This is a genomic window from Virgibacillus sp. NKC19-16 (assembly GCF_021560035.1).
Classification (GTDB): domain Bacteria; phylum Bacillota; class Bacilli; order Bacillales; family Amphibacillaceae; genus Virgibacillus_L; species Virgibacillus_L salidurans.
Genome location: NZ_CP074373.1, coordinates 1,614,059 through 1,671,729, shown reverse-complemented (window position 1 = coordinate 1,671,729; position 57,671 = coordinate 1,614,059). Strand labels below are relative to the sequence as shown.

The 57,671-nt window shown below is 38.4% G+C and carries 52 protein-coding genes and 1 other annotated feature (2 of these 53 running past the window's edge); of the genes, 2 read left to right on the top strand and 50 right to left on the bottom strand.

The window, feature by feature from the left end; all coding sequences use genetic code 11:
• From rsmB to KFZ58_RS08560, 9 genes are all read right to left on the bottom strand, one after another.
• Positions 1-1,002, bottom strand: partial view of a 16S rRNA (cytosine(967)-C(5))-methyltransferase RsmB gene (gene rsmB, locus KFZ58_RS08600; protein WP_235794393.1) — the 5' portion only. 348 nt of this gene lie to the left of the window's left edge; 1,002 of the gene's 1,350 nt are visible here — the first part of the coding sequence; its start codon is at positions 1,000-1,002; its stop codon lies off the left edge, out of view.
• Between the two features lies 1 nt (position 1,003).
• The gene (fmt, locus tag KFZ58_RS08595) at positions 1,004-1,942 is read right to left on the bottom strand and encodes a methionyl-tRNA formyltransferase (RefSeq protein ID WP_235794392.1); all 939 of its coding nucleotides are present in this window, start codon (positions 1,940-1,942) and stop codon (positions 1,004-1,006) included.
• A 19-nt stretch (positions 1,943-1,961) separates the two neighbouring features.
• Complete coding sequence (gene priA, locus KFZ58_RS08590) at positions 1,962-4,370, bottom strand: primosomal protein N' (RefSeq protein ID WP_235794391.1); 2,409 nt, start codon at positions 4,368-4,370, stop codon at positions 1,962-1,964.
• Positions 4,367-5,575 carry a bifunctional phosphopantothenoylcysteine decarboxylase/phosphopantothenate--cysteine ligase CoaBC gene (gene coaBC, locus KFZ58_RS08585; protein ID WP_235794390.1) on the bottom strand — a complete coding sequence of 403 codons (1,209 nt, stop codon included), beginning with the start codon at positions 5,573-5,575 and terminating at the stop codon, positions 4,367-4,369. Before coaBC ends, priA begins: the two co-directional genes overlap by 4 nt.
• A gap of 113 nt (positions 5,576-5,688) precedes the next feature.
• On the bottom strand, positions 5,689-5,889 hold the full coding sequence (gene rpoZ, locus KFZ58_RS08580; protein ID WP_235794388.1) for a DNA-directed RNA polymerase subunit omega: 201 nt from the start codon (positions 5,887-5,889) through the stop codon (positions 5,689-5,691).
• On the bottom strand, positions 5,886-6,506 hold the full coding sequence (gmk, locus tag KFZ58_RS08575; protein WP_235794385.1) for a guanylate kinase: 621 nt from the start codon (positions 6,504-6,506) through the stop codon (positions 5,886-5,888). The genes rpoZ and gmk overlap by 4 nt, the downstream gene beginning before the upstream one ends.
• Positions 6,507-6,533: 27 nt before the next feature.
• Positions 6,534-6,794: an extracellular matrix/biofilm regulator RemA gene (gene remA / locus KFZ58_RS08570; RefSeq protein ID WP_235794384.1), complete on the bottom strand. Its 261-nt coding sequence runs from the start codon at positions 6,792-6,794 to the stop codon at positions 6,534-6,536.
• 61 nt (positions 6,795-6,855) lie between these two features.
• On the bottom strand, positions 6,856-7,734 hold the full coding sequence (locus KFZ58_RS08565; protein WP_235794383.1) for a YicC/YloC family endoribonuclease: 879 nt from the start codon (positions 7,732-7,734) through the stop codon (positions 6,856-6,858).
• A 92-nt stretch (positions 7,735-7,826) separates the two neighbouring features.
• Positions 7,827-10,481 (bottom strand): cation-translocating P-type ATPase, encoded by a 2,655-nt coding sequence (locus KFZ58_RS08560; protein WP_235794382.1) that lies wholly within the window; start codon positions 10,479-10,481, stop codon positions 7,827-7,829.
• Positions 10,482-10,602: 121 nt separating this feature from the next.
• Between KFZ58_RS08560 and KFZ58_RS08555 the strand changes: the two genes are divergently transcribed.
• Positions 10,603-12,312: an Rqc2 family fibronectin-binding protein gene (locus KFZ58_RS08555; protein ID WP_235794381.1), complete on the top strand. Its 1,710-nt coding sequence runs from the start codon at positions 10,603-10,605 to the stop codon at positions 12,310-12,312.
• 54 nt (positions 12,313-12,366) lie between these two features.
• Here the strand turns inward: KFZ58_RS08555 and KFZ58_RS08550 are convergent, their stop codons facing one another.
• Together KFZ58_RS08550 and KFZ58_RS08545 are read right to left on the bottom strand one after the other, a co-directional pair.
• Positions 12,367-12,786, bottom strand: a complete 420-nt coding sequence (locus tag KFZ58_RS08550) for an organic hydroperoxide resistance protein (RefSeq protein WP_235794378.1) — start codon at positions 12,784-12,786, stop codon at positions 12,367-12,369.
• A gap of 62 nt (positions 12,787-12,848) precedes the next feature.
• Positions 12,849-13,709 (bottom strand): LysR family transcriptional regulator, encoded by an 861-nt coding sequence (locus KFZ58_RS08545; RefSeq protein ID WP_235794377.1) that lies wholly within the window; start codon positions 13,707-13,709, stop codon positions 12,849-12,851.
• 113 nt (positions 13,710-13,822) lie between these two features.
• On the opposite strand from KFZ58_RS08545, the gene KFZ58_RS08540 reads away from it, so the two are divergent.
• Positions 13,823-14,587, top strand: coding sequence for a class I SAM-dependent methyltransferase (locus KFZ58_RS08540; RefSeq protein WP_235794376.1), 765 nt, complete (start codon positions 13,823-13,825; stop codon positions 14,585-14,587).
• Between the two features lie 79 nt (positions 14,588-14,666).
• Here KFZ58_RS08540 and KFZ58_RS08535 read toward each other — a convergent pair whose 3' ends face one another.
• From KFZ58_RS08535 to bshC, 39 genes are all read right to left on the bottom strand, one after another.
• On the bottom strand, positions 14,667-15,518 hold the full coding sequence (locus KFZ58_RS08535) for a DegV family protein (RefSeq protein ID WP_235794375.1): 852 nt from the start codon (positions 15,516-15,518) through the stop codon (positions 14,667-14,669).
• A 160-nt stretch (positions 15,519-15,678) separates the two neighbouring features.
• Positions 15,679-16,299: an orotate phosphoribosyltransferase gene (pyrE, locus tag KFZ58_RS08530; RefSeq protein WP_235794374.1), complete on the bottom strand. Its 621-nt coding sequence runs from the start codon at positions 16,297-16,299 to the stop codon at positions 15,679-15,681.
• Entirely contained in the window at positions 16,283-16,999 is a 717-nt protein-coding gene (pyrF, locus tag KFZ58_RS08525) for an orotidine-5'-phosphate decarboxylase (RefSeq protein ID WP_235794373.1), read from the bottom strand. Before pyrF ends, pyrE begins: the two co-directional genes overlap by 17 nt.
• Positions 16,992-17,912: a dihydroorotate dehydrogenase gene (locus KFZ58_RS08520; protein WP_255695089.1), complete on the bottom strand. Its 921-nt coding sequence runs from the start codon at positions 17,910-17,912 to the stop codon at positions 16,992-16,994. The genes pyrF and KFZ58_RS08520 overlap by 8 nt, the downstream gene beginning before the upstream one ends.
• Positions 17,909-18,661 carry a dihydroorotate dehydrogenase electron transfer subunit gene (locus KFZ58_RS08515; protein ID WP_235794372.1) on the bottom strand — a complete coding sequence of 251 codons (753 nt, stop codon included), beginning with the start codon at positions 18,659-18,661 and terminating at the stop codon, positions 17,909-17,911. The genes KFZ58_RS08520 and KFZ58_RS08515 overlap by 4 nt, the downstream gene beginning before the upstream one ends.
• Positions 18,658-21,858, bottom strand: a complete 3,201-nt coding sequence (gene carB, locus KFZ58_RS08510) for a carbamoyl-phosphate synthase large subunit (protein WP_235794370.1) — start codon at positions 21,856-21,858, stop codon at positions 18,658-18,660. The genes KFZ58_RS08515 and carB overlap by 4 nt, the downstream gene beginning before the upstream one ends.
• Positions 21,851-22,948 (bottom strand): carbamoyl phosphate synthase small subunit, encoded by a 1,098-nt coding sequence (locus KFZ58_RS08505; RefSeq protein WP_235794369.1) that lies wholly within the window; start codon positions 22,946-22,948, stop codon positions 21,851-21,853. The genes carB and KFZ58_RS08505 overlap by 8 nt, the downstream gene beginning before the upstream one ends.
• On the bottom strand, positions 22,941-24,224 hold the full coding sequence (gene pyrC, locus KFZ58_RS08500; RefSeq protein WP_235794368.1) for a dihydroorotase: 1,284 nt from the start codon (positions 24,222-24,224) through the stop codon (positions 22,941-22,943). Before pyrC ends, KFZ58_RS08505 begins: the two co-directional genes overlap by 8 nt.
• Positions 24,181-25,107, bottom strand: coding sequence for an aspartate carbamoyltransferase catalytic subunit (locus tag KFZ58_RS08495; RefSeq protein WP_235794367.1), 927 nt, complete (start codon positions 25,105-25,107; stop codon positions 24,181-24,183). The genes pyrC and KFZ58_RS08495 overlap by 44 nt, the downstream gene beginning before the upstream one ends.
• Positions 25,108-25,124: 17 nt before the next feature.
• On the bottom strand, positions 25,125-26,492 hold the full coding sequence (locus tag KFZ58_RS08490; RefSeq protein WP_235794366.1) for a solute carrier family 23 protein: 1,368 nt from the start codon (positions 26,490-26,492) through the stop codon (positions 25,125-25,127).
• A 153-nt stretch (positions 26,493-26,645) separates the two neighbouring features.
• Positions 26,646-27,188, bottom strand: coding sequence for a bifunctional pyr operon transcriptional regulator/uracil phosphoribosyltransferase PyrR (pyrR, locus tag KFZ58_RS08485; RefSeq protein ID WP_235794365.1), 543 nt, complete (start codon positions 27,186-27,188; stop codon positions 26,646-26,648).
• Positions 27,189-27,354: 166 nt separating this feature from the next.
• Positions 27,355-28,266, bottom strand: a complete 912-nt coding sequence (locus KFZ58_RS08480; protein ID WP_235794364.1) for an RluA family pseudouridine synthase — start codon at positions 28,264-28,266, stop codon at positions 27,355-27,357.
• On the bottom strand, positions 28,263-28,739 hold the full coding sequence (gene lspA / locus KFZ58_RS08475; protein WP_235794363.1) for a signal peptidase II: 477 nt from the start codon (positions 28,737-28,739) through the stop codon (positions 28,263-28,265). Before lspA ends, KFZ58_RS08480 begins: the two co-directional genes overlap by 4 nt.
• A gap of 126 nt (positions 28,740-28,865) precedes the next feature.
• Positions 28,866-29,798: a DMT family transporter gene (locus KFZ58_RS08470; RefSeq protein WP_235794362.1), complete on the bottom strand. Its 933-nt coding sequence runs from the start codon at positions 29,796-29,798 to the stop codon at positions 28,866-28,868.
• A 189-nt stretch (positions 29,799-29,987) separates the two neighbouring features.
• Complete coding sequence (gene ileS / locus KFZ58_RS08465; RefSeq protein WP_235794706.1) at positions 29,988-32,744, bottom strand: isoleucine--tRNA ligase; 2,757 nt, start codon at positions 32,742-32,744, stop codon at positions 29,988-29,990.
• A gap of 52 nt (positions 32,745-32,796) precedes the next feature.
• Positions 32,797-33,030, bottom strand: a binding site (T-box leader).
• Between the two features lie 60 nt (positions 33,031-33,090).
• Entirely contained in the window at positions 33,091-33,594 is a 504-nt protein-coding gene (locus KFZ58_RS08460) for a DivIVA domain-containing protein (protein ID WP_235794361.1), read from the bottom strand.
• Between the two features lie 104 nt (positions 33,595-33,698).
• Positions 33,699-34,472, bottom strand: coding sequence for a YlmH family RNA-binding protein (locus KFZ58_RS08455; RefSeq protein ID WP_235794360.1), 774 nt, complete (start codon positions 34,470-34,472; stop codon positions 33,699-33,701).
• Between the two features lie 11 nt (positions 34,473-34,483).
• Positions 34,484-34,750 carry a YggT family protein gene (locus KFZ58_RS08450; protein WP_235794359.1) on the bottom strand — a complete coding sequence of 89 codons (267 nt, stop codon included), beginning with the start codon at positions 34,748-34,750 and terminating at the stop codon, positions 34,484-34,486.
• A gap of 6 nt (positions 34,751-34,756) precedes the next feature.
• Positions 34,757-35,191, bottom strand: coding sequence for a cell division protein SepF (locus KFZ58_RS08445; RefSeq protein ID WP_235794358.1), 435 nt, complete (start codon positions 35,189-35,191; stop codon positions 34,757-34,759).
• A 21-nt stretch (positions 35,192-35,212) separates the two neighbouring features.
• The gene (locus tag KFZ58_RS08440; protein ID WP_235794357.1) at positions 35,213-35,881 is read right to left on the bottom strand and encodes a YggS family pyridoxal phosphate-dependent enzyme; all 669 of its coding nucleotides are present in this window, start codon (positions 35,879-35,881) and stop codon (positions 35,213-35,215) included.
• Positions 35,882-35,908: 27 nt separating this feature from the next.
• Complete coding sequence (gene pgeF / locus KFZ58_RS08435) at positions 35,909-36,718, bottom strand: peptidoglycan editing factor PgeF (RefSeq protein ID WP_235794356.1); 810 nt, start codon at positions 36,716-36,718, stop codon at positions 35,909-35,911.
• A 59-nt stretch (positions 36,719-36,777) separates the two neighbouring features.
• On the bottom strand, positions 36,778-37,050 hold the full coding sequence (locus tag KFZ58_RS08430; protein WP_235794355.1) for a YlmC/YmxH family sporulation protein: 273 nt from the start codon (positions 37,048-37,050) through the stop codon (positions 36,778-36,780).
• Positions 37,051-37,167: 117 nt separating this feature from the next.
• Positions 37,168-37,950, bottom strand: a complete 783-nt coding sequence (gene sigG, locus KFZ58_RS08425; protein WP_235794354.1) for an RNA polymerase sporulation sigma factor SigG — start codon at positions 37,948-37,950, stop codon at positions 37,168-37,170.
• A gap of 124 nt (positions 37,951-38,074) precedes the next feature.
• Entirely contained in the window at positions 38,075-38,794 is a 720-nt protein-coding gene (gene sigE / locus KFZ58_RS08420; RefSeq protein WP_370642475.1) for an RNA polymerase sporulation sigma factor SigE, read from the bottom strand.
• 14 nt (positions 38,795-38,808) lie between these two features.
• Positions 38,809-39,771, bottom strand: a complete 963-nt coding sequence (spoIIGA, locus tag KFZ58_RS08415; protein ID WP_235794352.1) for a sigma-E processing peptidase SpoIIGA — start codon at positions 39,769-39,771, stop codon at positions 38,809-38,811.
• Between the two features lie 777 nt (positions 39,772-40,548).
• Positions 40,549-41,691 carry a cell division protein FtsZ gene (gene ftsZ / locus KFZ58_RS08410; protein WP_235794351.1) on the bottom strand — a complete coding sequence of 381 codons (1,143 nt, stop codon included), beginning with the start codon at positions 41,689-41,691 and terminating at the stop codon, positions 40,549-40,551.
• Between the two features lie 111 nt (positions 41,692-41,802).
• Positions 41,803-43,083: a cell division protein FtsA gene (gene ftsA / locus KFZ58_RS08405; protein ID WP_235794350.1), complete on the bottom strand. Its 1,281-nt coding sequence runs from the start codon at positions 43,081-43,083 to the stop codon at positions 41,803-41,805.
• 253 nt (positions 43,084-43,336) lie between these two features.
• Positions 43,337-44,116: a cell division protein FtsQ/DivIB gene (locus KFZ58_RS08400; RefSeq protein ID WP_235794349.1), complete on the bottom strand. Its 780-nt coding sequence runs from the start codon at positions 44,114-44,116 to the stop codon at positions 43,337-43,339.
• A 190-nt stretch (positions 44,117-44,306) separates the two neighbouring features.
• Positions 44,307-45,419: a stage V sporulation protein E gene (spoVE, locus tag KFZ58_RS08395; protein ID WP_370642474.1), complete on the bottom strand. Its 1,113-nt coding sequence runs from the start codon at positions 45,417-45,419 to the stop codon at positions 44,307-44,309.
• 78 nt (positions 45,420-45,497) lie between these two features.
• Positions 45,498-46,847, bottom strand: a complete 1,350-nt coding sequence (murD, locus tag KFZ58_RS08390) for a UDP-N-acetylmuramoyl-L-alanine--D-glutamate ligase (protein WP_235794348.1) — start codon at positions 46,845-46,847, stop codon at positions 45,498-45,500.
• Positions 46,844-47,809, bottom strand: a complete 966-nt coding sequence (gene mraY / locus KFZ58_RS08385) for a phospho-N-acetylmuramoyl-pentapeptide-transferase (protein ID WP_370642499.1) — start codon at positions 47,807-47,809, stop codon at positions 46,844-46,846. Before mraY ends, murD begins: the two co-directional genes overlap by 4 nt.
• A gap of 57 nt (positions 47,810-47,866) precedes the next feature.
• Positions 47,867-49,228 (bottom strand): UDP-N-acetylmuramoyl-tripeptide--D-alanyl-D-alanine ligase, encoded by a 1,362-nt coding sequence (locus KFZ58_RS08380; protein WP_235794346.1) that lies wholly within the window; start codon positions 49,226-49,228, stop codon positions 47,867-47,869.
• A gap of 2 nt (positions 49,229-49,230) precedes the next feature.
• Positions 49,231-50,706, bottom strand: a complete 1,476-nt coding sequence (locus KFZ58_RS08375) for a UDP-N-acetylmuramoyl-L-alanyl-D-glutamate--2,6-diaminopimelate ligase (protein WP_235794345.1) — start codon at positions 50,704-50,706, stop codon at positions 49,231-49,233.
• A 117-nt stretch (positions 50,707-50,823) separates the two neighbouring features.
• Positions 50,824-52,761: a stage V sporulation protein D gene (locus tag KFZ58_RS08370; protein WP_235794344.1), complete on the bottom strand. Its 1,938-nt coding sequence runs from the start codon at positions 52,759-52,761 to the stop codon at positions 50,824-50,826.
• A 96-nt stretch (positions 52,762-52,857) separates the two neighbouring features.
• On the bottom strand, positions 52,858-55,050 hold the full coding sequence (locus KFZ58_RS08365) for a PASTA domain-containing penicillin-binding protein (protein ID WP_235794343.1): 2,193 nt from the start codon (positions 55,048-55,050) through the stop codon (positions 52,858-52,860).
• 17 nt (positions 55,051-55,067) lie between these two features.
• Positions 55,068-55,442 carry a cell division protein FtsL gene (gene ftsL / locus KFZ58_RS08360; RefSeq protein ID WP_235794342.1) on the bottom strand — a complete coding sequence of 125 codons (375 nt, stop codon included), beginning with the start codon at positions 55,440-55,442 and terminating at the stop codon, positions 55,068-55,070.
• Positions 55,442-56,419, bottom strand: a complete 978-nt coding sequence (gene rsmH / locus KFZ58_RS08355) for a 16S rRNA (cytosine(1402)-N(4))-methyltransferase RsmH (RefSeq protein WP_235794341.1) — start codon at positions 56,417-56,419, stop codon at positions 55,442-55,444. Before rsmH ends, ftsL begins: the two co-directional genes overlap by 1 nt.
• A gap of 56 nt (positions 56,420-56,475) precedes the next feature.
• On the bottom strand, positions 56,476-56,907 hold the full coding sequence (gene mraZ / locus KFZ58_RS08350; protein WP_235794704.1) for a division/cell wall cluster transcriptional repressor MraZ: 432 nt from the start codon (positions 56,905-56,907) through the stop codon (positions 56,476-56,478).
• A 203-nt stretch (positions 56,908-57,110) separates the two neighbouring features.
• Positions 57,111-57,671, bottom strand: the 3' portion of a protein-coding gene (bshC, locus tag KFZ58_RS08345; protein WP_235794340.1) for a bacillithiol biosynthesis cysteine-adding enzyme BshC. It continues 1,059 nt past the right edge of the window; only the last 561 of its 1,620 coding nucleotides appear in the window; its start codon lies beyond the right edge, outside the window; its stop codon occupies positions 57,111-57,113.

The following is a 57,671-nucleotide window of genomic DNA, read 5'->3' as shown; positions in this document are numbered from 1 at the left end:
TCCGGAGCAGGGAGCGTCAATTAAAATTCTGTCAAAAGTCTCCTTTTCATGTTCTGCCTGCAGTTTTCTTGCATCACCCGTTTTTGCATCAATAATGGATAGCTTTAGTTCGGAAGCTCTTTTATCAATTTGTTTCACTTTCTTTTGATGAAGGTCATAAGCATGAATCATTCCTTGATCTTGCATTATTTCAGCAATGTGGGTAGCTTTCCCGCCAGGGGCACTGCACCCGTCCAGGACATGCATACCTGATGAAGCATTAAGCATTTCGGCCACAAGCATGGAGCTTTGATCCTGCACGGTAATATAACCTTCTTTAAATAAATCCGTTTTTAAAATATTTCCCTCATCAATGATGATGCCTTGACCAGAAAACATAGAAGGCCTTGTTTGAAATCCTTGATCATTCAATATTTTCATTGCTTCATCACGCGTTATTCTTAAGGGCTGGATACGAACAGAGCTGTATTTTCGAGTTAAATTCGCCTCACACATTTCACGAGTCGTTTGATAACCATAAAAAGAGGTCCAGCGCTCAACCATCCACTCCGGATGACTTGTTTCAACCGCAAGCTTTTTCGTATCATTTGCGATAGAAGCAGTATCAGGAACTCCTTTTCGTTGAATATTCCGAAGCACTCCGTTTACAAAGGAAGCAATACCTTTATGGCCTCGTTGTTTTGCAATTTCCACAGCTTCATGGATGATTGCATGATCCGGTATTCTATCCAAAAAGCTCATTTGATAAACAGACATTCTTAGTAGTACTCTTACCCATGGCTCAAGCTTTTTCTTTGAATCCACGAAGCTTTCCAAATAATAGTCTAAGGTGAATTTTCGTTGTATCGTACCGTAAAAAATTTCTGTTAATAACCTTTCATCCTGTGGCTCTATTTTCCCGGATTTTAATTCATGATCGATAAGTAAATGACTGAATCCATTATCTTTTTCTACACGTAGCAATAAATCCAGGATTGTCATTCTTAATTGATAGCTACTCATATTAATCTCCCATTAGCGTGCCTATTTTTATCCGATCAGCAGAGCCTTGCAGGTAATCAGCAACAGTCATCCGCTTTTTTCCGGCGGGTTGGATTTCTGTAATTCGCACTCCTCTTTGATCCCCGCAAATAACAGTAAATGCGTTATTATCTTTTCGGACAATTTCACCTGGCATGCCCTCATATTTTTCATTATCCATTTCGCCCCACCAAAGCTTCATAATTTTTCCAAAATATGTCGTAAATGCGACAGGCCAGGGATGCAGGCCTCTTATATGATTATAGATTTCCAGATTGCTCTTTGTCCAATCGACTTTTTCCTGTTCGCGTTTAATATTCATTGCAAAGGTTGCTTTTGATTCATCCTGCTTGATTGGCTTCATACTGTCCGTGAAAATTTCAGGTAAGCTTTCGATTAGTAAGTTTGCACCCGCATTTGAAAGTTTCTCGTGGAGACTTCCAACATGATCTTCATCGTCAATCTGAACCTTTTTTTGCACTAAAATATCACCGGCATCCAGCTTCTCTGCCATATACATAAGGCTTATGCCTGTTTCCTTTTTTCCTTGTAGAATGGCATAATGAACTGGTGCTCCCCCACGTAATTCAGGGAGAAGAGAAGCATGAACATTTATGCATCCATAAACAGGCGTCTCAAGCAATGCATTCGGCAGTATTTGTCCATAGGCTGCTGTAATAATTACATCAGGCTTATACGTTAAAATTTCTTCATAATTATGTTTTAATTTTTCTGGTTGAAATACGGGAATGTTGTGTTTTTCCGCTTCTACTTTTACCGGGGGAGGGCTAATAACCTTCTTCCTTCCTTTTGGTCTATCTGGCTGAGAAACAACGAGCACCACCTCATATTCCGACTTCACCAATGAATCTAAAATAGGTACCGAAAAATCCGGTGTTCCCATAAAAACAATTCTCTTCAAGACAAAAACCTTCTTTCCATTACATTAAATGATATGGCTGCATGTCTACTGTAATAAGCAAATCCTCTTTACGCATTTCTTCAGTAAATTGCTCAAGGATTTTATTTATATAATGACGTAACTGAGGCTCATTTCTATATTTTACCATGCATTGATATCGATATCTATCTTTTATACGGGGTATCGCTGACGGCGTGGGGCCGAGAATCACCGTATCATTCTTAACTCTTTTCAGGAGCATTTGGACAATTTTTTGTGTTGTCTGTGCTGCCTTTACTTTATTTTGATGTGAGATGGTAAGTAGTGCTAAAAAAACATATGGCGGGTATTGAAAAGTTTTTCTTACACCCATTTCTTTTTTATAAAATTCCTTAAAATCATAGATGCTAGCAAGTTCAATACTATAATGATCCGGTGTGTACGTTTGGACAATGACTTCACCGGTTAATTCATGCCTGCCTGCCCGGCCGCTTACTTGTGTCAATAATTGGAATGTCTTCTCAGAAGAACGAAAATCCGGCAAATGTAACATGGAGTCAGCTGTTAATACCCCAACTAAGGAAACATTTTCAAAATCCAACCCTTTTGCGATCATTTGGGTTCCAAGTAATATATCTGCTTCTTTGTTTATAAATTGACGCAAGATTTTTTCATGGGAGCCTTTTCTGCGTGTTGTATCGACGTCCATTCGAATAACACTGGCTTCAGGAATGACTTGTGTTAACGCTTCTTCCACTTTCTGTGTTCCTGTACCAAAATATCGAATTAAATCACTACTGCACTCCGGACAATTCATGGGCATTGGCTCCTCGTAGGAACAATAATGACATTTAAGCTGATTGGTATTTTTATGATAAGTAAGTGCGATATCGCAATGTGGGCATTCTTTAACATGTCCACATTCCCGGCACATCACAAATGTCGAATATCCCCTTCTATTTAGTAGTAAAACAATTTGTTCTCCTTTTTGGATACGCTGTTCGATTCTTTCTTTTAAACGCCGGGAAAACATCGTTCGATTACCCGCATGAAGTTCTGAACGCATATCAACAATTTCAACTTCGGGCATGGCCTTTTCATTTGTTCGTTTACTTAAGGTTACTAACTTATAGACCCCTTTTTGCGCGCGAGCAAATGACTCCAATGTAGGGGTAGCACTCCCTAATATGACAGGACATTGATGGGTCCCGGCCCGGCGGATGGCAACATCTCTTGCATGATAACGCGGCTGATCTTCCTGCTTATAGCTCGTTTCATGTTCCTCATCAATAATAATAATACCAATATTTTCAAATGGTGCATAAATGGCCGATCTTGCCCCGACAACAACCTGTACTTCTTTCCGCTGAATACGTCGCCATTCATCGTATTTTTCCCCGGCGGATAATGCACTATGCATCACAGCAACATTGGAACCAAATCTTCCCTTAAATCGGCTAACCATTTGGGGTGTTAGTGAAATCTCCGGTACTAGGACAATGGCTTCCTTTCCTTTATTAATCACATCCTGGATTGCCTGTAAATATATTTCCGTCTTTCCACTACCTGTTACCCCATGCAGGAGAAACACATTATGCTCGCCTCTTGCTATATTTTCCTGAATTGGTTCAATAGCTTGTCGCTGTTCTTCAGTCAGCTCCAAGGCTTGGGTTCTTGTAATGTTCGCATCGTCATATGGATTACGATATATTTCAGCTTGATATGACTCTAAGAGTGATCTATCCAGCAAAGCCTTTACAGTACTGTTTGTAGTATTCATCTTTTTGAGCAAAAGGCTTTTTTCGATAGCTTCCGGATTATCAATAAAAAATGTTAATATTTGCTGTTGCTTTTTGGCTTTGTTGGATAAATCCTGTATAGCTTCTTCTAATAAGTAAGCCTCACGTGCAGGCTTAATCATAGTTACCTGTTTTTTTGTTATTTTTGATTTGACAAGATACTCAATAGAAATGTCGCCATCTTGCATTGCTTTTTGTACTTGATTATAACGAATGGTAGATGCTTCCAGTTCTTCGTAGGCAATTACATCCCGCCCTGCAAAAAGACTCTCCAAATCTTTTGGTAATGCCCACCGAGTCAGCCTTGTGATTTCTTTTTTATATTGTGCCTTTAATACCTGGGGCAACATCGCTTGTAGTGACGTGATATAAAGACTTAGCGTTTGATTTGCTATCCAGCGCCCCAGATCCAATAGTTCTGGCGTCAATGCAGGTATTAAATCCAGTACGTCTGTGATTTCCTTTAATTTATCAAACGACGACTCGGAAACTTTTCCAACAACAAAGCCCATTACTTTTCTGGGGCCGAATGGAACAACGACACGCATTCCTATGTTAAGTATATCCTGAAATTTTTCCGGGATGAGATAGTCGAATGCCTGGTTAATGGAACTAGCAGGAACATCGACAATAACTTTGGCTATATTCACTGTGCTTCATCCTTCATATCTTGATCGATAAAGGTTAAGATTTCTTCAGCAATTTCCTGCTTACTAGCCAACGCTATTTCTTCCTTCCTTTGATGCTTATTCACGTAAGTTACAATATTTGTATCCCCGCCAAAGCCAGCTCCCTCTGTGGAAACATTGTTAATGACAATTCCATCCAGATTCTTTTTCTTTAATTTTTGCAAGCCATATTCCAAGGGTGTTGATGTTTCAGCTGCAAAACCTACTAAATACTGATCGGTCTTTATTCCTCCAAGTGACTGAAGGATATCTTTGGTTCGTTCCATTTCGATATGCAAATCATCCTCCTGCTTTTTCATTTTTTCATGAGCAATGAGCTTTGGACGATAATCTGCAACCGCTGCAGCTTTAATGACGATGTCGCTTTCAGGAAAGTGCTCATGCATTGCATCATACATTTCTTCAGCAGTTGTAACATCCACCCGTTTTATCGTATTCTGTGAAGCTTCTATCTCGGTTGGTCCGGCTACAAGCGTTACATCCGCTCCACGTTTAGCAGCCGCTTCAGCCAAAGCAAATCCCATTTTTCCTGAAGATCTATTTGTAAAAAATCGGACAGGATCTATTTGTTCACGTGTAGGACCTGCTGAGATTAATACTCTTTTATCTTTAAGGGTCAAATCGATGGACTGGTGATTTTTAATAACACTTATAATCTCCTCCGGTTCTTCCAATCGCCCTTTACCTACATAGCCACATGCTAGATAACCGTCTCCTGGTTCGATAAAATGATATCCCCACTCCTCTAGTTGTTTCATATTACTGATCACAGCGGGATGGGCATACATATGTACATTCATTGCTGGTGCAACATATACATCAGCACTTGTAGCTAATAATGTCGTTGAAAGCATATCATCAGCAATTCCATTTGCTATTTTCCCGATAATATTTGCTGTTGCCGGAGCAATTATCGCAATATCTGCCCAATCTGCAACATCAATATGAGCAATTTTAGATGGATCTTTTTCATCGAATGTATCTACATAAACGGCATTTCTGGATATAGCCTGAAACGTCAATGGGGAAACAAATTCAGTGGAGCTAGGTGTCATCATCACGCGTACATTTGCCCCTTGTTGGGTTAATTTACTCGTTAATGCAACAGCCTTATATACTGCAATTCCACCAGATACTCCTAAAAGGACATTTTTACCTGCTACCATTTATAATACCCCTTTCAAATCAATCGTCTCCCTTATTTATAACATAAATTTTGCAGAGCGTCCTTCATTAGAAATTAAAAAACCCTCGCAATTAGAAGAGCGAGGGGATTTGTTTATTCATCTTCCTTAACGGTTAGTTTTTCAGCGATGATTTCTTCAAGTGCTATGCCAACATACTTACTTGACTTCGGGTTCTCGATTAATGATGAATCCGTGTGACTTATTTGTCTTGCACGTCTCGCTGCTAACGTTACGAGGGTGTATTTCGAATTAATCTTTTCCTGCAATGCATCAATTGAGGGTTCTAACATCATGATATCTCATCCTCCAAAATTTTTTTGTACTGCCTTGCGATACGTTCCCTTTTTAAGTGTTCACTCTGAATAATCGATTGAATCTTTCCTACAGCATGATCCACTTGATCATTCACAACTACATAATCATAGGCGTCCATTAATTTAATTTCATTTCTTGCTTCTTTCAGGCGATTACGTACTAATTCTGTTGATTCCGTGCCACGATAAACGATTCGATTCTTTAACTCCTCCAGGCTAGGAGGAAACAGAAAAATAAATACGCCTTCCGGAAAGTTTTCTTTAACCTGCAGGGCTCCCTGAACTTCTATTTCCAGAAACACGTCATGCCCGCTTGCCAGCGTTTCTTCTACATATGCTCGTGGAGTACCATAATAATTATTAACATATTGTGCATATTCTAAAAGCTGGTTCTGTTCGACCAAACTTTCAAATTCCTGTTTGGTTTTATAGAAATAATCAACACCATCCGTTTCGCCAGCCCTAATATCCCTTGTCGTCATAGATATGGAATATTTCAAATCAGTCTTATATTTAAACAGCTCTTTCCTTACTGTTCCTTTCCCGACACCGGATGGTCCGGAAAGAACAAATAAAATTCCTTTTTCATCAATCAAAACGTTTCCTCCTAAGAGACGAGTGATTTATTCGTCTGAATCCTCTTCATGGCTTAATACGCGCTGTCCAACAGTCTCAGGCTGTACAGCAGATAAGACGACGTGATCACTGTCTGTTACGATGACTGCACGTGTACGTCTCCCATATGTTGCATCAACTAATTTATTATTATCTCTAGCTATTGTAACAATTCGTTTAATTGGCGCTGATTCCGGCGAAACAATCGATATCACTCGATTCGCAGACACAACATTGCCAAATCCAATATTAATTAATCGTAAACTCAAATTTGCTCCCCCTTAACAACCTAAACCTAAATTTCATTCTATCATACATATCTAACACAGGCTATTCAATATTTTGTAGTTGTTCTTTCATTTTCTCGATTTCTCTCTTTAATGATACCGTATATGCACTAATTTCAGTATCTGTAGATTTGGAACCAATTGTATTAGCTTCCCGATGCATTTCTTGTGTAATAAAGTCCAATGTTCTCCCAATTGGTTCTGCAGTATTTAGTGTTCCCCTGAAATGCTCAATATGAGCTAAGAGGCGTACAACCTCTTCTGTTATGTCACCTTTCTCTGCAAGAAGTACAATTTCCTGATATACTCTTGCCTGATCAACTGTATTATCGTCTAAATGATCTCTGATGCGTTTTTGAATTCGCTCTCTGTATTCCTCCATTACCCGAATGCGGTTTGTTTGTAATAACGAGACGATATTATAAATTGTATTTAATCTTTCTTCCAAATCGTTACTTAAAAACACACCTTCTTCTTGTCTCATGACCCGAACTTGTTCACATGCCTCTTTTGTACATGTCAAGATAGCGTCTTTTAATCCATCCGGATACTCCTCTGCTTCCCGGATTGTAATTAACTCCGGAATTGCAGCCAAGATCTCAGCAGGAATATCCCCTATTAAATGATAACGGCTTTTCGCCTTACCTAACTGATCCATGTATTGATCCATTAGATCCCAGTCTGTTTTCACTGTTTTTTTAACGAAGCTTTCCCCTTCAATACTGATATACACTTCTATTCTTCCACGCCCGAAATAAGATTGTATTATTTTTTTTATTTTATCCTCTAAAAATAAAAAGAAACGAGGGATTTTTGCAGTAAAATCCAGATAGCGATGATTCACACTGCGGATTTCAACCGTTAACATAGTATTTTCTAAATGGGAAGTACTAGTTCCATATCCGGTCATACTCATTGCCATAATTACCACATCCATTACAATTATTATAACGTTGATTCATAAAAAATGAAAACCCGAATTGTGATTTTTTATCACAATCCGGGTATACATTATTATTTTTTTGTATAACCAAATAGAACAGTAGGTATCGCACTTAATACGAGAATAAACAACCAATCTCTTAAGCTTAAAAATGTTGTATGGAAAATTGGTTGCAGCGGCTCCCAGTAAATGACAACAAGTAATAACAATAGGGAAGATAACACTGCTAGCACCAAGTAAATATTTCCAAAAGGATTTCTGGAGAATACCGAATTCTCGCTACGACAATCAAACACATGAATCAACTGGGCCATTACCAATGTTGTAAAAGCTACCGTTTGCCCGTAAATCAGGTTATCCGGATTGTTCTGATATGTCAGCATGAAAGCAATTAATGTTACGAGACCGATCATAATACCCCGGCTAATGATTTTATAGCCCAGGCCTCGGGAAAAAATTCCTTCCCGAGGATTTCTTGGCCCTCGTTTCATCACATCCCCTTCCGATTTATCCATTCCTAACGCCATTGCCGGAAGTCCATCTGTTACTAAATTAACCCAGAGTATTTGTACAGGTACAAGTGGAAGAGGGAGTGCCAACAGCATTGCAAATAACATAACCAATATTTCACCAACATTTGATGCTAATAAATACCTGATAAATTTCCGTATATTTTCATAAATATTTCGCCCTTCTTGAATCGCCGATTTAATTGTTGCAAAATTATCATCCATCAGGACTAAGGAGGAAGCTTCTTTTGTTACATCTGTACCGCTCATTCCCATGCTAATACCAATATCACTAGCTTTGATCGCCGGCGCATCATTTACCCCATCCCCTGTCATTGCAACAATATGTCCTTTTTCTTGGAATGCTTTAACAATTTTCAATTTATGTTCCGGTGTAACTCTGGCAAATACAAAAGTATCATCAATGACATCTTCAAGTTCAGAGACGGATAGCTGATTTAATTGATGTCCTTCCAATACCCGACCATGTTCTGGGAGCAAATTAAGTTTTTGGGCAATGGCACTGGCTGTTTTTACGTGGTCCCCTGTAATCATTACTGTTTTTATTCCAGCTTGTCTACATTCTTCAATTGCTGATTTCACTTCTTTTCTTGGTGGGTCAATCATTCCATACAAGCCGATAAATGTTAGATCATCTTCAATGAACGCTGTATTTAGTGACTCATCCTTAGAAATAGGCTTCATCCCAATTGCTATTGTTCGTAGAGCTTTTTCAGCCATCTGATCTACAGCCTGGTCGATATTGCTTTTGGCTGTCTTGTTTAAAACCTTTCTCCCGCTTTCATCCAAATAGAATGCGGATCTTGGAAGCAAGACATCAGGTGCCCCTTTTGTTATTAAAAAACGCATATTATTTTCATCTTCTACAATGACACTCATTCGCTTTCTGTCTGAATCGAAGGGTATCTCTTTAACGATACGGTACTTCTCACTAAGCGACAAGTTCAAGTCCATTTTTCTGGCAGCTATTAAAAGTGCGCCATCTGTTGGGTCCCCGTCTATTTTGTATTTTCCTTTTTTTACTTGTAATGTGGCGTTATTACAAAGCGTTCCATATTGGAGCATTGCCTCCAAATTAGGAAAATTATTATCAATTTTATTCTTTTCTAAAAAATAATCTCCTTGTATATCATAGCCATCACCAGTTACATATATATGCCTGCCATTTAAATAGACTTCCTTTACCGTCATTTGATTTTCTGTCATGGTTCCTGTTTTATCTGAGGCAATAACTGAAGCCGAACCTAGTGTTTCCACCGCAGATAATTTTCGTACAATCGCATGCTTCTTAATCATGCGCTGCACGCCTAGTGACAAGGCTACTGTAACGATTGCCGGCAAGCCCTCCGGAATAGCAGCAACTGCTAAGGAAACACCAGCTAAAAACATGTTATAAACTGGATGTCCTTGGACTACCCCAACTCCAACAACTAATGCTGTTAACACAAGAGCGACAACAATTAAAATTTTCCCAAGTTCAGCTAGCTTATTTTCTAGTGGTGTGCTCATTTTCTTCGTGCTAACCATTAAGGAAGCAATCTGGCCCATTACTGTATTCATACCGGTTCCGACAACGATGCCGACGCCAAATCCCCTCGTGACCAGTGTACCCATAAATCCCATGTTAACTTGATCCTGTGCTTCAAGGCTGTTGCTATCAATAGCAGTAGCATGCTTCACAACAGGAAGTGATTCGCCGGTCAGTGCTGATTCCTCTGTTTCCATACTATTTGACTTTACAATTCGAATGTCTGCTGGGACGCGATCACCACTGTTAATTTTTACGACATCCCCTACAACAACATCCCTAGAGTTCACTTTTTCCCAATTTTCATTTCGCAAGACATTTGCCATGGGTGCCGATAATTCTTTTAATTTATCAAGGGATTTCTCAGCCTTTTGCTCCTGAAAATAGCCTATACACCCGTTTACCAGCACGATTACCATAATAGCAATTGCATCAATATATTCGCCAAGTAAACCAGCTATTAATGTCGCTGCAAGTAATACCAATACCATAAAATCTTGAAATTGTTTTAAAAAGAGTAACCACCTGGGTGTGTTTTTCTGCCCCTCTAAGATATTCGCCCCATATTGCTTACGTCGTTGTTCAACTTGCTTAGAGGTGAGTCCTCTATTCGACGTTACATGTAACTTCTGTTCAACACGATCTACATCTAATTGATACCATCTCATACTGCATTCCTCCAAATTCGTTACAACATGCAATGCTTAACCTGAATTAATTACAACCTACTAATGGATATTTATGCAGACCTGTCCCAAAAAATGCTATAATTACCTAAGAGGTGATCGTATGCCATTTGACGGTATTGTTACACGAGCAGTAACAGAAGAATTAAAAGAAGAAATCATTCCAGGAAAAATCACGAAAATTTATCAGCCTACAAATACAGAACTTGTTTTCACCATTCGGAGCAACGGGAAAAATCAGACATTGTTATTTTCCATCCATCCGACATATGCGCGTCTTCATATAACAGACGACACGTATACCAATCCAAAAGAACCACCAATGTTTTGTATGATTCTTAGGAAACATCTATCTGGTGCAGTCATAGAAGAAATCCAGCAATATGGAATGGAGCGCATTATAACTTTTTCCATTAAAACCAGAAATGAAATTGGAGATATTAACCACAAAACCCTTATTATGGAATTAATGGGAAAACATAGTAATGTTATGTTAGTTGATAAGGAAAAAGGCCATATTATAGATAGCTTGAAGCATGTTTCCATGGCACAAAACCGCCATCGAATCATTCAACCAGGACAAAAATATAAGCTTCCTCCCATGCAAGATAAGGTGAATCCATTAAATATCAATGGGGAACAATTTATGAAACGACTTGATTTCAATGCGGGTAAACTGGATACACAAATCGTTCATGAGTTAGTAGGTTTCTCACCGGTTATTGCCAGAGAAATTATCAGTCGTGCAAACTTAGGAGCCAGAAATAAATACATGGAGAAATTCGTGGAGATTCAAGAAAAAATACAAAACAATAGTTACACTCCTGCTATCTACCGGAATAAAAAAGAAGACTTTCACGTACTTCCCCTAACGTCCTTTGAAGGTGAGAAGGAAAGCTTTACATCAACGAATAAGATGCTCGATGCATTTTATTCAGGAAAAGCGGAACGAGATCGCGTCAAGCAACAGGCAAAAGATTTATATCGATTTATAAAAAATGAAAAAGATAAAAATAATCGAAAAATGAAAAAGCATAGACAAACGATTAAAAAGGCAAAAAGCGCAGAGCGTTATCAAAAACTGGGAGAACTGTTAACTGCACACATGCATTTGGTAGCACAAGGTGATGAAAGCATCTCAGTGACGGACTATTACGACCCAGAGCAAAACGAAATAGCAATAGAGTTAAATCCAACGAAAACACCGAGTGAAAATGCACAATCCTATTTTAAAACATACCAAAAACTAAAAAAATCGAAACAAGTAATTGAAAAAGAAATGATTAAAACAAATAAGGAAATTGATTATCTGGAGCAACTCCTGCAGCAAATTGATGTTGCCAGTGTTGCAGATATAGAAGAAATTCGTGATGAACTACGTGAAGAAGGTTATTTAAAGAAACAAACAAAGCATAAGAAGCATAAGAATAAACCGAAAAAACCGGTACCGGAAGAATACTTGGCAACAGACGGAACCGTAATTCTTGTCGGCAAAAATAATAAACAAAATGAGTATGTAACGAGTAAGCTGGCAAACAGAGATGATATTTGGCTTCATACGAAGAATATACCAGGCTCACATGTCATTATCCGTTCCAGCAATCCCAGTGAGGATACGCTTACTGAGGCAGCACAAATAGCAGCCTATTTCAGTAAATCTCAAAACTCTTCCTCCGTACCTGTAGATTATACGAAAATACGCAATGTGAAAAAACCAAATGGGACAAAACCTGGATATGTAACATATGAAAATCAGAAAACGCTGTTTGTCACACCACATCAAAAGACGATTGAAGCGTTAAAGAAAAAGTAATCGTGACTTAAGAATAACGAAGGCGCCCCGCTATTTCGGGACGCCTTTATTAGCTTAAACAGCTTTTGGATTTAATTTCACTTCGACATTGCCTCTTGTTGCTTTAGAATATGGGCAAACCTGATGTGCAGATTCCGCTAACTCTTCTGCTTCTTCAGGGCTTGCGCCTTCTATATTAATATTGAGTGTAACGCCTATTTTATTTCCGCCATCTGCCTCATCTTTCATAAAACTTACTTCTGCGTTTGTTTCAGACTTAATTTCTTTCTTTTTCTGTTTTGCTACTAAATTCAATGCACCGTCATAGCAAGCTGCATATCCAGCCGCAAAAAGCTGTTCCGGGTTAGATCCTTTATCATCTTTATTACTAGCGGGATTCACAAGATTTAGATCGATTAACCCATCATCTGACTTCACGTGGCCATCTCTACCATTTTTTGCTGTTGCACTTGATGTAAATATTACTTCACTCATTAGTAACACTCCTTTTAACTACGTATATTTATATATTCCTCAATAGGGGATGTATTAAACATCTAAAGGAATGTTTTTTTAGTTAATGCATGTATAAACCGATCAACCTGAGGCAATTTCCGAGCGCCCTCCTGGTAACAAACCCATGTATCTCTTGTCATTTGTTTCCCGTTAAGCTTCAGTGAAATATGCGGATATTCTTCTTTCATAGAGTCTGAAACACTTTCAGGTAATACCGCCATCCCCAGCCCTTGTTTCATAAATTGCTTACATGTTTCAATCTGATCAACTGTAATGGTTTTCACCGGCTTAATTTCATCCTGATGATGGTATAGCCAATTATCCACAAGCTCGTGCAGGCTATCGTCACTGCTAAACGAAATTAAGGGGCGCTCTTTCATTTTATTTGTCGGGAAAGGTTCTGTATCAAAAATATATAACGGATCATCAAATAAACGTTTACACGTACTTTCTTTCAATTTTTCACCTCGAATAATACACGCATGATAGTTTTTATGATTACGTTTAATGTCTTCACTAATTCCTGTTACAAGGTCAATAGCTACTTTCGGAAAGGCATTATTGAACTCACCGAGAATTGCCGGTAAAAAACGTTGGCTAATAAGAGATGAACAAGCAATTGATAAGGTCCCCTGAACTTCATCACTTGACGCTGCAAGCTTATTTTTAATTGTCTTTTCCTGTTCAATAACGGAGACGGCGTGGTTAATGATCATTTCTCCACCGGGTGTTAACACTAATCGTTTTGGTGTACGAATAAAAATGATTTGTCCAAAGTATTCTTCAATATATTTGAGTCGTTGAGTTACCGCAGGCTGTGAAATCAATATGTCTTTGGCCGTGCCACGAATGGTTCCTATCTCATTTAATTTTATTAATAATGCATAATCATCGATCTTCATTTAATTCTTCTCCTCGGTTGATAATTTATGTTTATCACTTTTGATTATAAACTAATATTATACTTATTTCACTGGCGAGCATATGATAAAGATAAATGGAAAGAGGTGGCTTAATGAAGGAAAAAGAATATGTTCAACATGTATTTTCAAAAAATAAAGATGCCTATGTTACAAGTAGTACCCATTCTACCGGCAGTGACCTACCTTTAATAACGAAGTGGTTGAAGCCACAACCCAACATGACTATTATTGATATAGCGACAGGTGGAGGTCATGTGGCAAAACAACTTTCACCCTATGTAGACAGCGTAATTGCCACTGATATAACCAGGGAAATGTTAGAGAATACAGCTTTGCATTTAACTTCTTTTACAAATATAGACTATGTAGTTGCAGATGCAGAAGACTTACCATTTCTGGATAATGCCTTTGATATTGCCACATGTCGAATTGCAGCACATCATTTTCCTAATCCTGAAAAATTTATCAGTGAAGTGCACCGGGTTCTAAAGCCTAATGGTGATTTTTTGTTAATAGATAATGTTGCTTCTGAGAAACCGGAATATGATGTCTTCTATAATAGCTTAGAAAAAATGCGTGATTACAGCCATGTCCGCTCTTTGAAAATTTCTGAGTGGAAACAGCTTATCAGTCAAAATAATTTATCCATTGTGGATCAACAGCTAAGGAAAAAAACATTACCATATGAAGCGTGGATAAACAGGACAATGGATACAAAAGAATCCATGGATCAAGTAAGCAGTTTTATAATAAATGCACCTGAGGAATTACAACATTATTATCAAATAGAGATCGCTGATGAAATGATTCAATCTTTTACAATTGATGAATGGATAGTTCTATGTAAAAAGAAATGATCCCTATTATTGGATCATTTCTTTTTTAAAGCCTATCACAATCCAGCCGGGGACAGAGAACCTGTCACCATACGTTCCATTAAACTTCTAATCCCGCTATTCCAAAGCCCCCAGGTCCAGCGTGCGTGGAAATCATCGCACCAGCTTGAATCCATGTTACATTTTCGAATCCATTTTCTTTAGCGATTTCATCCATCCGCTGCTTGATACTTGCATCTAGTCCTATTGAATATTGAAAGTAAAGTTGCTCTCTATCAATGTTATATTGATTTAAATAATCTTGCATAAGGTTTTCTGTGACAATACTCATTTTGCCACGATATTTTTTAGTTGAAACAAGTTTTCCCTCAACTAACTCAATGCGTGGTTTTAATTTTAATAAAGCCCCTCCGAGATAAGCGACATTGCTTACTCGTCCACCTGCTTTTAAAAATTCTAAACTGCCGGGGACAAAAGCCAGCCTTGATTTAGGAATGATTGCTTCAATTTTTTCTATTAAACGAACAGGTTCAATCGCAGGTTCTTTCTCTAACAAGTTAACAGCATACATAACAATAGCAGCTAATCCACCTGTTACGTTCAAAGCATCAATGAGAAAGAGATCCTCAAAATTCTCTGAGGCGATCACCGCATTTTGGAAAGAAGAAGATGCCTTTGACGTATAGCCAATGTGAACAATGATACAATCAGGGAAATCCTCTCTTATCTTCGTAAAAAAATCATGGTATTCATTGGAATTAGTGGATGTAGTGGAAGGTATTTTCTTTGTTCGCTCATAATAGTCAAAAATATCCTCTACGGGTAACGCGCCATCTAAATAATCCCGTCCATCCATGATGACATGCATCGCAACCACTTGAACACCATGTTTAGTCGCCAAATCCTCAGGTAAATCTGCTCCACTTTCTGTCGATAAAATAATTCTTCTCATAAAAGATCCCCCTTTATAATAACAAAGCCTTTGCTGTTCGTGCTGTATTATATGTTCAACTTTAACTATACAGTATTAAAAGGGAAAGTTATACATGCAAAAAAAATAAATAATTAGAGGGGCGCAAGTTTTCGTATATTGGGACAAAGAACCTTTCTCTTCATGTCCCTAACGCATTTCGCCAGGCTACTAATTCACTTTTTTCCGTTTCTTCTATTTTGTTATCTTCGACTAAAGCATCTACTAATTGGTCAAACCCTGTAATCGTTTGGACTGGTAGATTTTTAGTGGAAAATTGCTGAATGGACTTCTGTAATCCGTATGTAAAAATTGCTAAAACGCCAATTACTTCTGCACCTTCATTTCTTAACGCTATTGCGGCTTCAATAGATGAACTCCCGGTGGAAATAAGGTCTTCGATCACAAGTACCTTTTGTCCCTTCTCCATCTTTCCTTCTATTTGATTTTCTTTCCCATGCCCCTTTGGCTTGGAACGAACGTAAACCATAGGTAAGTTTAACTTCTCAGATAGCCACGCTGCGTGGGGGATGCCGGCCGTAGCACAACCCGCAATCACGTCGGGCGTAACTTCCATATTTTCAATGATTTGGGTGAATGCTTCTGAAATCTTCCTGCGTACTCGCGGGTGTGACATGCTTAACCTGTTATCACAATAGATAGGTGATTTGATTCCTGAAGTCCATGTAAAATATGCTTGTGTATTAATTTGTACTGCTTTAATAGCTAACAAATCTCTTGCCAATTCATGTTTTAATTCCATGTTGCCACTCCTTCACTACTTGTTTATATGCTTGATATGGATCGGCTGCTTTGGTTACACTTCTCCCTATCACAAGTACATCAGAGCCATTCTCCCGCGCAAAATTAGGTGTTGCAATTCGCTTCTGATCATCCGAACTTGCTTGCTTCAACCGAATACCTGGCGTTACCGTTAAGAAAGAAGATCCACATGCTGCTTTCATTTGCCTTGCTTCATATACCGAACAAACAACACCATCTGCTCCATTTTGTTTCGCAAATTCTGCAAAATGTACGGCATTTTTATCAAGTTCACCTGGCAGTAAAAGTTCACTATTCATTGTTTCATTGTCCATGGAAGTAAGTAGGGTTACCGCGATTAATTTTGTTTGATGACCATTGCTGCCACCTATATCCAGTCCTTCTTTCGCGCTTCTGATCATTTCACTTCCACCCAGTGCATGAACATTCACCATATCTACTTCAAGTTTAGCAATATTTCTCATCGCCTTCATGACAGTCGTGGGAATATCGTGTAATTTTAAATCAAGAAAAATCGGGTGATTATTTTCTTTTAATTTTTCGATCACATATGGCCCTTCGCGGTAAAATAACTCCATACCTACTTTTACTGGACTACCTTGGAGATTATTCGATTCCAAGAATTGCTTGGAATCTGCCCAGGTTGGAAAGTCCAATGCCAGATAAATAGATTTATTCATACAAAATAGCCCCCTTTCCAATTGCATCCTGCACGGAAAGAAATCCGTATTTCGTTAGTATCTTTGGCAATTCATCGATTAATTCCGGACAAATAAACGGATTTTGAAAATTAGCTGTACCTACTGCAACCGCACTTGCACCTGCTAAAAGAAATTCCAGTACATCCTCCGCATTGGTAACCCCACCCATACCTATAATCGGAATGGAAACCTGTTGTTTCACTTCGTAAACCATGCGTATAGCAATCGGTTTAATTGCCGGACCAGATAAACCCCCTGTTTTATTAGCTAATAATGGTCGCTTACTCGATGGGTCGATTTTCATCCCCGACAATGTATTAATCATGGACAATCCATCCGCTCCAGCCGCTTCTACCGCTTTCGCCATTGCAACAATATCAGACACATTGGGTGATAGTTTCACATATACAGGTAAATTACTGGCCTGTTTCACCATTTTAGTTACGTTGGCCGCCATATTAGGATCTGTACCAAACTGGATACCCCCTTCTTTTACATTGGGACAGGAAATATTTAATTCCAGTGCATGGACATGCTTAGTTTGGTTAAAAGCTGCTGCCACCTTCTCATATTCTCCTATTGTACTACCGGCTACATTTGCAATAATCGGCATATCATAGTTTGATAGAAAATCAACCTCGGATTCGATGATTTTATCAACTCCAGGATTTTGCAGCCCAATTGCATTCAGCATACCGGAAGCTGTTTCAGCAACACGAGGTGTGTTATTGCCAAATCGTTCGCTTCCGGTTGCTGCCTTCATAATAACCGCACCTAATTTGCCTAAATCATAAAAGTCGGAGTACTCGCGCCCGAATCCGAAACATCCGGACGCAGGCATAATTGGATTTTTCAACCTCAAACCAGGTAAATCAACTGCTAAATTGGTCACAATGTCACCTCCTTAGCATGAAAAACAGGACCATCTTTACAAATTTTTTTATAACCACGGTTATTCGCTTTAGGTATGACACAGGCCAAACATGCACCAACACCGCAGCCCATCCGCTCCTCTAATGAAATATACCCCTGTTTATGTTCTAATTTTTTCGTAATGGCCTGTAGCATTGGTATGGGACCACAGGAATAGTAACGATCAAAAGCCTCAATCTTATCAAAAACATCTGTAACAAATCCTTTTTCACCATAGGAGCCATCATTTGTAACCATCCATGTTTCTCCGAGTGATTGGAATTTTTCTACGTAAAAAACACTTTCAGCTGATTGAAATCCTAATATAGAAATAACTTTCATATTCTGACCAACTAATGTCTTTCCAAGATAATAAAGTGGTGGGACTCCGATTCCCCCACCTATTAGCAGAATACTGGAGCCTTCTTTATTATCCATGTTAAATCCATTTCCGTTAGGGCCTAACACATCAAGTGTCATTCCTTCCTGACACGTTGCCAGTTGTTTTGTTCCGGAACCTGTCTTTTTGAATAGGATGGTGACCGTTTCTTTCTCTCTGTCTACATCTGCAATTGATAGTGGTCTGCGTAATGTGTGACCTTCAACAAATACATGTAAAAATTGACCAGGTACAGCAGTTTGGCTAATATAATTATTTTTCAATACCATTTCTACCGTGTCTAGTGCAATAGACTTCGATGATTGAATATACATTATTTCTTTCCTCATAACCGTACTGCCTCTTTGTTTATCATTGGCTTCGCACTAAACGTCGTTGAATCGATCACACGCAAGATTGCATTCGCTGTATCTAAATTAGTTAAACAGGCAATTCCATGTTCTACTGCTTCCCTGCGAATCATGAATCCGTCTGAACGTGGTTGTTTCCCTGAAGTTAGCGTGTTCACGACAAATTGCACATGGCCATTTTCGATAATGGATAGAACATTCGGCTCCGCGTTACCAATTTTTGCTACATCGATTACCGGTATTCCAGAATTCCTTATGGAAACAGCTGTCCCTTTTGTTGCATATAATTGAAATCCTAATTTATGAAAACGATCTGCTATTTCAAGCACTTCTTGTTTGTCTTTGTCAGCCACTGTTAGTAAAACAGCACCAACACGTGGTACGGAAAGACCGGACGCAATTAGCCCTTTATATAGAGCCTTTTCCAACGTTTTATCATAACCGATTACTTCACCAGTAGATTTCATCTCCGGTCCAAGAATGGTATCCACACTGCGTAATTTATCAAATGAGAATACAGGAACTTTCACAGATACATCATCGTTTTCCGGCAAAATACCTGTCTTGTAACCTAAATCAGCTAACTTTATTCCTAAAATGCATTTCGTAGCCAATTTAGCCATCGGGGCCCCGGTTATTTTGCTTAAAAATGGAATCGTTCTACTTGCCCGCGGGTTTACTTCAAGAACAAATACATCATTATGCTGAATGATAAACTGAATATTAATTAGTCCCTTAACCTGTAACTTGCGAGCAATTTTTGTTGTGGCATCCATACACTTTTGCTTTACGGATTTACTCATTCGCTGTGGCGGATAAACGGCAATGGAATCTCCGGAATGAACTCCGGAACGTTCAATATGTTCCATAATCCCTGGTACAATCACTGTATCCCCATCACTTATGGCATCAACTTCTACTTCAATACCTGTAATATATTTATCGATTAAAATTGGGTGCTCTTGATTGATGGTTTTAGATTTTGCTAAATAGGCTCGTAGTTCTTCATCATCATAGACAATTTCCATTCTGCTTCCGCCAATAACATATGATGGACGAACCAACACAGGATATCCGATTGATTTTGCTACTTCCAGTGCTTGATCAAGCTTACGAACGGTTTTTCCATTTGGCCGCAATAATTCCAGTTCATCCAAAAGCAGCTCAAACTTATCCCGGTCCTCTGCACGATCGATTGCATTTAAATTTGTTCCTAAAATACGTACTCCTCGGCGTTTTAGCCCTGCAGCTAAATTTATCGCTGTTTGCCCGCCAAATTGTACAATTACTCCTTCCGGCTGTTCGATTTCGATGACATGCATGATATCCTCCAACGTAAGTGGCTCAAAGTAAAGCTTGTCAGAGATACTGAAGTCTGTAGAAACGGTTTCCGGATTATTATTCATAATGATGGCTTCATAGTCCATTTCTTGTATGGCTAATACAGAATGAACGGTGGCGTAATCAAATTCAATTCCCTGACCAATGCGTATAGGACCCGATCCCAGCACAAGAACCTTCTTCCGATCAGATCTAATAGACTCATTTTCTTCTTCATATGTACTGTAAAAGTATGGGGTCCGGGATTCAAATTCAGCTGCACAAGTGTCTACCATTTTATATACTGGTGTGATTTTTTCTGATCGTCGTTGTTCATAAATTTCATCTGCGGACGTATTCCACAACCGTGCAATCTGTGTATCGGAAACACCCAACATTTTTGCTTTCCATAATAGTTCATTTGAAAATTTAGTTGTAGCTAATTCCTTTTCCAATTTAATAATGTTTTCTATTTTCATGATGAAAAAACGGTCTATTTTCGTTAACTGAAAAATCTCTTCGATTGTCATCCCTCTTCGTAGGGCCTCTGCTAAGACAAATATCCGCTCATCGTCGGCTTTTTTTAAACGAAATTTGATGTCTTCATCTGTTACACCCAATAAACTAGCTAACCAAAGTTCTTCTGCATTACTATCAAGTGACCGAATTCCTTTTAAAAGCGATTCTTCAACATTTCTTCCAATCGCCATGATTTCTCCGGTTGCTTTCATTTGCGTTCCTAGATTGCGATCACCAGTGACAAACTTATCAAATGGAAATCGCGGAATTTTGGTAACAACATAGTCAAGTGCGGGTTCGAACATTGCATATGTTGTTCCGGTTATCGGATTTATAATTTCATCCAATGTTAAACCAACCGCTATTTTCGCTGCGATTTTGGCAATCGGATAACCTGTCGCTTTTGATGCCAATGCAGATGATCTGCTTACCCGTGGGTTAACTTCAATGATATAGTAATCAAAACTGTTTGGATCAAGCGCTAATTGCACGTTACAGCCACCCTCAATTCCAAGTGCACGAATAATTTTTAACGAAGCATTTCTGAGTAGCTGATGTTCTCGATCACTTAATGTTTGGGAGGGTGCGACCACGATCGAATCTCCTGTATGAATACCTACTGGATCAACATTTTCCATATTACAAACAACAATTGCCTGATCATTTTTATCTCGCATTACTTCATACTCAATTTCCTTTAATCCTGCGATGTTCTTCTCAATAAGGCATTGGTTTACTGGTGATAATGCTATACCGTTACGCGCTATTTCCATTAATTCTGCTTTGTTAAAACACATGCCGCCACCTGTACCACCGAGCGTATAGGCAGGACGCACAATTAATGGAAACTCTAGTTTAGCTGCAAAGTCACATGCCTGTTCAACCGAATTTATAATGGAACTCTCAGGTACAGGTTCGTTCAATTCCCGCATTAAATCTCTGAATTGTTCCCGGTCTTCTGCCTTTTGAATGGCCTCCAGAGAAGTACCCAACAGCTTTACATCATAAGTTGATAAAATCCCCGATTCCTCAAGTGCTACAGCCAAGTTGAGTCCAGTTTGTCCACCCAATGTTGGCAGGATTGCATCCGGCTTTTCTTTTCGGATTATTTTACTTAAGAATTCCATCGTTAATGGTTCCATATAGACCTTGTCCGCTACAGTATGGTCGGTCATAATCGTTGCAGGATTCGAATTGGCAAGAATGACGGTATACCCCTCTTCTCTTAGTGCCTGACAGCCCTGTGTACCCGAATAATCAAATTCTGCTGCCTGGCCGATCACTATCGGACCTGAACCGATCACTAGAATTGTTTGAATCGAGTAGTTTTTAGGCATATGCATCCTCCTTTTTAACCTGATCATGTTTAATCATTTGGATAAAATCATCAAATAAATGACTCGTATCTTCCGGACCTGGTGAACTCTCTGGATGATACTGCACGGAGAAGGCCGAGTGAATGGCGTGTCTTATCCCTTCAATCGTGTGATCATTCAATGCAAATTGTGTTACTTCTAAATCAGTATTCTCCAGAGAATGTTCTCTAATCGCATAACTGTGATTTTGCGATGTCATATATGTTTTAAGCGTTTTAACATCTTTAACCGGGTGGTTAGAACCTCTATGTCCAAATTTCATTTTTTCCGTGTCTCCCCCACATGCCAGGGCGAGCAATTGATGACCCAAGCAAATTCCAAATATTGGGATCTCACCAAGCAAATTCCTAATCATTTCAATGGCCTCGGGTACATCTTTTGGATCACCAGGACCATTCGTCAGCATAATGCCATCTGGTTTTAATCGGAGAATATTTTCTGTGCCGTAGTTGTAAGGAACAACTGTTATGTGACAATTACGCTTTGTCAGTTCACGTAATATACCATGTTTCATCCCAAAATCGACTAGAACTATACGCATCCCACGCCCTGGCACCACATATGGCTTAACCGTTGATGTTTGTTGAACCTGATCTCTTTGCATGGGCATATTCTGGAGACGTTCAACCGCTACCTCGTAAAAATCATCCATCGTTGTTATCATCGCCTTCATTGTTCCCGATTGACGAATAACTTTTGTCAATTTCCTTGTATCAATCCCGGTAATACCCGGTATATCATTTGCTTTTAAATAACTATCCAAACCCTCTTCGCTACGAAAATTGGATGGATAATCACATACCTCCTTCACAATAAATCCATGAATAAATGGGGAAATTGTTTCAAAGTCATCTCGATTAATACCATAATTCCCTACTTGCGGATAGGTCATCATCACGATTTGACCACAATAAGAAGGATCAGAAATCACCTCCTGATAGCCTGTCATCCCTGTATTAAAAACAACTTCCCCTGTTGTCACTTTCTCACTTCCAAAGCTTTCCCCAATAAAGACCGTGCCGTCCTCTAGAACCAATTGTCGTTTACGCATTGATATCCTCCTTGTAAGCAATTTTTCCTTCAGCAATTGTTAGAATCGGTAAACCTCTAACTTTCCAGTTGTGAAAAGGAGTATTTTTCCCTTTGGAATGAAAGCTTTCTTTGTCAATTATTGTTTCCCTTTGCAAATCTATCAAGGTGATATCTGCCACTACATTTTCTTCAAGCGTACCATATGGCATATGAAACACTTCAGCAGGTTTAATCGTCAGCCAATCAACTAATTGTTTTAGCGTAACCTGATTCGTTTTTACAAGTTTCGTATAAAGCAATGAAAATGCTGTTTCAAGCCCGACAATTCCAAAAGGGGCTTTTAGAAAACCTATTTCCTTCTCATTCTTTGTATGTGGCGCATGATCTGTTGCAATAAAATCGATCGTCCCATCCAATAATCCTTCTAATAATGCTTGCTGATCTTCTTTTGCCCGAAGTGGCGGGTTCATCTTAAAATTAGCATCATCTGCCGTAATAGATTCCTCATTTAATAATAGATGATGTGGCGTTACTTCAGCACTTATATGTATACCAGCTTTTTTTGCATCACGAATGATTCTCACAGACTCTTTGGTACTCACATGACAGACATGATAATGACAACTTGCCGCCTCAGCAAGCAGCACATCACGGGCTATTTGTACGGATTCACTTATAGAGGGTATCCCCGGCAGGTCTAACGCCGCGCTTACCTTCCCATCATGGAGGACACCTCCATAAACGATCGAGTTATCCTCACAATGTGCTACGATCGGCATACCACAGGCAGCTGCTTGCTTCATAGCTTGTAACATGAAGTCTGCCGTTTGGATCCCCACTCCATCATCGGTAAAAGCAAACACTTCCTTGTTGGCAATTTCCGCTATATTCGTCAATGATTTCCCTTTTAAGTTTTTCGTGATGGCTGCATAGGGAATCACACGAACAACGGCATCCTGCTTGATTTTTTCTAAAAGAGTTTCTATTGTAGACACATTATCCGGCACTGGATTTGTGTTAGGCATCGCGCAAACGGTTGTAAAACCACCTCGGGCTGCTGCTTTTGTCCCTGAAGCAATGGTTTCTTTACGTTCGCCACCGGGTTCTCGTAAATGAATATGTACATCAATAAACCCAGGTACGATTAAATTTTCGTTGCAGTTGATCACCTCATCCGCATCCTCTGAAATATTAGCAGCGATTTGTTTAATTTTCCTACCTTCAATTAATATGTCACATATTTCCATTTCGTCAGCTGCTAATAGCCGTTTCGCATTTTTCAATACTGTTTTCATTCATAATCCCCCATTCCTGCAATATGTTTGTGATAATCGCCATTCTTATATAAACACCATTTTCCATTTGCTTAAATATCCGTGATCGCTCACACTCTACTAAATCGGAATCTATTTCTACACCCCTGTTGATTGGAGCAGGATGAAGTATAATAGCATGTTGTTTCATTCGTTTTTCCCGATCTTTGGTTAAACCGTAATTTTTCAGATAATCAGTCATTGAGGCTGAACCCTGATTATGTCGTTCATGTTGAATGCGCAGGAGCATGATCGCATCACACATATTCACGGCCTCGTCCATGGAGATATATGGAAAATCCAACTGATAGGCTTCAAAGCCAGGAGCTGCACTAAAAAATACCCTTGCTCCTAAAGCTTTTAACGCATAGGCATTTGATTGGGCTACACGGCTATGTTTTATATCTCCTGCGATAACAATCTTCAAATCTTTGAACGTACGATATTCTTGATAAATCGTCATCAGATCGAGTAAACATTGAGTAGGATGCTCTGCTGTCCCTGCCCCTGCATTGATCATTGGTATGGAAATATTTCCCTTTAGATTCTCAAACCAAGAATCCGATTGATGACGAACAACTAATAAATTTGCACCCATAGATTCAAAGGTCTTTGCAGTATCGTACAAGGATTCTCCTTTTTTTACACTAGAGGTTTCTGTATGAAAATCCAGGACTTCCATTCCAAGCCTTCTCTGGGCTATGATGAAACTTGATTTCGTTCTTGTACTTGGTTCGAAAAATAAGTTTGCTGCAAATAGCTGCTGCTTCAATTCAAGACCTGTATAACGGTACCAGTCTGCTGTTTCAAAAAGGTTCATTATTTCCTCTACAGTTAATTGATTAACCGATATAAAATGTCGCATAGCTACCTCCTCATTCGTTATGATGCATGCTTTTGATCATCAGGGATTTCAGTTTCAAACAATGCGCCATTACCATATCCAGTTTCCTTACCAGGTAAGATGAGATTTAGGATAACACCAATGATTGCGGATAAAGCCATCCCGGCAATTTCTAGCCCGTCATATACTTCAATATAAGCTCCTCCAACTCCAATAACCAATATGACAGAGGCGATAATTAAATTGCGATTGTGTCCAAAATCTATTTGGTTATCAATCAGCATTCGTAATCCGTTCGAGGCAATTATTCCAAATAATAGAATGGATACACCTCCCATAACGGCAGTTGGAATGGAACTAATCGTCGCTGTAATAATTCCAATAAATCCAAACAATATTGCGAGAACCGCTGCTCCTCCGATAACAAACACACTGAACACTTTTGTAATGGATAAGACACCAATATTTTCACCATAGGTTGTGTTTGGTGGACCTCCGATAAAAGAGGCAATCACTGTCGCAACCCCGTCGCCTAATATAGAACGATGCAGTCCGGGGTTTTTTAAGAAGTTTCGGCCTGCAACTTTTGATAAAACCATCTGATCTCCTATATGTTCAGCAATGGTCACAAGCGCAACAGGAACCATAATAGCAACGATTTGCAGATTAATAATATCTAACGGAGCATAGTCAACAAATGGGATGATAAATTCTGGCATTTGGAAAAACGCGGCAAAAAATTCTCCGATCGATCCAGATGAAATCATTGCATTCCATTCTGCTTGAATTGGTGCAGTATCAACAATGCCTTGCACTAGAGCAAATAAATAACCACTTATAATACCGATTAATATTGGAATAAGTCCGAAAAAACCTTTAAAAAATATGTTAGCGATAATCGTAATAGTCAGCGTGAATAATGCTACGGTTACAAAGGTTCCACTATAAACTTCATTATCAAACATTGCCATATCGATAGCGGTGGGGGCTAAACCCAATCCAATTACAATAATGACTGGACCGACTACAATCGGAGGAAGTATCCGCATGAGCCAGTTTGTACCAAGGAATGCAATAAGTAAGGCGACCATGCCATATACAATACCTGCCAGGAAACTACCAATCATTGCACCAGCAGGGCCTGCCGCAGCACTTGCACCAATAATTGGAGCTATAAATGCGAAACTGGATCCCAAATATGCCGGAATTCTCCCCTTTGTAATTACTAAATACGCCAATGTACCAGCCCCACTTGATATGAGTGCAACCGCAGGGGATAAATCCGTAAGAAACGGAACTAATATCGTAGAGCCAAACATTGCAAATAAATGCTGGATGCTGAGTAGCAGCCATTGTCCGGATTTTGGTACTTCGTTTACACCCATCGCCATCTTTTTCTGTGTCATTTTACATACCTCCACTTTTTCAGAAAACTTTCATTGTCATTAAAAAAACCTCTCTGCATAAGGCTGCAAAGAGGTACACGTGTATATAGTTCTATCCACGTTTCCTTAAACAACCTTGTAAATCTCTCTGGATTTAGTTAAAGGTTTATCTATTTATTTTTCATAGATGGATACCTGATCGATCTCATCTGTTTCCACTAATTGAACCACGATAATTTCTTTTTCAGATGTTGGAATATTTTTACCAACATAATCTGCTCGTATCGGTAATTCTCTGTGACCTCTATCAACGAGGACACCTAGTTGAATCTGTGATGGCCTCCCACTGTCCATCACCGCATCCATTGCTGCTCGTATTGTTCTGCCGGTATAAAGTACATCATCAATGAGAATCACTTTTTTCCCTGTTAAATCCACATCAATATTAGTAGATTTTAATTGCGGATCATAGCTATTGTTCGCTATTTCCAAATCATCTCTGTATAACGTTATATCCAATTCCCCTATTGGAACACTTAGATCTTCAATTTGTTTTATTTTTTCCTGTAATCTTTTACTTAACGGTACTCCTCTTGTTTTCACACCAACTAGGAGTAGGTTTTCTCCTCCTTTATTTTTTTCAACGATTTCATGCGCAATTCGGGTTAATGCTCGATTAATTGCTGGCTGATCCAATATTTCTGTTTTCTTTTGCAAAATCTCACCACCAAATATAAAAATCCCTTTTATCCGTGAGGAAAAAAGGGATTTCGGATACACATTTTCACAACTGTATCATTCACGAGTCCTTCTTAGCCTCACGGGACTATATTAAAGGGGCACTTATTTATTTCTCTTATTATTTCAGAGACAACGGTCATTGTCAATACAATTTTTCTATATTCGCCAAAATTTCTTCAAAATAGGCAGGGGGCTTTGCTTCAAATTCCATCCACTTATTTGTCGTTGGATGCGTAAAACCAAGCAGACCTGCATGTAATACCTGGCCGTTTGTATCCATTGTTTTTCTGCGGCCATATTTAGGATCACCGACCAATGGATAACCGATATATTTCATATGTACACGGATCTGATGGGTTCTTCCTGTCTCCAACTGACATTCTACATGTGTATAATCAGGATAGCTTTTTATCACTTTAAAATGTGTCACGGCAGGCCTGCCGTTATCGACAATCCCCATACGCTGGCGATCTTTTGGATCCCTTCCGATTGGTGCATCGATCATTCCCGTTTCATGTGGAATTTCTCCATGAACAAGTGCTACATATACTCGTTTAACTTCTTTTGTTGACAGCTGTTCAGATAAATGAGAATGTGCTTGGTCATTTTTTGCAACGACTAATAAACCACTCGTATCCTTATCAATCCGATGGACAATACCAGGACGCTGGACTCCATTTATACCGGATAGATCATCACAGTGATGGAGAAGGGCATTAACAAGTGTACCGTATGGATGACCTGCTGATGGATGGACAACCATTCCTTTTGGTTTATTAACAACTAATAAATCGCTATCCTCATAAACAATGGATAATGGAATGTTCTCTGCTATGATATCCAGGGGCTCCACTTCTGGATATGACCACTCAATAGCATCACCTGTCTGACACTTATAATTCGCTTTTACTTGCTCGCCGTTAACAGTTACGTGGTCTTTTGTGATCCATGATTGCACCTGCGAACGAGATATCTCCGGATTTAATATAGTAAGTAATTTATCAATTCGTTGGTTTGCCTGCGCTTCTGTAACAATATGATGGAATGAGGTCATTTTTTTGCTTTTCCTTTCTTCGTTTTCGTTTCATCGATTATTGTTGCAATAATAATTAATATAACCCCAACCGTTAAAGCAGAGTCAGCTATATTAAAAATAGGAAAATTATAACCAAAGATTATAAAATCAAAGAAATCAACGACTTCCTGATGAAAAAGGCGATCAATAAAGTTACCAATTGCACCACCCAGAACGAAACTTAAACCAATTGCTAAACTTCTACTTTCTTTGGCATATGTTTGCATGTAATAAATAATCCCTATAACAACAATAACAGTTACAATATAGAAAAACAGCATCTGTCCCTCTAGGATTCCCCATGCAGCACCACTATTACGGTGTGATGTAAGATAGAAGAAGTTTTCAATAATTGTAATTTGCTCACCAAGCTCCATTGTTCGAACAACAATCCATTTCGTCACCTGGTCAATGGCAATAATGACTAGTGCAATAATATAATACACATACATCCCATGTCCCCCGATTTCTACTCTCAGTCTTTTTAATCTTAAACGTTAAACCAACATTTTTCAAGGACAATGGTAGAACTGGTATATGTCAAGTTTTGATCGAAACAAGATGATTCCTTTCTTTTATCATATCTGTTTCCTCGTGCGCCGACCGCGGTAATTCACTACAATAATTCCAACAGCAACCAATGCTATCGCAGCTAAAATAAAGAAATTCAATCGCTCGCCGGGAATAAATATAGCGGATAATAACGAACCGGACACTGGAACAATAAACTTGTACATACTTAGTTCACCAGCGTTATTATATTTCAACATCGAATACCATAAGGCGAATGCAACTGCCGAAAGTAGTGCTGAATAGATAAATAACCCCCATCCAAGCGGCGTCCATAACATCGCACCTGTACTTAATTGAGGCAAACCTATGATTAGCAGAATCCCTGCTCCCAAGCTCAACTGCCAGCCTGTGATAGCAAACGGGTGAATACCAGTCGCCATTTCCTTTGCCATAATCGTCGCAATCGCACTTGTTAAACCAGCAAGGATCATAAATCCTTCCCCGTCCCAGTGAAAACTGGGCTGAAGCTCCTGTCCCCAATTGGCAACAATAATACCTGAAAAACCAGCAATCAAACCAAATGCCTTTTTCCAGTTCATCCGATCATTTTTATAAAAGTAATGTGCCAGAAGCACCGTGAAGAATGTCCCGCTCGATGACAGAATTGCACCTTGCATCCCGGAGACTTTTGCTAAACCATTGTAGAAGAAGAAATACTGTAGTGTTGTTTGCACAACACCCAAAATAATCAGCACCACAAACTGTTTACGTGTTACCAAAATACTTCTTGGGCTCATAAATAATAAAAATGCTAAAACAATTAGACCCGCAAGTAAAAAGCGCATACCCGCAAACACAATCTTCGCGATCACATCATCCGGTGCCATTTGCAGTTCCTCATAACTTACTTTAAGAACTGGAAACGCACTTCCCCAAAGCACTGAGCAAAATACTGCAATCGCAATAACCGACCATTTATTTTGAAACATACCTTTCATACGCTCATCTCCTAAACCACTTTAATCAAACAAATATTTATCTTATGGTATTTAGGATGAACTTTCAAATGATGTGTTTTTAGATGGAATAAATTAACTAAGATGGTTCGAGAAAACATAAAAAAGACGACTATTCATCCAAAAATGAATGTAAGTCGTCTTTTTAACATTTCAGTTGCCCTCAGTTAGTTATAAAGTGTAATGTTCTTTTACAACACTCGCACAACGGCTGCATAGACCAGGATGTTCCGCATCTTCTCCTACAGTTTCAGATGCTACCCAGCAACGCTCACATTTTTCTCCAGGATGTTGCTCAACGGAAACATCAACATACTGATATTCTTTTGCATCTGGACTGCTATCACGGACGCGGGCTTCCGATACAATTAAAAATTGATGCAGATGATCAAACGATTGTAATACCTCTTTTGTTTGGTTATCTTTTGGAACGAGTGTTACTTTTGCTTCTAATGATTTCCCGATTACTTTTTCATTTCTTGCTTCTTCCAATGCTTTTAATACATCATCACGAATATGCATGAAGTGATCCCATTTAGGTTCCAGTTCAGCCATACCAGAAATTTCCCTTGGCTCAGGGATATCGGTTAGCTGCACACTCTCTTCTTCTACACCAGGAATATATTCCCATACTTCATCAGTCGTATGCGGGATAATGGGTGTCAACAATTTAACCAGTGTCGTTAAAATTTCATAATACCCTGTTTGAATACTCAGGCGGCGCTTATTATCCTTTGCCTCGACGTATAATATATCTTTCGCAAAATCCAAGTAGAATGAGCTTAAATCAACCGCACAGAAATTGTGAATTTGATGGAAAATCGGCGAATACTCAAACTGCTCATAGCTTTGGCGTACATTACCTAACACCTGCTGCAGACGATGAATCATATATCGATCCGCTTCTTCCATTTCCGTTTCTGGTACTTGATCGGTTTTCGGATCAAAATCGGATAAATTTGCAAGCATAAAGCGAATTGTGTTTCTAATTTTACGGTACGCTTCGGATGTCTGTTTCAGGATTTCCTGCGAAATACGCACATCTCCCTGATAATCAACGGAGGAAACCCATAGGCGTAAAATATCTGAACCTAACTGCTTTTGAACTTTAGATGGTACCATCACATTTCCTAAAGATTTACTCATTTTTCTTCCATTACCATCTAATACAAAACCATGACTAATGATATTTTCAAATGGTGCTTTACCTGTAACTGCAACAGACGTAGATATCGAGGAATTGAACCAGCCACGATATTGATCACTACCTTCTAAATAAACATCTGCAGGGCGTCTATGATACGGGCGACCTACCAGGACAGCTTCGTGGGATGATCCTGAATCAAACCATACATCCATAATATCCGTTTCTTTCGTGAATTTCCCGTTTGGACTATGTTCTGAAGTAAATCCTTCAGGCAATAAATCTGCTGCTCCCCATTCAAACCACACATTAGAACCATGCTCACTAAATAAGTTGGATACATGTTCAATCGTTTCATCATTGATAATAGGCGTATTATCTTCCCCGTAAAATACAGGGATTGGAACACCCCATGTACGCTGACGTGAAATACACCAGTCTTCACGGTCACGCACCATGTTGTGAAGGCGAGTCTCCCCCCATGATGGATACCAATTAATCCGGCTAATTTCATCCAGAATATCCTGACGAAAATCCTTAATCGATGCAAACCATTGTGATGTTGCACGGAAAATCGTCGGTTTCTTCGTCCGCCAATCATGTGGGTAGGAGTGCGTAATAAACGAAAGCTTTAGTAACGCCCCTACTTCTTCCAGTTTTTCTGTAATAGACTTGTTCGCTTTGTCATAAAATTGTCCTTCAAATCCAGGTGCTTCATTTGTAAAAACTCCCCTGTCATCAACAGGAGATAATGCATCAATACCATAACTTCGAGCTACAACGAAGTCGTCTTCCCCATGACCTGGGGCTGTATGCACACAACCAGTACCTGCATCTGTTGTTACATGCTCGCCCAGCATGATGAGTGAATCACGGTCGTAAAATGGATGTTTTGCAACAATCTTATCTGCTTCTTCTCCTTTAAATGATTTGATCACTTGTGGGTTTTCCCATTCCAGCTCTTCAGAAACAGATTCAAGCAGAGAACGTGCGATAATATATTTTTCCTTGTTCACCTCTACAACCACATATTCCAAATCAGGATGTAAACTGATCCCAAGATTAGCCGGAATCGTCCATGGAGTTGTCGTCCAAATAATAAATTTCTCCCCGCCATCAAATAATCCTTTCCCGTCTATAACATCAAATGCAACATAAATGGAAGGGGAGCGTTTATCATGATATTCTATTTCTGCCTCAGCTAAAGCAGATTCAGATGATGGCGACCAATAAACTGGCTTTAAGCCTTTATAGATATAGCCTTTTTTGGCCATTTCTCCAAATACTTTAATTTGGGCGGCCTCATAATCCTTTGTTAAGGTTACATATGGGTTATCCCAATCACCACGAACACCCAATGATTTAAACTGTTTGCGCTGATTGTCCAATTGATCCAATGCATACTCAGCGCATAACTGTCTAAACGCTACAATACTCATTTCTTTACGCTTAATTTTTTTGTTTTTTGTCAATGCAGTTTCAATGGGCAGTCCATGGGTATCCCATCCCGGAATATATGGTGCATAGTAGCCAGTCATTGATTTATACCTTGTAATAAAATCCTTTAGAATTTTATTTAATGCATGGCCAATATGCAAGTCACCATTGGCATACGGTGGGCCATCATGTAAATTAAACAACGGTCTTCCTTTCGTTCTTTCCTGTACTTTTTCATATAAATTTTCCTCATCCCAGTGTTCTTGCCTTTTTGGTTCCTTATTCGGCAAATTACCACGCATTGGAAATGACGTTTTTGGCATTAACAATGTATCTTTATAATCCATAAATACTTCCTCCTTCTTATCTGCCACTAAACAAAAAAGCCCCCTGCATCCCAAAAGGGACGAGAAGACTCGCGGTACCACCCTTATAAATGTAAACTAGCTATTAATTAGCTATTAATTTACATTCACTCGATATTCGTAACGGGAATAAATCGTCCATTCCTACTAAAAATTCACAATGGATGCTCAAGAGTGATTTTCTAAAGGCTTACTGTATCGGGCTTTCACCATACCCCGATTCGCTAATCAGTACAAACCTTTATACTGGCTCTATCTATGCATGTTATTATCAAATTAGAACTTTATGTGTATGAATTATATGTAAAATTCCGCGGGACGTCAAGATCTATGACTTATTTTCTGCCAGCTCAAGATCTTCACCCAATTCCTCGTCAAATAAATCTTCCCAATCGTTTGTGTCAATCATATCCAGCTGAGCTTCAACAAGCATTTTCAAACGTGTCCGAAATACCTTTGCCTGTTTCTTTAACTCTTCCACATCCATAGATATACGACGTGATTTGCTTAATGCTTCATTTATGATTCGATCGGCATTCTTTTCTGCTTCTTTTATAATTAATTTAGACTCTTTTGTCGCACTGCCTTTTACTTCTTCAGCAGTCTCTTGAGCAACTAAAATGGATTTGTTTAACGTTTCTTCAATATTGGTAAAGTGTCCAAGCTTTTCTTCCAATTGATCCACTTTTTCCTTAAAGTCTTTCTTTTCTCTGATTACTGCTTCATAATCTTTGATTACTTGGTCTAGGAATTCATTCACTTCATCTTCATCATACCCACGAAAACTTCTGGTAAACTCTTTATTATGAATATCTAATGGTGTTAATGGCACATTGGCCACCTCCTTAGGGAAAATTATAGACATTAACGTTTATGAAAACATACATTAAGCATATATTCGACAAAAATCGGTTAATTCCTGCATGTAGTATGAAATTATTTTAATATTGCCGTGGTTATTTTCCACTTGTCCTTCTTTGTTTGTCCATTTATGGATACGAGTTTACTTCTTCCTTTTCCACGTACTGAAATTAAATCGCCTTCCTGTAAACCAAACTTTCCATCGTCAACTACTTTAAAATTTACTTTCACCTGAAGTTTTTTAATAAATTGCCCGGCGTCTTTTCTAGAGATATTATAAATCTCTTTTAACACAGTATCTAACCGCAATGAGGAGACTGTGTTATCTGTTTCATCCCACTCCGTTTTCTTTTCCATTAATGCGGTGAGAGGTTTTTCCTCTAGCCTTATTTTCGCTTTCTTAATGGCAGTTAGGTTAGCTAATACAAAAGGTGCAATTTCATCTGCCATTATAATTTGAATGACTCCGCCCTCAACTACTATATCACCAAGCTTTTTTCGTTTTATTCCAAGCGATAAAAATGCTCCCATCACGTCACGATGTTCCAGTGATATAAATTTATCTTGATAATATGCCTCTACTAACGTAAGCTGAAAAACTTCGTCAGATATCTCTTCATATGGGGGTAGTATTACAGCACGCCTTCGTTCAGCATACTGGCCGCCGCCATGCTGGTAGATGCTGACATCACTATTATCCCCAATTAATAAATTCATAATTTGCTGTTCTCTTGGATCAAGGAAATCCGTTATCTTCATCTGATACGTTCTTTCAACCTGTTCTATCCAAGATAATACTTTGTCAATGAATGGCTGCTCTTCTTTTCGAAAATGTTGATATATATCCATTTTACCACCCCTTAGAAGAACAACATGTTAAACAGTTCATATAGCCCCATTCTCGCAAAATGGATCACAAAAATAGCTACAAGCGGGGATAAATCAATCATGCCTAATGGTGGAATAAATCGGCGGAATATTTCCAGGTATGGCTCACATATCTTTGCTAAAAAAACACCAAAAGATGATTCCCGGGCCCCTGGAAACCATGACATAAAAATGTAAATAATTAAGCCAAAACTGTAAATCGTTAAAGCTGTATCTAATAAATTAAGTAACTGGATCATTGATTACTACCATCCTTTTTCAAATTCATCTTCCTCCACATATGTTTCAGATATTGTACCGGATACATCTACATTATCAGGGGTGCATAAGAATGTTTCAGATCCAAGCTTTTGAATATCTCCGTTCACAGCATAGACGGTACCGCTAAGAAAATCAACAACTCTTTTTGCCTGTGTGCTATCCAAACGCTGTAGATTTATAACAACAGCTCTTCTATTTACAATGTTATCTGCTATTTCCTGTGCTTCATTGTATGACCTTGGCTCATAAAGTACAACCTTCGATGTAGGCTGGTGCAAGCTGGTTAGATTGACTACATTTTGATTTTTCTGAGTTGCATTTGACTTATTTTCCGCCTCATCTGCTTCATCTGCTGTATAATCGTATTCATATTCATCATCCATCGTGAAATAATTTTTAATTTTATTTTTAAAGCTCATACGCTCACCTCACTCATAATATTATCCTACTAGATTTGAACCGATCCGTATATGTGTAGCACCCTCCTCAATAGCAATTTCATAATCATTACTCATTCCCATAGATAGAAATTCACAAGGCGCATTGGACAAATTTTCCAGTTTAACTGCATCTCTTATGGCTGCTAGTCTTTTAAAAATCCCCCTTAAACGTTCTTTATCTTCTAAATGGGGTGCCATTGTCATCAATCCAACAACACGAATATGCTTATACTTCTGAATATCCTTTATAAAAGAGATAACACCTTCTGGTTGCAGGCCATGTTTTGATTCTTCTCCACTCACATTAACCTGAATAAAACAGTCGATTTTTTTACTTGCTCGCTTATCTATTTCCTTAGCAAGTGATAGGCGATCCAACGAATGAATAGCATCTACCTTGTCGATTACATCTTTAACTTTTCTTGATTGCAGGGTACCAATAAAATGCCATTTCACTTCGCTACCAATATGATTGTATTTTTCCAGAAATCCTTCCAAACGATTTTCGCCAAGGTTTTTAATTCCAGTGGTAATTGCTTCTTTTGTTCGTTCTATTGTAACATATTTCGTAACACCTATAACTGTTATTTCATCAGGAATTCGATTACTTTTTTCACAAGCTTGTCTTATATTATTTTGAATAATTCTTAGATTTGTTGCTACATCCATTATTACCAATTCTCCTCCCCACGTAAGTCAAGTTGTAAAGCCTAGAAAACCTAGCATCCTCCCTGTTTTTCCTTTATCCCGTCGATGTGAAAAAAATAGCGCATCATCTTGAAACGTGCAATAATTTGTTACATCTATATTATTACGTAATACACCACATTGCAAAAGAATTTCTACATTTAACTGTTTTAAATCTAACAAATAACGATTATTTCCTCTAGAAATGACTGTTTTTTCCCTATCCTGTAGCGTTAGGTGCCTTATAACATTTTCATCAACTTCATAACATTGTTGCGAGATACAGGGACCTATGGCTACTAAAAGATCAGCAGGATTTACACCTACCGTTTGCAATTTCTGAACCATTTGCCCGCCAATGCGATTTACAGATCCCTTCCATCCTGCATGAGCAATACCGATGAACTCATGTTTAGGGTCAAAAAAGTATAAAGGCACACAATCAGCAAAAAAAGCAGTGCATAATATTCCTCGCTCTTTTGTAATCAAACCATCTGTGCTTTTAATAGAACTCTGGTGGGAAGCAGCTCCTTTTCCCTTATCTTCAGGACCAACTATTTTTACAGTTGTTTGATGAGTCTGTTCCCCCGCCACCCAATTTTTCAACGGAATCGTCAAATGTTTGGCTAAAATTTGTCGGTTTAGGTTGACATGATCGTATTCATCCTGAACATGCAATCCACAGTTTAATGTATCAAAAGGAGGTTGGCTAACCCCCCCGTTTCTGGTCGTAAATCCAGCATGTAGCTTGGGATTTAATTTTTGCCACTTTTCTATATGTAAATAGGATTCATTTGATTGTTTAAACGGTTCTGTCATTGGATTACAACCTCCTAAAAGTCTACTCGTACCATTTTACCATAATCCACACTAACTTTTTATTCATTTACAAAAGGCTCTGCATACAACTCTGGATGTTGTACCTCTTTAACAAGAATGACATCCGCGCCAACCCTTACAATTTGCTCCCAATGAATAATCAATTCGTCCGGCTTTCCAAACATCCCGCTTTTCTTTTCCTTTAAAATAATTACAATAGCAAGTATTTTACCTCTGTCTTTATCAATTTCCAAATCGGATATATGCCCAAGTCTACTTCCATCATCAATAACAATAACCTCTTTCGTTTGCAATTCGGATAATTTTATCATTCCACTCACACCACCTTACTCTATATATATGCATAAATTTATAGATTAAAAACAGGAAAAGCAAAAGGAATGGGTTTCATTCACCCATTCCTTTTGCTCTTGAGTATCTTGCGTTTTTTATTCAAACATTTGCTTATTCATCTGGCTGATGGCGGCTTTTTCCAGGCGGGAGACCTGGGCTTGTGAAATACCGATTTCATCAGCTACTTCCATTTGGGTTTTCCCTTGGAAAAAACGTTTATTTAATATCATCTCTTCTCTTTCGTTCAACTGGTACATACCTTCCTTTAAGGAAAGTTTATCTGCCCATGTAGAATCCTTATCTTTTTCATCACTTATCTGATCCAAAACAAATATGGGATCCCCTCCATCATTATAAATTGGTTCATATAATGATACAGGATCTTGAATAGCATCCATTGCAAACACAATTTCGGAATGTGGGATGCCCATCTCTTCGGCAATCTCCACTGGTGTAGGTTCCTTTGATGTTTTGCTAATTAATTTTTCCCTTACTTGCAATGCTTTATAAGCTATATCACGTAAGGATCTCGATACCCGAATCGGATTGTTATCTCTTAAATAACGTCTTATTTCACCGATAATCATTGGAACAGCATATGTCGAAAATCTAACATTATGTGATAAGTCAAAGTTGTCAATGGATTTCATTAAGCCAATACAGCCTACTTGAAATAAATCATCAACATATTCACCACGATTATTAAATCGTTGAATGACACTTAATACGAGACGCAGGTTTCCATTTACCAGTTCTTCACGTGCAGACTCCCCGTCCCCTTCTTGCATTTTTACAAACAACTTGCGCATTTCTTCATTTTTTAATACAGGTAGTTTCGATGTATCAACACCACATATCTCAACCTTATGCCTTGTCATCTAAGTTTAACCCTCCCAGTTGGTGATGCTGTTCATGGACAGTATCTCCGCCTGGGAAAATTTTTATGCAGGAAGGTTCATTCGAAAAGATGTAAAAATGGGTTAGATTCTTAGAGAAACAAGGCTAAACCATTTTATTAAATTCTTTTTTAAGTCGCCTTATAATCTTTTTTTCTAAACGTGAAATATAAGATTGTGAAATACCTAACATATCTGCTACATCCTTCTGTGTTTTTTCTTCTTCCCCAATTAATCCAAACCGTAATTCCATAATTTGCTTTTCGCGAGCATTTAATTGCGACAAGGCATCCTTAAGTAAACTTTTGTCCACTTTTGTTTCCAGATTTTTCGTAATAATATCCTCATCTGTTCCAAGTACATCTGACAATAATAGCTCATTCCCGTCCCAATCAATGTTTAAAGGTTCATCAAAGGATATTTCTGATTTTAATTTATTATTCCTCCGTAAATACATTAAAATTTCATTTTCAATACATCTGGATGCATAGGTAGCCAGTTTGATTTTTTTCTCGGGGTTAAACGTATTAACACCTTTTATAAGGCCAATAGTACCAATACTTATTAGATCTTCTATATTTATCCCTGTATTTTCAAATTTCCTTGCGATATAAACAACTAACCGTAAATTTCGCTCAATTAAAAGTGCTCTTGCAGCCTGATCTCCTTTAGGTAATAATTCCAGCAACTCTGCCTCTTCTTGTTTGGAAAGAGGTGGTGGCAGAGCCTCACTTCCACCTATATAATAAATTTCCTCAGATTTAACGCCAAGTTTGATTAAAATTTTATACCACTGTAAGCGCAGACCTAATTTCCATGATTTCAACATTTATCTCTCCCTTATGCAGAATGTACAGCTGCTGTTGTTATAATTTGCGGTTGAAGTAAACAATGATAGCTTTGATCTTTCGTTAACGCGGCAAACTGAATGCCGATTAATAGTTTACTTGTTACAATTTTCTGTTCGCCGTAGTATACAATGAGCTGATCTGGCCTCATCGCAAACAGAAAGTTGCTTCCGCCTTGTACTCCCCGGTATGGCACAATTTGAATAGAGCTTTCCCATTCTTTTGGGATTTTTTCAAAATCAAGTTCCTTGTTCGCAGACTTTAGCAGCTTCCAATCATTTTCCGTAAACCATTGCTTTAAAAATAATTCATCACAAATAATTACTGGTTTTTTTGTTAATGGATCAACTAATTGGTTTCCACTATCAATATATCCAGTTGTTGAATAGCTCTTATTTTTTAATTGAATTGTAACCGGATAGAGTTGGTCGTAACGAATTTTATCCACTGCATGCTTGTCCATACGACCCTTTGTGAATAACCACACCAAAGGGAACCCAATAACGACAAAAATCCAGCTAATCGGATCCCCATATCCGCTATTAAACGTTAGAATTCCATTTGTAGATACACCAATCGGACTTTGTAATAGAAAATGTATTGCTATTAATCCACCCCCTATTGCAAAAGTAGTAAAATAAAATAACAGGAGTAATTTCATCATCCGATAAATACTTAAAAAACCAAACGCACATAAAATAATAATGACAGAGTATAGAAACTTTCCAGCAACACTGCTAAAAAATGAATCTGGAAAATAGATATTTATTGGTACAAGCAGTGAAGCGATAAAAGCTCCAATTATTATTCTGATTTTTCTTGTGCTGTCTCTTGCCAAAGCCTGTGTGAGCATTAAAAGCATCATGTCCAGAAAAAAATTCAATGTCCAGACAGCATCAAGATAGATGGTCACCACATTCTTCCTTTCTGCCAAAAAAATTACTATTATTTTCATAGATAAGATGATTTAAAAGAAGTATATCTGAGTTTATAAGCAAAGTCTGTCACATTTTGTACGCATATTGGGGCTAATTTTAACTAGTTATTAGGGAGTTTGTCGCAGTAATTATTTTACAAAGTGTAGAAATTCTATTCTTACACCCAAAGGCTGTTTTCTAAAAGAAGGTTTGGCACAGAAGATATAAAAGACGACATAAGTGCTTGTTGATTTCCGCTCCGAACCGTTGCACACCTTAGGGCACGGCTTTAGCCTCTTTGCCCCGGCAAGGGGTATGCCGACGTTGTCCGCAAAGGACGGTTTTAGTCGGCCTTCCTTAGGATAGTCCTGCGGGGTCTTCAGACACGTGCTATTCCCGCAGGAGCCAACGGGCCTCCACTCCAATCAACCATCAAAAGTGGATTGACATCTGTTCTTTAATTTTAAAAAGCGCGTCATCAGCCGGAGGAAACACATGAAGACTCCGGCGGGAGGAAAGGCCTAGGTGAGACCCGGAGTGCGTAGCAATCTTTTTTGCGAGGAGTGTTGCTTCTCGAAATCACTTGCAACACGACGAGCACGACGGGGCCCACCAGCCACCCTAAGGTTCGCGAAATGTGTTTCCGGAGCGAGTCTAAGCACCCACCCATCATTAGAATTTTCATTACGTTGTCTTTTATATCAGTTGCGAAGATTTAAAAGCAACAGTGTACTTTTGAGAGGAGCATACGCAAAAAAGCAAACAAATAGCACAAAGGCTACCTGTTTGCTGTCTATCAATATATTATTATTTATTTATCTTCTACGGTTACGATTTCTTAGAAATGTAGGTATATCCAATGTTTCTTCCTCTTGTTTCGGACGTTGTTGCTGTTGTTGCTGTTGCTGATTCGTTTCTCTCTGCATATCATCATTATCTCTGGTGGCGGCTTGCTGTTTATGATTGATTACGGGACGCTGTTGTTTCCTTTCTTCTTTTTGCGTGGTCTCGTCAAATCCTGTCGCAATCACCGTTACAATAATTTCATCATTTAAGTTTTCATTAATAACGGAACCGAAGATAACATTTACTTCATTATCTGCAGCAGAAGTTACTAAATCAGCAGCTTCCTGAACTTCATACAAGCTGAGATTTGTACCGCCTGTAATATTCATTAAAATACCATGTGCTCCATCAATAGAAGTTTCCAGTAATGGTGAAGAAATTGCTTTTTTCGCAGCTTCAGAGGCACGTGTTTCTCCAGTTGCAATACCAATTCCCATCAATGCTGACCCTTTATCAGTCATGATTGTTTTCACGTCTGCAAAATCAACATTAATCAAACCTGGTTTAGCAATTAGATCGGAAATACCTTGCACACCTTGCCTTAGGACATTATCCGCTTCACGAAACGCTTCCAACATCGGGGTATTTTTATCAACGATTTCCAGCAGGCGATCATTAGGTATAACAATTAATGTATCGACATTGCTTTTCAAATCATCAATTCCCGTTATCGCTTGTGTGGATCGTCTCTTGCCTTCAAAAGAAAATGGACGTGTTACAACTCCAACTGTTAGTGCTCCTAGGTCTTTGGCAGTTTGTGCAATAACGGAAGCGCCTCCCGTTCCTGTGCCTCCACCCATTCCTGCTGTGACAAAGATCATATCTGCACCTTGTAATACTTCTTCGAGTTGCTCTTTACTTTCTTCAGCCGCTTTTTTCCCGACATCGGGGTTCGCCCCTGCACCTAATCCTCGTGTTAGCTTACTACCAATTTGTACTTTTACTTCAGCTTTAGATAGATTTAATGCTTGTGAATCCGTATTGACAGCGATAAATTCAACGCCTTCAACACCATGCTCTATCATGCGGTTGACCGCATTATTACCGCCACCGCCTACACCGATCACTTTAATTGAAGCTAGTTCTTCCATATTTGTATCAAACTCTAACATATTTCGTTCCTCCTAATATGCAAAATAACAAGAGTTCCAGAAGCTAATATGTGAATGATTCAAAAGGATAAATTCATAATTTGAATCATCATAATTGTAAATTAAACTTATCTAGTCAAAGAAATATTTAAACAAATTAGCAATTCCGGATTCCTTCTTCTTTTTTTCCTTCGGTTCATTTGATTTTGACTGTTTTTTGGTTCGTTTCGGTTTCTGTTCATTGGTATTTTCAATAACAGAAGGGAATAATTCTTTACCTTGTATTTTCGCATTACGATAAGCAAATTGCAATATTCCTACCCCAGCTGTAAACTGTGGTTCCCTTACACCGATGTAATCCGGGATGGCAATACGCACATTCGAATGAAATAAATCCTGTGCAAGCTCGGAAACACCCGGCATTGCCATTGTTCCACCTGTTAGCACATATCCACCAGGTAATTCCTGGTAGCCCATTCTTCGAATTTCTCTTTCCGCAAAAGCATAAATTTCTTCCATTCTTGCTTCAATCATATCAGATATTTGCAGTTGATTATAGGATTGTCTCGTATTGCTTCCAATAATAGAAGCTTCAAATGTTTCATCTTCACGGGCAGTATCATAAAATGCATGTCCATAATTTAATTTTATGTCCTCTGCTTCTTCCGTAGATGTTCTTAAGCCGATGGATAAATCTTTTGTTATATTATCCCCACCTAAATTAACAACACTTGTAGATGCTAAATGATCATTCTCAAATATGGAAACAGTAGAACATCCTCCACCAACATCAATAAGGGCCACACCCATATTCTTCTCGTCATCAGACAAGGCGATAGTTCCTGCTGCAAGCGGCTGCAGGCAAATGTCGGACACTTGTAAATTCGCACGTTCAACACATTTTAACGTATTATGTAAAACAGTTTTAGAACAAGTAATAATCGTCCCTTCCATTTCTAAACGAACGCCTATCATGCCTCTCGGGTCATTGATTTCATCTAAACCATCAACGATAAACTGCTTAGGTATAACATCAATAATTTCCCGTTCCGGTGGTATGGACACAACTTGTGCTCCATCAATTACCCTTGCAATATCCTCATCACCAATTTCGCGATTTTCACTTTGAACAGCTACCACCCCGTGACAGGATTGCAATTGTATATGGCTCCCATTAATACCTACGACAACACTGTCAATCTGCATTCCAACCATACGCTCTGCCTGTTCTACAGCATTTCTGATCGAGTGTACTGTTTGGTCAATATCAACAATAGCACCTTTTTTCATACCATTAGATTTGGCAGTACCAACACCAATAATATTCAGTGAATCATTTAAAACTTCTCCAATAATTACTTTGATTTTTGTTGTCCCTATATCAAGACTAACTAGTACGTCACTGTTATTCAAAGAAAGGCACCTCCTAATTCAGCGGCATCTGATTAAATCAAATGTCATCTTTTACTACAATTTCTATGGTTCTATTATAATTTAATATTTTAGAGGAAATTACGTAAAAAATAAAATATATATAGGTAATTCTACACAAAACAGCCATTTCCCTTTATTTTATTGCATATTTACTATAAATTTCGTTACCTTTTTTAAATATATGGCTTTCGTAACAAAATTCATTACCTACATTTCTCATAGAAACTGTCTCCTATTCATTCTCTTGCTCCTCTTCCTCGCCTTCGTCATCAAATGATTCAAAATAAGCACCAACACCAATATGAATAATTCCTTCACTTTCCGGATCTAATTGAGAAACAATAGAAGGATAGACTTGCATTTTATCAGCAAAGTTTCTGATTGTCCCATTTACCAGAAAACCATCATTCATATAAAGCAGTATTTCATTCTGATTTTCATCTGTTGGTTTCCAATGAATTTCGGAAATTAAATTTAAGATAGTTTCAGGTAACTCCTGGAGTTCCTTAGTCATCCTATGTAAATATTCCTCTTCCGTAAAGTCTACAATCAGTGGAGCATCACCATTGATACTCTCTTGTTCTATTTCATTTAATGTTGTTCCGTTTCCTAAAATTGGATAGAAACTGTTTTCCTCTTTAACATATCCTACTCTGTCGTATTCCGTTAGTTGAATATCTACTGCCCATGGAAAATTCCTTTTCACCTCAGCAGATTCAATGATCGGGTTATCCGCTAATGTTGTTGTTATATTTGACTTGTCAATTGTCCAAATATTCGTTTGGGTTGTTAATTCACTTTGTTCAATTACTTCTTCATCTTTCAAAAATGAATTTCCTGTTACATTAATTGTTTTAATATGACTTAACGGTGATTGCAGATAGACAATAATTGAAATTAAAACGAAAAAAATAGATAGATAAAATATTAAACGTCGATTTGCCTTTTTTTTACGTGCTTGTTTCAACTTTGGAATGCGATCCTCTATTGAAACAACTTTTTTTTTGCTCATCTCCATTTCTTCCCTTGTAAAAAATATTATCAGAAATAAAAACGGCATAAAATATGCCGTATTTTTATGTTACATGAATTATACCATATAATGCACCCTAACATGTAGTACACATTGCTTAGTTTATTCAGTTTTTTAATGGAAATTTTTATAAACACCTAACAAAAGCAAAATTTGGATGTATTATTTGTTAAATTCTTGAATAATAGCTAATATTTAGGAGAACACCTACCGAACATAATGTTAATGTTAACGATGAACCACCATAACTTAAAAATGGCAATGTAATTCCAGTTACTGGAATCAAGCCAATAACAACACTAATATTTATCATGACCTGAATGATCAACATGGATACAATACCAAGTGCAAGAAAGCGTCCAAACAGATCAGGTGCTTCCAGGGAAATTTTAATACCACGCCATAGCAACAAAAGGAATAGTCCAATGACAATCGTTCCGCCAATAAAACCAAGCTCCTCACCCAATATCGCAAATATAAAATCCGTCTGTGGTTCAGGTAAATAAAAATACTTCTGTAGACTTTCCCCTAAACCAACACCCATTAAACCACCTGGCCCTATGGAATAGAGGGACTGAATTATTTGGAATCCATCTCCCAAAGGATCCTCCCATGGATTTAGATAAGCCGTAATTCGACTGATCCGATATGGTGCTGAAATAATAAGAAATACAAATCCTGCAAGCCCTAAAGCAGCTAGTCCAATAAAATGGGATAGCCTTGCCCCTGCAACGAAAATCATGAGCATACATGTAAGAACGAGTACCATCCCTGTTCCAAGATCTGGCTGTAGCATAATTAATCCAAATGCAGTAAATACAAGTATAATAGAAGGGAAAAACCCTTTTTTAAACGAAGTAATATACTTTTGACCCTTAGCTAAATATGCCGCTAAGAAGAAAATTAATCCCAGTTTCATAAATTCAGAAGGCTGAATACTAAACGCACCAACACCTATCCAGCTCTGTGCTCCTCCACGGACCATCCCAATACCTGGTATCAACACAAGAAATAATAATATAAAACAACCTACCAATATAACTTTGGCATAATTTTTCCATGTGTTATATGGAATGAGCATGAAAAAGAACATTGCAATCACACCTGCACTTGCAAAGAGCAATTGTCTTTTCACATAATACAATGAATCAGCAAACTTATATTCTGACCAAACATAGGAAGCACTGTAGACCATAATAATACCTATAATTAACAAAGTAAAAACGACTGCTAACAATGTATAATCAGGCTTACTCTGATCTTTAAATATTCGTTGAAACAAAAAAACACCCCTTTTCCATATTTTGGAAGAGGGGCCTTTTACACGTGAATATATTCATGACTGTTTAAAACAAGCCCCCTACACTAATGTATGCACAGCTTGTATAAACATGTCACCTCTCTCTTCAAATGTCCTGTACTGATCCCAGCTCGCACAGGCGGGTGATAATAGAATCACATCTCCTTCTTCTGAGACCTGATATGCCTTCTCTGTTGCATTCATCACATCCGTTACCTTCAAAACCACTGGGATGCCTGCGTCTTCAGCTAAACTTTTAAGTTTATCGGCAGTTTCCCCAAACACTACCATTACTTTAACATTTTTGAGAAAAGGAATTAGGTCAGTAAATTCATTTCCGCGATCGAGTCCCCCTGCTAATAAAATTATGGGCTGCTCAAAAGAGGATAGTGCTTTTTGTGTTGCTAATATATTTGTTGCCTTAGAATCATTGTAAAAAAAACGGCCATTCACCTTATCAACATATTGCAATCGGTGCTTTACACCCGAAAACGTTGTTAGTACTTTCTGTATACCTTCATTCGAAGCCCCACTTAACTTAGCAGCCGCAACAGAGGCTAGGATGTTTTCCAGGTTATGTATACCGACCAGTACAATCATTTTTCGATCGATTATTTTTTCATCTTTAAAGTAAATACTCTCTTCATCAATCCAGGCCCCGCCCTCGAGTTTTCTATTCACCGAAAATGGAACTTTTATGGATTTTGCATGTTTTACTGCATCAATCAAATTGGGATCATCTGCATTATAGATCAGATAATCCTCACTCGTTTGATTCTTGAAAATAGCATATTTTGCGTTTTTATAGTTTTCAAATGTTTTATGATAATCTATATGCGCTTCATATATATTTAATAAAATTGCGATTTTAGGCTTAAATTTCTCTATTCCCAGTAATTGAAAGGAAGAAAGCTCTAGAACAAGTCTTTCATCTTCAGCTAGAGACCCAGCAATATCAGTAGCTACCGTGCCAATATTACCGGCCACTTTTACAGGTTGATTACTGCTAGCTAACATTGCTTCGGTGAGTGTTGTCGTTGTTGTCTTTCCATTGGAACCGGTAATTCCTACTATAGACTCTTCAACTAATCTACCGGCAAGCTCGATTTCTGTAATAATTGGGATATTTCTATTTTGGGCTTCCTCTATAATCGTATTTTCATATGGTATGCCTGGGTTTTTTACAATCACTTCAATATCATCTAGAACAGACAGCGGATGGGAGCCAACGATTACTTCTGCCCCCATTGATGTTAATGTTCGAACAATTTCATCATCTTCACTAGCCTTCATGTCATTTACTCTTACGTCTATTCCACTCGCCAATAGAAGTTTAGTAGCTGCTGTTCCACTCTTTGCCATTCCTAGGACGAGTACATGCGTATAATTAAAATCCGTTAATTTTTTCAACCTAAGCCCACCTCAATATAGATGCCAAGAGCGGCAAAAACAAGTCCAATTAACCAGAATGTTGTCACTACCCGCCATTCAGACCAGCCTTTTAATTCATAATGATGATGCAAGGGACTCATTTTAAACACCCTTTTACCTGTTGTTTTAAATGAAATAACTTGAATAATGACAGAGAGTGTTTCCATGACGAACACTCCGCCAATAATCACTAAAATAATTTCCAGTTTTGTTAAAATAGCTATTGCAGCTATAGACCCACCTAATGCCAGCGAACCGGTATCTCCCATAAACACCTTCGCAGGGTGTGCATTAAATACGAGAAATCCAAGCAATGCACCAACAGCAGCTAAAGCAAAGATGGTGACTTCAGATGATGCGAAACCGAACCATGCTAAAATACCGAAAGCTCCAAAGGCAATAGCAGCAGTTCCGGCTAATAATCCGTCCAGCCCATCCGTTAAATTAACTGCATTTGATGAGCCAACCAGCATCACGATAATTAGTAGCGCATAGACCCACCCGAGTTCCCATTGAATTTCAGTTCCGGGTAGTTGAATATAAGTAGGAAAACCCTGACTTTGCAGGATAAAATAAAATACAAGTGCAATAACAACCTGTCCAAACAGTTTTTGTTTCGATGTTAATCCTAAATTTCGTTTCATTGCCACTTTAATAAAATCATCAAGAAACCCTAAAAACCCATAACCAACCAAAACTAATAATAATAACCAAAGCTCATAGCCAATCCCATTTGCTGATGCTTTGCTTACCATTATAATTGACGTAATGATAATGCCGACAACAATGATGAGACCACCCATTGTAGGGGTACCAGTCTTTTTCAAATGTGACTGCGGGCCTTCTTCTCTAATGCTTTGTCCGAACTTTAAACGTCTTAAAAAAGGGATAAATATTGGAGACAAAAGGACGGTAATTAAAAATGCTATAGCAATTGTCATCAATAATATAGATATATTCACTTTGTATCCTCCTTGTACAATAACCGTCCATAAAGCTTATGGATGTGTAATTTCATTGATAAATGATTCAAATTGTAAGCCTCTTGAAGCCTTAAATAAAAGTAATGCTCTTCCTTGCAAATAAGGTTGTAATGCATGTATTAGTTCTTCTTTTACTGTAAAATGCATGCAGTAAATAGATTTATTATTTTCTTCAACGGCAGTAGTTATATGTTTTGATTCATTTCCATATGTGAATACCACCGTGATCGGATCATTAATTACAGTTGCTACAGATTGATGCATAACTTTAGAATAATCGCCTAATTCCAGGATATCCCCAAGAATAAGCACCTTTTCAGTGAAACCCTCCATTCGTTTCACCACCTCAATTGCAGCTTTCATCGAAGTAGGTGAAGCATTATAGGCATCATTAATAATCGATACGTCATTTATTCCTTTCACCATTTCAAAACGCATTCCTGTTAGCTCTAAAGAAAGCAAAGCCTGTCTTCTTTTTTCTATGTCAATTCCCATCCGCTCTCCAAGTGCTATCGCAAAAGTTGCATTTAATGCATGATGCCTCCCTAATAGCGGAATCGTATAGCTAACGCCGTCTCCTAATTGGAAATTTGTTTGACCGGGCATGATTTCAACATTTTTAATCACAATATCATTACGCTCATGAAAACCGCATGTGATGCTATTTTTAGTGTGAACCTGATTTAATAACTCCTCATCCCCATCAATGATAATCATTCCATTTTTCTTCATGCCATTTGTGATTTCTAGCTTGGCTTCTGCTATACCTTCGCGAGAACCTAAGTATTCAATATGGGACTCACCTATATTCGTAATAATGACGTGATCCGGTCTGGCAATCCTGGATAATAAATCTATTTCTCCAAAGTCACTCATCCCCATTTCCAGTACTAACACTTCCGTATCTCTTGACATGGATAGGATGGTTAATGGCAACCCGATATGATTATTGTAATTACCATCCGTATGATGGGTTCGGTATAATGTCTTTACCATTGTTGCCACAAGATCCTTTGTCGTTGTTTTTCCATTGGATCCAGTGATTCCAATTACAGTCGGATTAATTTCATTTCTATAATGGGCAGCAAGCTGCTGCAGCGCTTCTACCGTATTATCTACAAAGAACACCGGAAAATCTGTTGGTAGAATTTCCGGCAGATTTTTTTCACGATTCCATAAAATAGCTGCAGCACCATTTTCAAAAGCTTGTTTGATATAATCATGCCCATCAAAATTTTCCCCAACGATCGGTATGAATAATGCCTTCGTCGCCTTAACACGACTATCGGTAAATACTTTTTCTATGATAATTGGTTCGTCAACTCTTCCACTAAAGTCAGTGAATAGATTGGATAACCATTCTGTAGTAAATAACATTATTATTTCTCCTTAGCTTGGATCGCTTCTTTGGCAACTTTTCGGTCATCGAAGTTATATTTTACAGACCCGACTTCCTGGTAGGTTTCATGACCTTTACCTGCGATTAATATAATATCTTCATCCTGAGCATGTTCTATCGCCTGGTAAATCGCCTTTTTCCGATCAATAATTACTTCATATTTTTGTCTGCTTTTCTCTAAACCGGCAGTCATATCATTTAATATAACACGCGGGTCTTCTGAACGTGGATTATCTGATGTAAATATTACATGATCTGCATAGTTTAAAGCAATACCCGCCATAAGTGGTCGTTTTGCTCGATCACGATTGCCGCCACATCCAACCACGACGTATACTTTTTTCTGTGCGAATCCTTTCGCTGTTTGTAATACATTTTCCAGAGAATCCGGTGTATGTGCATAATCCACGATGACGGCATATGATTGATCGGTAGTAACCGGTTCAAATCTTCCGTCTACCCCAAGTATACTTTCAAGTGCATGTTTAATGACATGTAAAGGTACATTCCATGCAATTGCAGCTGTACTGGCTGCTAACATATTATAAATATTAAACATTCCGATCAGATTGCTGTTAATACTAACTGTTCCTACGGGTGTCTTCAGTCTAAAAAACGTTCCTTTAGCATCCAGTTTGATATCTTTAGCCATTACCTTAGCATCATTCTGGCAACCATATGTTATAACATGCTGTGCTGTACTTTGTTTCATATATGTGCTTGAAGGATCATCCTCATTAATAACGGCAAATTTTGGATCACCTTCACTATAGGTATTCCCTAATTGAGCAAACAAAAGACTTTTTGCACGTAAATAATCATCTATATTTTTATGATAGTCTAGGTGGTCTTGAGACAGATTCGTAAAAACGGCAACATCATAATCACAGCCATAAACTCTGCCAATATCAAGCGCATGGGAGGAAACTTCCATAATAGCTTGCTCCACATTCTGATCAAGCATTTTCTGGAATGACTTTTGTAATAGGAGAGAATTTGGTGTCGTATTATCAATCGGATACGTTTTCTCCCCTATTTTCATTTGTATGGTACCAATTACGCCCGTCTTTTTCTTATTGTGCTGAAAAATGGTCTCCAATAAATAAGTTACAGTAGTTTTTCCATTTGTACCGGTTACTCCTATAAGAGGGATTTTGCTTGTTGGATTGTTATAAAATTTAACTGCAAGTATTGCTAAGGTTCTGATAGTATCCGAAACAGTCACAATCGGCACGGAGGAAGTCACTTTTTTTTCGGTAATAATCACAACTGCACCATTATCAATGGCTTGCTTTACATAATTATGACCATCAACAGTGAAACCATTTATACATACAAAAAGGCTTCCTGGTTTAACTTTTCTTGAATCAATTTCAATATCATGAATATCAATTTCCTCGATAAATGATGCAGTTTCATAGAACGGTATGCTTGAAAGCATTTCTGTTAATTTCATTAACAACATCCTATCTATAAGAATATCCAACATATGTATTCGTGTTAACTCCATTTGATAAGAGGGTGGAAGGAGCCACCCTCTTATTTTCCCTATATATTATAGCAAACTTTTACATCATTCACGATCATTTTCATCAGATAAGAAAATTCTCATTGTTGAACCTTCTTCCACTTGGGTTCCAGGGCTTGGCGCTTGATCAATGATATAATCACCCGATCCATTTGTCTCAATGGATAAATTTGTCATATATTCAGTTAACTCATCCTTGGATAGTCCGAGCAAATCGGGAACCTCTACTTTTGGTTGTTCCGGCCATTGAACGTCCTTATCCGGCCCACTCGTTCGTGGTTCAACTTCTAATGCTCGTAAGCTATCACCTATAATTGTACCGGCTATCGGAGCAGCTACTACTCCGCCGAACTGAATCGTATCTTTGGGATTATCGATAGCGACATATACAACTATTTCCGGATCATCTGCCGGAGCAAATCCCATAAATGATACAATATAGTTATTTTCCATATAACTTCCATCAGGACCTACTTTTTGTGCGGTTCCTGTTTTTCCACCAACTCTGTACCCTTCAACATATGCGGGTCTACCTGTCCCTTGTGCAACAACACTTTCTAATGCATAACGAATTTCTTCTGACGTAGATTCTGAGATCACCCTATCTTTCACCTCAGGTTCAAATTCCTCTACCGTTTCTTCCGTTTGCGGATCAACCCATTCCTTAGCGATATGAGGCTCGTATAAGTACCCTCCATTTATAGTGGCGGCTACTGCCATAACTTGTTGAATCGGCGTAACGGACACCCCCTGGCCAAAAGATGTCGTACCCAACTCCACAGGACCTACATTTGCTGGTTCAAAAAGTATTCCAGTTCCTTCACCTTGCAAATCAATTCCGGTTTCCTGGCCAAATCCGAAGTCATCAATGTAGGTAAATAATTTTTCTGTTCCTAATTCCTGCCCTAGATTAACAAACCCAGGGTTACAGGAATTTTGTACAACTTCAAGGTAGGTCTGTTCACCATGCCCACCACTTTTCCAGCAGTGCAGATGTGTTCCTCCTACATCTATGTGTCCATCATCATGAAATGTATCTTCCTCTAAATCAACAACATTTTCTTCTAAAGCTGCGGCTAATGTTATAATCTTAAACGTTGAACCCGGTTCATACGTACTCCAGATAGGCAGATTCCGATCAAATATAGAAGCATCCACTTCCTGGTAGTTTTCGGGATTGAATGTAGGCCTTGAAGACATTCCCAATACCCCGCCTGTTTTCGGATCTACAGCAATAGCAAGTGCTTGATCCGGATTGTACTTAGATACAGCCAAATCAAGTTCCCGCTCGATAATGGTTTGCACCTTTGAATCAATTGTCGTCTTTAAATTTAAACCATCTTCCGGTGACGTATAGCTGTCAGCAAGCTGATCCAGTCTTCCACCTTTTGCGTCGGAATAATAGGAAAGACTCCCTTCCTCTCCGCTCAAGTTCTCATCGTAATAAAGCTCCAACCCCATCAATCCTTGATTGTCAATACCTGTAAATCCTAATACATGTGCTAAATTATCATCATACGGATAGTGACGCTTTGAATCTTTGGCTAGATAAAGTCCATCAATGTTAAGTGTTCGAAGTGCTTCTTCCTGGGTTTCGGAAATCTTTCTTCCTTCCGGGTGAATCCGAACGATGTTCTCGTTTTCTGTAAGATACAAGTAAGCTTCATCTACAGACAAGCCTAAGATGTCTGCAATTTGTTCAGCAGTTTCTTCCGGGTTGTCTATTTGTCTTGGTACCACCATGACTGAAGGAGCAGAAACATTTTCTGCCAAAACATCTCCATTTCTGTCAAGTATATTACCACGGTCAGGTTCAAAGGTTATATCCCTGCTCCATGATTCATCCGCTTTTTCCATTAATTCTTCGCCAAGTACAAATTGAACATACCCCAACCGAAAAACGATCACGCCTATTAATAATAGCCCAAAAAGAAAAACAGTAACGATTCGTTTTTTTACAGTGATAGTGGATACACGTTTCATTCTTCATCCCCTTTTCATAGGTAGGCTTGTATCCACTATATGAACTAAAAAAACCGAATAGAACACTGTTATCATTGGTTATATTATTCTGCATGTTTATTCATTGTCACCTGAATCCTCATTAGGTGGGGCTAATTCCACTCCTAGATAATCGCCTTCTTTAAGCGGGGTACCCTCTTCAATATTTTGTGTTACAACATAACCATTTCCAAATGTTTCAATTTGCAACTGTGTTAAATCCGCCAGTTCCAGCACTTCTCTTAACGACCAGCCCATTACATTTGGCATTGTCGGTTCATCTGTAACTAAAAGAATAGGATCATTTGGAAGTACCTCATCACCTTCTTGCACATTGGCAGCTACCACTTCGCCTGAACCTACTGTCGTAACCTTCAAGCCAAGATCATTTAACTCTTCTTCGGTTTGTGATGAATTCGTCCCTATGAGTTTTGGTAAGGTAATATTCTGGACGGATTGGTCTTCCTCTTTGTCAGGATCAATATTCAAATAGTGCAAACTATTTTCCATGACATTATTAAATACAAATGCAACAGGATCAGAACCCGACTCATCAATTTCCAGTTCAGGTTGTTTGACTGATACATACATCATTAGCTGTGGATCATCAACTGGAGCCATCCCCAAAAACGAAAATATGTGATTTTCACGCCCATTTGCATAACCTCCCCCATTTGGGTTAGGCATCTGTGCCGTACCTGTTTTCCCACCGACTGTATAGTCATCTAACTTATACTTTGCACCTGTTGCATCTTCTCCATTCACAGCAGAATCAAGCAAGCTTCTAACCTGGTCGGAGGTTTCTTTAGAAATTGGCTCACCTACAACATTCGGTGATTTTTCTTTAATAACTTCTCCCGTTGATGAGTCTACTACTTCCTGAATGACATATGGTTGAAGCATTTTTCCGTCATTTGCAATTGCTGTTGCAGCTTTCATTTGTTGAATTGGTGTTACGGTACTACCTTGACCAAAAGAAGTCGTGATTTTTTCCAGTGGCCAATTATATAGTATTTCACCTGGGACTTCACCAGGCAAATCAATACCTGTCTCTTTATCCATATCAAATGCTTCTAAATACTCTAAGTACGTTTCCGCTCCGAGCTTCTCCCAGAGTAATTTAGCTGCAGCTACGTTTGATGAACGTCTAAATCCTTCATCATAAGAAATGCTTCCCCAGCCTTCTCCGTTGTTGTGATCATGAATCGGAGCTATTTTTTCATTAGCGCGATACGTACCTGATTCAAATTCCTCATCCCCATTATATACGCCTTCCTCGATTGCAGCAGCCCATGTAAACATTTTAACAGTGGACCCGGGCTCAAATGGGTTTGAAATGACATCATTATACCAGTTTTCTACATTTGCCGGATTATTTGGATTATAACTTGGCCGATTACTCATTGCTACGATTTCTCCCGTTTTCGGATCCATCACAACAGCTGTCATACGCTCTGGATCATAATCTTGCTCTACTTGGGACAACGTATCCTCCAGTAAGGTTTGTATCTTTTGATCAATTGTCAAATAAACATCATCACCGTCTTCAGGCTTTTGGATTACTTCGTTTGGATCCAATAGCTTTTTATTATACTTGTCACGATGATAAGATATGAAACCATCCTGGCCGCTTAATAAATCGTTCATTTCTTTTTCCATGCCCACTTCACCGGTGATTTCTCTCACGGTTTCTCCTTCATCTGTTTCCCTTTCAGAATCTCTGGCAAATCCAATAATATGGGATGCAAACATTCCGTTTGGATAATAGCGAATCGCTTCTTTTTCAAAATTAATTCCCGGTAAATCCAGTTCCGCAATTTCATCTCTTTCTTGCTGAGAAAGTTCCTTTCCGGCATTACCAAACTCTACTTGAAACTGATCCCCTTCTATACCGCTTTGCAACCGATCTAAAATTTCATTTTCTTCCATTTCTAGTTTGGGTGCTAGCATTTCGGCTGTTTTTTCAGGATCCGTTACATGATCCGGATCTTCTAAATCACTTGAATAAGCTTCATCAACAATTGCGTATATGCGAAAAGTTGGTCTGTCATAGGCTAAGGTCATTCCATTTTTATCAAAAATTTGACCTCGTTCTGCTTCTAACGGATAAGCAGATGTGCGCTTTTCATCAGCCCAATCCTCTAATGAAACATCATTAACTTCACCAGTTGCCTGTATATACAAGAACCTGCCTGTTAGAACTAAAAAGACGGCAACAAAGAATATGATTAAAATTCCTGCCATGAGGTGGGTTGTTTTGTTTTTTCTCATAACATGTTCCCCTTGATTTAATTCGTTAATGCGTTTGCTTGCTTCACTTCCGCATCTTGTATTTTTAATCCATTTTCTTTTGCAATTTGTGTAATTCTCTCAGGTCTACTTAATTCTTTCACCTCAAATAGAAGGGCTTCATTTGTCACTTGCTGACTTTGTACGGTTTGTTCCAGTGACTGCATTTCCCTGTTTAATGTATCTGTGGATGATGAGAAGGAAACCATAGCTATTCCTGCAACAATTAAACAGGTAGCTGTAAGAGAATATATAATTTTTTCACCTTTGGTTATCCATCCCTGTTTTCGGACTTTAACAGCAACCTGCCGTTCTTTATTTGGTGTTTCTATTGGCCTTGTCTGTTCCCAACTTCTAGCTTGATTTACGCTCATTATTTTTTCCACCCTTCCCCATAGGTAAATTCTTCATTCCAAACATTGACTTTTTCACTAATACGCAATTTTGCCGACCTTGACCTTCGATTCGTTTCCAACTCATCGTTACCTGCCACAATTGGCTTTCTGGTAATTAGTTTAAATGGAGCTTCATGATCTTTCGGGATTACCGGCAAATTTCTCGGCATCTCCTTTGGCGTACTCCACTTTTTAAACGCTTGTTTACACAGTCTATCTTCAAGTGAGTGGAATGTAATAACGACGATTCGTCCATTAATATCAATTGCCTTTGCAGCTTGATGGAGTGCATCATTGAATGCGTTCAGCTCGTCATTCACTGCAATACGTAATGCTTGAAAAATACGTTTTGCAGGATGACCACCTTTCCTTCGGGCCGGAGCTGGTATAGCATCCTTAATGATCTCCACTAATTGATGTGTGGTTTGGATTTGTTCTGTCTTCCTGTATGCTTCTATCTTTCGTGCTATTTGTTTCGAAAATTTTTCTTCCCCATATTTGAAAAAAATGGATACCAAATCATTATAGGACCAGTTGTTTACGGCCTCAAAAGCAGTAAGCTCCTGAACCTGATTCATTCGCATATCAAGCTTTGCATCATATTGATAGCTAAAGCCTCTCATTCCTTTGTCCAGCTGAGGTGAGGATACACCAAGATCAAATAAAATTCCGTCTACATGATTAATATGATGCTTGTCCAACTGTTCTTTGAGACTCCGAAAATTAGCGTGGACAAAAACGATACGATCTTGATATGGCTCTAACCTTTTTTTGGCTGCATCTAACGCCTCCAAATCCTGGTCAAACGCGACAAGCAAACCACTTTCATCCAGTTGACTGGCAATTTGTTCAGAGTGACCGCCACCACCTAATGTACAATCTACGTATGTACCACTTGGCTTAATGTCCAGTCCTTGAATCGATTCATCTCTCAATACACTATAATGTTCAAACATCCATACACCTTCTTCTAATAACTTCCTATCCACTACACTAGCGTTGCTACCTCTCTTCAAATATCAAAGTCCATTAAGTTTTCAGCGATCTCAGCGAAAGATTCCTCAGAATCATTAAAGTAATCTTCCCAATTCTCACTAGCCCAGAATTCAATTCGATTAGATACACCTATTACTACACATTCTTTGTCTAATGCAGCGTAATTTCTAAGAGATTGTGGAATGTTTATTCTTCCCTGTTTATCCACTTCGCATTCTACTGCTCCGGAAAAGAAGAACCGTGTGAATGCCCTGGCATCTTTTTTTGTTAACGGTAGTTTTTTAAGTTTTTCCTCTAGTATTTTCCATTCATTCATCGGATAAGCGAACAGACATTTATCAAGTCCACGGGTCACAACAAAAGACGCACCAAGTTCTTCACGAAACTTGGAAGGGACAATGATTCTACCTTTTGTATCAAAGTTGTGTTGGAATTCACCCATGAACATATAGTCCGCCCCACTTTCTAATTTTATGTTACCACATTCCCCCACTATTCACCACCATAATTTCAAAAAAAATGAAATCCATTATAAACCATTTATCTCAATCTCTTTTTTAAACATAAAAAAAGCTGCCTTATCAATGAAAGACAGCTTTTTCAATTGATTTATTAAATTGTGGTGGAAAGTGGGTGCTTTTAAGCAATCTCTTATATATAAACAAGGTAATGGTCATGTTCAAATGAACAGGGTGCATTAGTCATCTTTTTTATAAAATCAGTCCCATACGCATTAATTAAGGGTAGGGGGTTCCAAATACGTTCCTGCAAGCCACCACGCGGCTGTAACACATTATTAATATGATCGAATTCGTATAATTCCTTTGCGTATTTTTCTTGAAGTGCTTTCCTGATTCGATCTTCTAGATATTCAATATCACTATAAAGATAAGATAAATTTTTATCAGCTAACTCGCCCAAATCAGAGCGGATATCCCTGGCTATATCCCTCAAGGGTGCATGTGCTTTATCCACAGCAACTTTGATTTCATTTACTACCTGCTCGACCGGTGGATTACTCTTTGACGTGAGCCAATTATCTTTTATATCTTCCACACCTTGGTTGACAGCATCTGTAGCACTAATGTCAAATCTCTTTAAGGACTTTTCCAGATTTCTATCGATATATGTAATCGAAAGCCTTGGTAACAAAGGAGGCATTTTCATATTTAAAGCGTGAAAAGCAGGCTTTAATGCAGCCCAATAGCTAAT

What these genes read in the sequence shown, in the direction of transcription:
- coaBC (WP_235794390.1), bottom strand. Translation starts at nt 5,575, where the DNA reads ATGGTAGCAGGTAAAAATGTCCTTTTAGGAGTATCTGGTGGAATTGCA.
- rpoZ (WP_235794388.1), bottom strand. Translation starts at nt 5,889, where the DNA reads ATGATGTTAGAACCCTCAATTGATGCATTGCAGGAAAAGATTAATTCG.
- KFZ58_RS08565 (WP_235794383.1), bottom strand. Translation starts at nt 7,734, where the DNA reads ATGGCAATGAGTATGACCGGATATGGAACTAGTACTTCCCATTTAGAA.
- KFZ58_RS08560 (WP_235794382.1), bottom strand. Translation starts at nt 10,481, where the DNA reads ATGAGATGGTATCAATTAGATGTAGATCGTGTTGAACAGAAGTTACAT.
- KFZ58_RS08555 (WP_235794381.1), top strand. Translation starts at nt 10,603, where the DNA reads ATGCCATTTGACGGTATTGTTACACGAGCAGTAACAGAAGAATTAAAA.
- KFZ58_RS08550 (WP_235794378.1), bottom strand. Translation starts at nt 12,786, where the DNA reads ATGAGTGAAGTAATATTTACATCAAGTGCAACAGCAAAAAATGGTAGA.
- KFZ58_RS08545 (WP_235794377.1), bottom strand. Translation starts at nt 13,709, where the DNA reads ATGAAGATCGATGATTATGCATTATTAATAAAATTAAATGAGATAGGA.
- KFZ58_RS08540 (WP_235794376.1), top strand. Translation starts at nt 13,823, where the DNA reads ATGAAGGAAAAAGAATATGTTCAACATGTATTTTCAAAAAATAAAGAT.
- KFZ58_RS08535 (WP_235794375.1), bottom strand. Translation starts at nt 15,518, where the DNA reads ATGAGAAGAATTATTTTATCGACAGAAAGTGGAGCAGATTTACCTGAG.
- pyrE (WP_235794374.1), bottom strand. Translation starts at nt 16,299, where the DNA reads ATGGAATTAAAACATGAATTGGCAAGAGATTTGTTAGCTATTAAAGCA.
- pyrF (WP_235794373.1), bottom strand. Translation starts at nt 16,999, where the DNA reads ATGAATAAATCTATTTATCTGGCATTGGACTTTCCAACCTGGGCAGAT.
- KFZ58_RS08515 (WP_235794372.1), bottom strand. Translation starts at nt 18,661, where the DNA reads ATGAGGAAAGAAATAATGTATATTCAATCATCGAAGTCTATTGCACTA.
- carB (WP_235794370.1), bottom strand. Translation starts at nt 21,858, where the DNA reads ATGCCTAAAAACTACTCGATTCAAACAATTCTAGTGATCGGTTCAGGT.
- KFZ58_RS08505 (WP_235794369.1), bottom strand. Translation starts at nt 22,948, where the DNA reads ATGCGTAAACGACAATTGGTTCTAGAGGACGGCACGGTCTTTATTGGG.
- pyrC (WP_235794368.1), bottom strand. Translation starts at nt 24,224, where the DNA reads ATGAAAACAGTATTGAAAAATGCGAAACGGCTATTAGCAGCTGACGAA.
- KFZ58_RS08495 (WP_235794367.1), bottom strand. Translation starts at nt 25,107, where the DNA reads ATGCGACATTTTATATCGGTTAATCAATTAACTGTAGAGGAAATAATG.
- KFZ58_RS08490 (WP_235794366.1), bottom strand. Translation starts at nt 26,492, where the DNA reads ATGACACAGAAAAAGATGGCGATGGGTGTAAACGAAGTACCAAAATCC.
- KFZ58_RS08480 (WP_235794364.1), bottom strand. Translation starts at nt 28,266, where the DNA reads ATGACCTCATTCCATCATATTGTTACAGAAGCGCAGGCAAACCAACGA.
- lspA (WP_235794363.1), bottom strand. Translation starts at nt 28,739, where the DNA reads ATGTATGTGTATTATATTATTGCACTAGTCATTATTGCCATTGACCAG.
- KFZ58_RS08470 (WP_235794362.1), bottom strand. Translation starts at nt 29,798, where the DNA reads ATGAAAGGTATGTTTCAAAATAAATGGTCGGTTATTGCGATTGCAGTA.
- ileS (WP_235794706.1), bottom strand. Translation starts at nt 32,744, where the DNA reads ATGGATTATAAAGATACATTGTTAATGCCAAAAACGTCATTTCCAATG.
- KFZ58_RS08455 (WP_235794360.1), bottom strand. Translation starts at nt 34,472, where the DNA reads ATGGATATATATCAACATTTTCGAAAAGAAGAGCAGCCATTCATTGAC.
- KFZ58_RS08450 (WP_235794359.1), bottom strand. Translation starts at nt 34,750, where the DNA reads ATGATCCAGTTACTTAATTTATTAGATACAGCTTTAACGATTTACAGT.
- KFZ58_RS08445 (WP_235794358.1), bottom strand. Translation starts at nt 35,191, where the DNA reads ATGAGCTTTAAAAATAAAATTAAAAATTATTTCACGATGGATGATGAA.
- KFZ58_RS08440 (WP_235794357.1), bottom strand. Translation starts at nt 35,881, where the DNA reads ATGGATGTAGCAACAAATCTAAGAATTATTCAAAATAATATAAGACAA.
- pgeF (WP_235794356.1), bottom strand. Translation starts at nt 36,718, where the DNA reads ATGACAGAACCGTTTAAACAATCAAATGAATCCTATTTACATATAGAA.
- KFZ58_RS08430 (WP_235794355.1), bottom strand. Translation starts at nt 37,050, where the DNA reads ATGATAAAATTATCCGAATTGCAAACGAAAGAGGTTATTGTTATTGAT.
- sigG (WP_235794354.1), bottom strand. Translation starts at nt 37,950, where the DNA reads ATGACAAGGCATAAGGTTGAGATATGTGGTGTTGATACATCGAAACTA.
- spoIIGA (WP_235794352.1), bottom strand. Translation starts at nt 39,771, where the DNA reads ATGAAAATAATAGTAATTTTTTTGGCAGAAAGGAAGAATGTGGTGACC.
- ftsZ (WP_235794351.1), bottom strand. Translation starts at nt 41,691, where the DNA reads ATGTTAGAGTTTGATACAAATATGGAAGAACTAGCTTCAATTAAAGTG.
- KFZ58_RS08400 (WP_235794349.1), bottom strand. Translation starts at nt 44,116, where the DNA reads ATGAGCAAAAAAAAAGTTGTTTCAATAGAGGATCGCATTCCAAAGTTG.
- mraY (WP_370642499.1), bottom strand. Translation starts at nt 47,809, where the DNA reads ATGACAATTGCTATAGCATTTTTAATTACCGTCCTTTTGTCTCCAATA.
- KFZ58_RS08380 (WP_235794346.1), bottom strand. Translation starts at nt 49,228, where the DNA reads ATGTTATTTACTACAGAATGGTTATCCAATCTATTCACTGACTTTAGT.
- KFZ58_RS08375 (WP_235794345.1), bottom strand. Translation starts at nt 50,706, where the DNA reads ATGAAATTAACAGAAATGCTTTCAAGCATACCGTTCTATGAAACTGCA.
- KFZ58_RS08370 (WP_235794344.1), bottom strand. Translation starts at nt 52,761, where the DNA reads ATGAAACGTGTATCCACTATCACTGTAAAAAAACGAATCGTTACTGTT.
- KFZ58_RS08365 (WP_235794343.1), bottom strand. Translation starts at nt 55,050, where the DNA reads ATGAGAAAAAACAAAACAACCCACCTCATGGCAGGAATTTTAATCATA.
- ftsL (WP_235794342.1), bottom strand. Translation starts at nt 55,442, where the DNA reads ATGAGCGTAAATCAAGCTAGAAGTTGGGAACAGACAAGGCCAATAGAA.
- rsmH (WP_235794341.1), bottom strand. Translation starts at nt 56,419, where the DNA reads ATGTTTGAACATTATAGTGTATTGAGAGATGAATCGATTCAAGGACTG.
- mraZ (WP_235794704.1), bottom strand. Translation starts at nt 56,907, where the DNA reads ATGTTCATGGGTGAATTCCAACACAACTTTGATACAAAAGGTAGAATC.